General features: G+C 62.4%; 52 protein-coding genes and 1 pseudogene (2 of these 53 cut by a window edge). 26 read left to right on the top strand and 27 right to left on the bottom strand.

Features of this window, described 5'->3' with window-relative positions; all coding sequences use genetic code 11:
- Both GRS80_RS15800 and GRS80_RS15795 read left to right on the top strand, forming a co-directional pair.
- Positions 1-396 carry the final stretch of a Gfo/Idh/MocA family oxidoreductase gene (locus GRS80_RS15800; protein WP_160048399.1) on the top strand. The gene continues 672 nt to the left of window position 1, outside the view, so 396 of the gene's 1068 nt are visible here — the last part of the coding sequence; the start codon falls outside the window, past its left edge; it ends in the stop codon at positions 394-396.
- Between the two features lie 69 nt (positions 397-465).
- On the top strand, positions 466-789 hold the full coding sequence (locus GRS80_RS15795; protein WP_160048398.1) for a carboxypeptidase regulatory-like domain-containing protein: 324 nt from the start codon (positions 466-468) through the stop codon (positions 787-789).
- Between the two features lie 38 nt (positions 790-827).
- On the opposite strand, the gene GRS80_RS15790 is transcribed toward GRS80_RS15795, so the two are convergent.
- Together GRS80_RS15790 and GRS80_RS15785 are read right to left on the bottom strand one after the other, a co-directional pair.
- Positions 828-1703 (bottom strand): phosphatase PAP2 family protein, encoded by an 876-nt coding sequence (locus tag GRS80_RS15790; RefSeq protein WP_160048415.1) that lies wholly within the window; start codon positions 1701-1703, stop codon positions 828-830.
- Positions 1704-2034: 331 nt separating this feature from the next.
- Positions 2035-3771, bottom strand: a complete 1737-nt coding sequence (locus GRS80_RS15785; protein WP_160048397.1) for an ABC transporter substrate-binding protein — start codon at positions 3769-3771, stop codon at positions 2035-2037.
- A 460-nt stretch (positions 3772-4231) separates the two neighbouring features.
- On the opposite strand from GRS80_RS15785, the gene GRS80_RS15780 reads away from it, so the two are divergent.
- Together GRS80_RS15780 and GRS80_RS15775 are read left to right on the top strand one after the other, a co-directional pair.
- Entirely contained in the window at positions 4232-5392 is a 1161-nt protein-coding gene (locus GRS80_RS15780; RefSeq protein WP_149082575.1) for a tubulin/FtsZ family protein, read from the top strand.
- 336 nt (positions 5393-5728) lie between these two features.
- Positions 5729-5920: a hypothetical protein gene (locus GRS80_RS15775; protein WP_160048396.1), complete on the top strand. Its 192-nt coding sequence runs from the start codon at positions 5729-5731 to the stop codon at positions 5918-5920.
- On the opposite strand, the gene GRS80_RS15770 is transcribed toward GRS80_RS15775, so the two are convergent.
- The 4 genes and pseudogenes from GRS80_RS15770 to GRS80_RS15755 form a co-directional block, all read right to left on the bottom strand.
- The gene (locus GRS80_RS15770) at positions 5901-6593 is read right to left on the bottom strand and encodes a 6-hydroxymethylpterin diphosphokinase MptE-like protein (protein ID WP_160048395.1); all 693 of its coding nucleotides are present in this window, start codon (positions 6591-6593) and stop codon (positions 5901-5903) included. The genes GRS80_RS15775 and GRS80_RS15770 overlap by 20 nt on opposite strands.
- Positions 6594-6966: 373 nt before the next feature.
- Positions 6967-7824, bottom strand: a pseudogene (gene folP / locus GRS80_RS15765) (dihydropteroate synthase); the annotation flags it as partial.
- Positions 7825-7926: 102 nt separating this feature from the next.
- Positions 7927-9210, bottom strand: coding sequence for an AMP-binding protein (locus GRS80_RS15760; protein WP_160048394.1), 1284 nt, complete (start codon positions 9208-9210; stop codon positions 7927-7929).
- A gap of 140 nt (positions 9211-9350) precedes the next feature.
- Positions 9351-10589: an orc1/cdc6 family replication initiation protein gene (locus GRS80_RS15755; RefSeq protein WP_149082580.1), complete on the bottom strand. Its 1239-nt coding sequence runs from the start codon at positions 10587-10589 to the stop codon at positions 9351-9353.
- Positions 10590-12149: 1560 nt separating this feature from the next.
- Here GRS80_RS15755 and GRS80_RS15750 point away from each other — a divergent pair.
- Positions 12150-12917: an RNA methyltransferase gene (locus tag GRS80_RS15750; protein ID WP_160048393.1), complete on the top strand. Its 768-nt coding sequence runs from the start codon at positions 12150-12152 to the stop codon at positions 12915-12917.
- Between the two features lie 16 nt (positions 12918-12933).
- Here the strand turns inward: GRS80_RS15750 and GRS80_RS15745 are convergent, their stop codons facing one another.
- The 6 genes from GRS80_RS15745 to btuC form a co-directional block, all read right to left on the bottom strand.
- Entirely contained in the window at positions 12934-13758 is an 825-nt protein-coding gene (locus GRS80_RS15745) for a hypothetical protein (RefSeq protein WP_160048392.1), read from the bottom strand.
- 147 nt (positions 13759-13905) lie between these two features.
- Positions 13906-15165, bottom strand: a complete 1260-nt coding sequence (locus GRS80_RS15740) for a HEAT repeat domain-containing protein (RefSeq protein WP_160048391.1) — start codon at positions 15163-15165, stop codon at positions 13906-13908.
- Between the two features lie 460 nt (positions 15166-15625).
- Positions 15626-16285, bottom strand: a complete 660-nt coding sequence (locus tag GRS80_RS15735; RefSeq protein WP_235019771.1) for an HTH domain-containing protein — start codon at positions 16283-16285, stop codon at positions 15626-15628.
- A gap of 146 nt (positions 16286-16431) precedes the next feature.
- A complete protein-coding gene (gene gatE / locus GRS80_RS15730) occupies positions 16432-18306 on the bottom strand; it encodes a Glu-tRNA(Gln) amidotransferase subunit GatE (RefSeq protein ID WP_160048390.1) in 1875 nt (624 codons plus the stop codon).
- A 197-nt stretch (positions 18307-18503) separates the two neighbouring features.
- On the bottom strand, positions 18504-19901 hold the full coding sequence (locus tag GRS80_RS15725; protein WP_160048389.1) for a heme ABC transporter ATP-binding protein: 1398 nt from the start codon (positions 19899-19901) through the stop codon (positions 18504-18506).
- Positions 19898-20998: a vitamin B12 ABC transporter permease BtuC gene (gene btuC, locus GRS80_RS15720; protein ID WP_160048388.1), complete on the bottom strand. Its 1101-nt coding sequence runs from the start codon at positions 20996-20998 to the stop codon at positions 19898-19900. Before btuC ends, GRS80_RS15725 begins: the two co-directional genes overlap by 4 nt.
- A 58-nt stretch (positions 20999-21056) precedes the next feature.
- Here btuC and GRS80_RS15715 point away from each other — a divergent pair, with 58 nt between their 5' ends.
- From GRS80_RS15715 to GRS80_RS15700, 4 genes are all read left to right on the top strand, one after another.
- Positions 21057-22193 (top strand): PGF-CTERM-anchored ABC transporter substrate-binding protein, encoded by a 1137-nt coding sequence (locus tag GRS80_RS15715; RefSeq protein WP_160048387.1) that lies wholly within the window; start codon positions 21057-21059, stop codon positions 22191-22193.
- Between the two features lie 166 nt (positions 22194-22359).
- The gene (gene srp19, locus GRS80_RS15710) at positions 22360-22641 is read left to right on the top strand and encodes a signal recognition particle subunit SRP19 (protein WP_149082588.1); all 282 of its coding nucleotides are present in this window, start codon (positions 22360-22362) and stop codon (positions 22639-22641) included.
- On the top strand, positions 22641-22901 hold the full coding sequence (locus GRS80_RS15705) for a Gar1/Naf1 family protein (RefSeq protein ID WP_149082589.1): 261 nt from the start codon (positions 22641-22643) through the stop codon (positions 22899-22901). The genes srp19 and GRS80_RS15705 overlap by 1 nt, the downstream gene beginning before the upstream one ends.
- 77 nt (positions 22902-22978) lie before the next feature.
- Positions 22979-24055 (top strand): presenilin family intramembrane aspartyl protease PSH, encoded by a 1077-nt coding sequence (locus GRS80_RS15700; RefSeq protein WP_160048386.1) that lies wholly within the window; start codon positions 22979-22981, stop codon positions 24053-24055.
- A 47-nt stretch (positions 24056-24102) separates the two neighbouring features.
- On the opposite strand, the gene GRS80_RS15695 is transcribed toward GRS80_RS15700, so the two are convergent.
- The 5 genes from GRS80_RS15695 to GRS80_RS15675 all read right to left on the bottom strand — a co-directional run bounded on the left by GRS80_RS15695 (position 24103) and on the right by GRS80_RS15675 (position 29146).
- Entirely contained in the window at positions 24103-24789 is a 687-nt protein-coding gene (locus GRS80_RS15695) for a DUF6517 family protein (RefSeq protein ID WP_160048385.1), read from the bottom strand.
- Positions 24790-24902: 113 nt separating this feature from the next.
- Positions 24903-26429, bottom strand: coding sequence for a cysteine--tRNA ligase (gene cysS, locus GRS80_RS15690; RefSeq protein WP_160048384.1), 1527 nt, complete (start codon positions 26427-26429; stop codon positions 24903-24905).
- 179 nt (positions 26430-26608) lie between these two features.
- Positions 26609-27607 (bottom strand): patatin-like phospholipase family protein, encoded by a 999-nt coding sequence (locus GRS80_RS15685; protein WP_160048383.1) that lies wholly within the window; start codon positions 27605-27607, stop codon positions 26609-26611.
- Between the two features lie 140 nt (positions 27608-27747).
- Positions 27748-28611: an SDR family oxidoreductase gene (locus GRS80_RS15680; protein WP_160048382.1), complete on the bottom strand. Its 864-nt coding sequence runs from the start codon at positions 28609-28611 to the stop codon at positions 27748-27750.
- Between the two features lie 34 nt (positions 28612-28645).
- Positions 28646-29146, bottom strand: coding sequence for a hypothetical protein (locus GRS80_RS15675; protein WP_160048381.1), 501 nt, complete (start codon positions 29144-29146; stop codon positions 28646-28648).
- A gap of 137 nt (positions 29147-29283) precedes the next feature.
- On the opposite strand from GRS80_RS15675, the gene GRS80_RS15670 reads away from it, so the two are divergent.
- The 10 genes from GRS80_RS15670 (at position 29284) to GRS80_RS15625 (ending at position 40116) form a co-directional block, all read left to right on the top strand.
- The gene (locus GRS80_RS15670; RefSeq protein ID WP_160048380.1) at positions 29284-29535 is read left to right on the top strand and encodes a BolA family protein; all 252 of its coding nucleotides are present in this window, start codon (positions 29284-29286) and stop codon (positions 29533-29535) included.
- A gap of 126 nt (positions 29536-29661) precedes the next feature.
- Positions 29662-30123 (top strand): PH domain-containing protein, encoded by a 462-nt coding sequence (locus tag GRS80_RS15665; protein ID WP_160048379.1) that lies wholly within the window; start codon positions 29662-29664, stop codon positions 30121-30123.
- A gap of 1 nt (position 30124) precedes the next feature.
- Positions 30125-31807, top strand: coding sequence for a PH domain-containing protein (locus tag GRS80_RS15660; RefSeq protein WP_160048378.1), 1683 nt, complete (start codon positions 30125-30127; stop codon positions 31805-31807).
- Between the two features lie 164 nt (positions 31808-31971).
- Entirely contained in the window at positions 31972-33387 is a 1416-nt protein-coding gene (locus GRS80_RS15655; RefSeq protein ID WP_160048377.1) for a class II fumarate hydratase, read from the top strand.
- A gap of 233 nt (positions 33388-33620) precedes the next feature.
- Positions 33621-33854, top strand: coding sequence for a transcriptional regulator (locus GRS80_RS15650; RefSeq protein WP_160048376.1), 234 nt, complete (start codon positions 33621-33623; stop codon positions 33852-33854).
- Between the two features lie 1708 nt (positions 33855-35562).
- The gene (locus GRS80_RS15645; RefSeq protein WP_160048375.1) at positions 35563-35955 is read left to right on the top strand and encodes a DUF5805 domain-containing protein; all 393 of its coding nucleotides are present in this window, start codon (positions 35563-35565) and stop codon (positions 35953-35955) included.
- Positions 35945-36991 (top strand): tyrosine-type recombinase/integrase, encoded by a 1047-nt coding sequence (locus GRS80_RS15640; protein WP_160048374.1) that lies wholly within the window; start codon positions 35945-35947, stop codon positions 36989-36991. Before GRS80_RS15645 ends, GRS80_RS15640 begins: the two co-directional genes overlap by 11 nt.
- A gap of 244 nt (positions 36992-37235) precedes the next feature.
- A complete protein-coding gene (locus tag GRS80_RS15635) occupies positions 37236-38186 on the top strand; it encodes an extracellular solute-binding protein (protein WP_160048373.1) in 951 nt (316 codons plus the stop codon).
- Positions 38183-39001 (top strand): ABC transporter permease, encoded by an 819-nt coding sequence (locus tag GRS80_RS15630; protein WP_160048372.1) that lies wholly within the window; start codon positions 38183-38185, stop codon positions 38999-39001. Before GRS80_RS15635 ends, GRS80_RS15630 begins: the two co-directional genes overlap by 4 nt.
- On the top strand, positions 38998-40116 hold the full coding sequence (locus GRS80_RS15625; protein WP_160048371.1) for an ABC transporter ATP-binding protein: 1119 nt from the start codon (positions 38998-39000) through the stop codon (positions 40114-40116). Before GRS80_RS15630 ends, GRS80_RS15625 begins: the two co-directional genes overlap by 4 nt.
- Before the next feature lie 65 nt (positions 40117-40181).
- Here GRS80_RS15625 and GRS80_RS15620 read toward each other — a convergent pair whose 3' ends face one another.
- The 4 genes from GRS80_RS15620 to dph2 form a co-directional block, all read right to left on the bottom strand.
- Complete coding sequence (locus GRS80_RS15620) at positions 40182-41108, bottom strand: hypothetical protein (protein ID WP_160048370.1); 927 nt, start codon at positions 41106-41108, stop codon at positions 40182-40184.
- 53 nt (positions 41109-41161) lie between these two features.
- On the bottom strand, positions 41162-43075 hold the full coding sequence (locus GRS80_RS15615; RefSeq protein ID WP_160048369.1) for an AAA family ATPase: 1914 nt from the start codon (positions 43073-43075) through the stop codon (positions 41162-41164).
- 79 nt (positions 43076-43154) lie between these two features.
- Positions 43155-43997 (bottom strand): MBL fold metallo-hydrolase, encoded by an 843-nt coding sequence (locus GRS80_RS15610; protein ID WP_160048368.1) that lies wholly within the window; start codon positions 43995-43997, stop codon positions 43155-43157.
- Positions 43998-44165: 168 nt separating this feature from the next.
- Positions 44166-45215, bottom strand: coding sequence for a diphthamide biosynthesis enzyme Dph2 (gene dph2, locus GRS80_RS15605; RefSeq protein WP_149082358.1), 1050 nt, complete (start codon positions 45213-45215; stop codon positions 44166-44168).
- Positions 45216-45375: 160 nt separating this feature from the next.
- Between dph2 and GRS80_RS15600 the strand changes: the two genes are divergently transcribed.
- The gene (locus tag GRS80_RS15600) at positions 45376-46284 is read left to right on the top strand and encodes a permease (RefSeq protein ID WP_160048367.1); all 909 of its coding nucleotides are present in this window, start codon (positions 45376-45378) and stop codon (positions 46282-46284) included.
- A 97-nt stretch (positions 46285-46381) separates the two neighbouring features.
- Complete coding sequence (locus GRS80_RS15595; protein WP_160048366.1) at positions 46382-47407, top strand: hypothetical protein; 1026 nt, start codon at positions 46382-46384, stop codon at positions 47405-47407.
- Positions 47408-47447: 40 nt separating this feature from the next.
- Here the strand turns inward: GRS80_RS15595 and GRS80_RS15590 are convergent, their stop codons facing one another.
- Complete coding sequence (locus GRS80_RS15590) at positions 47448-47618, bottom strand: zf-TFIIB domain-containing protein (protein ID WP_149082355.1); 171 nt, start codon at positions 47616-47618, stop codon at positions 47448-47450.
- A 151-nt stretch (positions 47619-47769) separates the two neighbouring features.
- Between GRS80_RS15590 and GRS80_RS15585 the strand changes: the two genes are divergently transcribed.
- Both GRS80_RS15585 and GRS80_RS15580 read left to right on the top strand, forming a co-directional pair.
- On the top strand, positions 47770-48171 hold the full coding sequence (locus GRS80_RS15585; RefSeq protein ID WP_160048365.1) for a hypothetical protein: 402 nt from the start codon (positions 47770-47772) through the stop codon (positions 48169-48171).
- Between the two features lie 9 nt (positions 48172-48180).
- The gene (locus tag GRS80_RS15580) at positions 48181-48831 is read left to right on the top strand and encodes an METTL5 family protein (protein WP_160048364.1); all 651 of its coding nucleotides are present in this window, start codon (positions 48181-48183) and stop codon (positions 48829-48831) included.
- Between the two features lie 71 nt (positions 48832-48902).
- Here GRS80_RS15580 and GRS80_RS15575 read toward each other — a convergent pair whose 3' ends face one another.
- The 4 genes from GRS80_RS15575 to GRS80_RS15560 form a co-directional block, all read right to left on the bottom strand.
- Entirely contained in the window at positions 48903-50135 is a 1233-nt protein-coding gene (locus tag GRS80_RS15575) for an ABC transporter permease (protein ID WP_343161605.1), read from the bottom strand.
- Positions 50132-51379, bottom strand: coding sequence for an FtsX-like permease family protein (locus GRS80_RS15570; protein WP_160048363.1), 1248 nt, complete (start codon positions 51377-51379; stop codon positions 50132-50134). Before GRS80_RS15570 ends, GRS80_RS15575 begins: the two co-directional genes overlap by 4 nt.
- Positions 51369-52133: an ABC transporter ATP-binding protein gene (locus GRS80_RS15565; protein ID WP_160048362.1), complete on the bottom strand. Its 765-nt coding sequence runs from the start codon at positions 52131-52133 to the stop codon at positions 51369-51371. The genes GRS80_RS15570 and GRS80_RS15565 overlap by 11 nt, the downstream gene beginning before the upstream one ends.
- 359 nt (positions 52134-52492) lie before the next feature.
- Positions 52493-54322: a rhomboid family intramembrane serine protease gene (locus GRS80_RS15560; protein ID WP_160048361.1), complete on the bottom strand. Its 1830-nt coding sequence runs from the start codon at positions 54320-54322 to the stop codon at positions 52493-52495.
- A 182-nt stretch (positions 54323-54504) separates the two neighbouring features.
- On the opposite strand from GRS80_RS15560, the gene GRS80_RS15555 reads away from it, so the two are divergent.
- Complete coding sequence (locus GRS80_RS15555; RefSeq protein ID WP_149082349.1) at positions 54505-54789, top strand: DNA-directed RNA polymerase subunit L; 285 nt, start codon at positions 54505-54507, stop codon at positions 54787-54789.
- Here GRS80_RS15555 and GRS80_RS15550 read toward each other — a convergent pair.
- Positions 54786-55631, bottom strand: coding sequence for a hypothetical protein (locus GRS80_RS15550; RefSeq protein WP_343161604.1), 846 nt, complete (start codon positions 55629-55631; stop codon positions 54786-54788). The genes GRS80_RS15555 and GRS80_RS15550 overlap by 4 nt on opposite strands.
- A 169-nt stretch (positions 55632-55800) precedes the next feature.
- Here GRS80_RS15550 and GRS80_RS15545 point away from each other — a divergent pair, with 169 nt between their 5' ends.
- Together GRS80_RS15545 and GRS80_RS15540 are read left to right on the top strand one after the other, a co-directional pair.
- The gene (locus tag GRS80_RS15545; protein WP_160048359.1) at positions 55801-56046 is read left to right on the top strand and encodes a hypothetical protein; all 246 of its coding nucleotides are present in this window, start codon (positions 55801-55803) and stop codon (positions 56044-56046) included.
- Between the two features lie 360 nt (positions 56047-56406).
- Positions 56407-57373, top strand: partial view of a hypothetical protein gene (locus GRS80_RS15540; RefSeq protein WP_160048358.1) — the start only. Its footprint extends 968 nt past the window's final position; only the first 967 of its 1935 coding nucleotides appear in the window; the start codon lies at positions 56407-56409; the stop codon falls past the right edge of the window.

Genomic DNA, 57373 nt, shown 5'->3' with positions numbered 1-57373 from the left:
GGGCCCGGAGGATTCGACGTCGATGACTCGGCGAGCGCGTTCGTCCGGTGTGCGGGCGACGAGACGATTAGCCTCGAAGTCGCCTGGGCGACGAATCGGCCGGCGAACCACGAGTTCGTCGTTCGTGGCACGGACGCCGCGGCCACGTTCGATCTGCTCGAGGGAACGCTCAGTTTCCACTCGGCGAGTTCGATCGGGCCGGATCACCTCGAAGATACGGTCGTCGAGACCCACCAGAACGATACACACACCGACGAACTGCGGGCGTTTTTCGACGAGATCGTCGAGGGACGCAGCGACGACGACAGCATCGCACAGGCTCTTGCCGTCCAGGAGATCATCGACGCGGTGTACCGATCGAGCGGGGCCGGCCGAACGATCTCCCTCGAGGAGTGATCGACGGTCGGAATGCAGTGACACTGACGGGTGTGGCGTTTTTTGCATCCTGGACCCGTAGCGATTGGTATGCGGATCGAACGATCACTGGTACTCGAAGGCGTTCCCCGTGAAGTGCCGGTCGACACACCGATCACCGTTTGCGTCCGGGACCGGGCCAACAGACCGGTCGAGGGGGCGATCGTCGACCTCGGAACCAGATGGGTTCGGACGAACGCTCGCGGACGGTGTGAGATCACGGTTCGCTCCCCCGGTTTCTGGAAGATCGTCGCGGAAAAAGCGCCGACGGACCGCGTCGTCTACGAGCCGGCTACGGCGCTCGTGAGGGCGGTTCCACGGACGAACCACCGGCGTGCGAGAGTAGAGCGCTCACGGAAGCCACTCCGAGTGTAATCTGTAAGTGTTTCCGTAAACAGTGATAGGAGCCCGTCTCAATCGCCGTCTGCTCGCCCGATCCGGTTGAACCCGGTACCGAGATACTGTCGTACCGATCCGGCGATCTCCTGTACGGTGTAGTTGCGACCGACGTACACGCTGACGACTGCGAGAATCGTTCCAGCAACCACGTCCGAAAACCAGTGGATCCCGAGATACATCGTCGAGACGACGACGCTAATCGCGAGAACGCCCGAAATCGGAACCCATACCGGATACTTTCGACGGGTCAACACCGCGAGGAAGAAGACGGTCATCGAAAGCGACGTGTGCAACGAGGGAAAGACGTTCGTGCTCTGATTGACCTGGTTCGTGAGCATCCGCGATTGCGGAAACGCATCGTACAACAGCCCCTCGAACAGGAGTGGATCGAAGTTTCGCGGCCCGTAGGCGATAAAGAAAACGTAACAAACCAATCCGATCGCATAGTTCGCCGTGAACGCGAGGATCAACGTCCGGAGCTCCTCGGCATCCTCCAGGGCGAAGTAAGCGACGAACGGGAACAACAACAGAAAGGCGTATCCGTAGATGTAGACGAAGACGAAGAAACTAGTCAGCTCCGGGGACTGAAACGACTGGAGCACGATAACGGGGTTCTCCGGAAAGACCGCCTGCTCGATCTCGAAGAGGATCGGAGTGATGTTCGTTCCAAGAACGCGCCGCTCTAGACGCATAACGACGTCGACGGTCGACCACCGAATCGCCAACACCGTAACGAGCGCGACGACGGGAAGCAAACACACCCTGAACCGCCACCGAAAGTCACGAATCGCAGCAGATAGCCGTCTCGGGCCGACGAGGGCGAGTGTTGCAGTCGCAAGCATCGCGACAACAACGAAAGCGAGTTCGATCACCACGCCGAGAAGCGACATTGGATCCGATCGCAACTACGGTCCTCGGGACATTAATAGCGATCGGTCACGCACCACGGGTCGAGAACACGACCACATCAAGGGTGGCTGCGAAACCGATCACCTCCCTCGCGTCGTTCACCGAGTCATAGGGATTATCGTAGGAGTTCATCGTTTCCCAGTGAAGAACCGAGAGACAGTGCCGAAAGAGAGGATTCGAAACCGGTGGTTGGCTACGATAATCCCTATCAGTTCGTACGAACCGCTATGAGCTGTTCCGGTCGATCGCAGGTCGGTGAGGGATCGACCGGCAACCAGTCGTCCCAGACCGTATCAGCCATCCCGGATCGTATCATTCGAGGAGAACACCGTTTTCGTACTGGTAGCCGGCATCCTCGAAGAGCGATCGAACCCGGTCGACGTCTATCTCGCCGTCCGTACCGGGAAATCGAGGGATAACTGGCTCGGAACGATGGTCCCACTCGTCGTCGCGGATGCCGACCAGCGAACTGAACGATTCCGCTGGTTCGGCGTAGCCGGCCATCAGTTCGGTAACTGTATACTCCCGGTCGATCAACCGGGAGAGGATTCGCCGGAAGTGTGGGTTGCCGAGTTCCGGATGGTGGATGTTGTACCCGATCATGTAAAACGAATCCGTCGCGGAGCTCACCAGTCGAACCGACTCGGACTCCTGGACCGTCTCGACTACGCTCGGTGGGATGGTCGTCGCCGTGATATCGGTCGTATCCTCCTGGAGCGATTCGATCATCGCACCGGGGTTCGGGTCAACGGTGAACCGAATCCCGGAAAACTGGGAGAACCCCTCGAGAATCGTTGGTCGACTCCCGGAGTCGGTACGAAAGACGTGAGCGTCGTACGGATCGAGGGAGATCGATCCGGGCGAGACCTCGACGAACTCGAACAGCCCGGAGCCAACGAGGTCCTCGTCTTCGACCACGAGCGCCTCGGTCTGACGGTCGGCGACGACCTCCGATCTCGGTTCCCAGATGTGTTCGGGAAACAGCGGGATCGTCAGCGAACGGGCAGCCGCTCGACGAGCGGTGTTACCGAACGAAAATCTGACCGTGCGCGCGTCGATGCGGTCGACGGTTTCGACGATGGCCTGTCGGCCCCGATATCGTGGCGCTGGCAGCCCACCTTCGATCTCGCCGAGTGACGTGTCCGCGAGAAACCGGTGAGTGAAAACAACGTCGTCGGCGTCGAGTTCGGTGCCATCGTGCCAGGTCACTCCGTCGCGCAGGGTGATCGTCGCTTCCGTCCGAGCGGATTCTTCCCAACTAATGTCGGTCGCCAGCCACGGAACGTACTCGTCGTCCAGTCGACGGAACAACGGATCGTACACCAGTTCAGTCAACCCCTCGATTCGGCTTCGGTCGACGATCAACGGGTTCAATCGATCCGTCAGTCCTTCACCGTAGACACCGACCTCGAGGGGCGTCTCCCGCGGGCCGTCCGACGGTTCCAATGACATGACCTGGACGTACTCGAACGAGCGTTGGGGGATAATCGACGCTGGCAGCTCCCGTCTGATGGCACCGAGGCTGTGTGGAAAGGCGACGACCGTATACGGGGCAGTCTCCTCGAGATACTCGAGGAGATCGACGATCACCTCGTCGCGGCCGTCTGTCATCGTTCGCTGACTCTCGAGGAGATCGTCGACGGTTACGTCCGAGAGGTGAAACGGGTTCTGCCAGCCAACGTCGCTTACGAACTGCGAGTGAAGCATTCCGTACAGCGCATCGGTGTCGTCGAACCCCGGATGGCGAACGACGAACACGTCGTAATCACCCTCGAGGAGGACGTCACGGTACAACTCTGCCTCCGCGATCGGTTCGTGAAGCGCGTCGATACCCGCCGCCTGGAAGTTCTCCCGAAGGTGGCTCATGATCTTGGCGGCGACCGCATCGTCGTCGGCCGGAACCGTCTTGATCGTTAACTCGATCTGCTCGGGAGCCGTGTTCTCCGCGTGAGACCAGAATCGTTCGGAACATCCCGCGAGGGCGCTCGCGGCGATCCCGCTTGCCCCTGCAAGCAGTTCTCGCCGTCCGGTCGACGTGCCCTCGGTCATCCGGCCTGAAATAAGCCATCGGCGTGTATAGGGCTTACTCTCGAGGTTGTTCCGGCAGTGATTCGGTCGCGGGTCGGATTTTTACTGTGTCAGCCTTAGTTCAACACCGAATTATCTCGGTAGATTTTCCGACCGCTTCGAGGACGTACGGACGCGGTATTCGTCGTCTACTGATTCGAGTCGTCGACAGTCGCCATCGAGTGAGAGTCGTTAATCGACGACTATACTAACGTGTAACCAGCTCGAACGGCTCAGGAACCCTCGTTTGAGCCGCCTGAGATGCTAGGGGCGGTCCGCGAGAACCGAGCGAATAGGCCTCCGAGATGGCTGTCGACCCGGCAGATCTATGCGGACCATAACAATGGTAGTCAGCGGAATCCACCGGGACGTGGCATCCGTTTCCGCGGTTTGGCGGTCACTTCGGTGTGGTCGCCACCGGAAACGGCCACGAGAGACAACCATGAAACTCGCACTAATCGGCTTCGGTCAGGCAGGCGGGAAGATCGTCGACGAATTCCTCGCGTACGACGAGGCGATCGATGGCGGATTCGTCGAAACGGCGATCGCGGTCAACTCGGCAACGACGGATCTCCACGGACTCGAGCGAATTCCGAAACGGAACAGAGTCCTGATCGGTCAGGCACGCGTCAAGGGCCACGGTGTCGGCGCCGACAACGAACTTGGCGCCGAAGTTACCGAGGAGGACATCAGCGAAGTACAGGGTGCGATCGATCGCATCCCGATTCACGAGATCGACGCGTTCCTCATCGTCGCCGGGATGGGTGGCGGAACCGGCTCCGGCGGTGCCCCGGTCCTCGCGACACATCTCAAACGGATCTACACGCAACCGGTGTTCGGACTCGGGGTTTTGCCCGCAACCGACGAGGGTGGGATCTACACCCTCAACGCGGCACGATCGTTCCAGACGTTCGTTCGCGAGGTCGACAACCTGCTCGTCTTCGATAACGAGGTCTGGCGCGACGCCGGAGAGACGGTCGCCGGCGGATACGACCGGATCAACAAGGAAATCGTCGAGCGGTTCGGGCTGTTGTTCGCGGCCGGAGAGGTCCACCACGACGACCACGTCGCCGAGAGCGTCGTCGACTCCTCCGAGATCATCAACACGCTCGAGGGAGGGGTGTCGACGATCGGGTACGCACGCGAAACCGTCGACAACGCGGACGATGGACTCCTCTCGACGTTTCGGGAGACCGAGACGTTCGACGAAGGAACCGCGACGAACCGGATGACGAGTCTCGTCCGAAAGGCGACGCTCGGACGACTCACCCTCCCGTGTGACGTCGCAAGTGCCGACCGGGGACTGGTCGTCTCGACCGGCCCGCCGGAACACCTAAATCGCAAGGGGGTCGAGCGAGGACGTCAGTGGCTCGAGGATGAAACCGGGAGCATGGAGATTCGCGGCGGCGACTACCCACGGCCGAACCAGGACGAAGTCGGAGCGATCGTCCTCCTGTCGGGCGTGACGGACGTCCCGCGAATCGACCAACTCCAGCAGGTCGCGATCGAAGCACAGGACACCACCGAGATGGTCCAGGCGAGAGCCGAAGAGGACCTCACCTCGCTGGTCGATACCGGCGGCGAACTCGACGCTCTGTTTTGAACCACCACCGGTCGGTTCGGCACCCCCGTCGCTGACGAAGGTTTTCCGATCGCTCCCGTTGACGCAGTCGACAGCCGAGTCCGTAACCCTCCTCGAAAACAATTTTCCCTTCTTCGAACGGTCGAGAACGTCGATAGCTGACCACCGAGACCACCGCAAGTAGCGGGACCGATATCCGCCAGTACTGTTGGGACGACGTTCACCCTCGAGTGACACTCAAGAAACGAGAGCTTTCCACCGGTGGAGAGAACATTCAGTTTGTAAATATTGTTCAGCTATGATGTCAGTCACGGTAGCCCGACAATAACGAACTACGATCTCGGTAAGCGTTGGATCATGAGCGGCAAACGACGAACCAATCGAACCACGCAGTCGGCGATGCGTCGAGCAGTCAAATCGGTTCTTCTTCAAAGGGACGGGGAAACGACGGTCGAGGAGTGTCGTCGGTGTGGAAAGACGATCGAAAACGCGACGGCGGATTGCCCGGTCTGTGGCTGTGACGATATCGTCACGTACCGAATTCAGTGACGAACTCGTCGCCTGTCCCCTCGAGTAGCTCGAATCGGTCGTCGCGTCGTCGCTCGAGCCAAGAGAGTAACCGACCGGCCCACTCGAGTTTGCGCGCCTTGACCGGTCCGACGTCGGGATCGTCGAATTCCCATCCCACGAACACGAGTCGATCGGCACCAAGATAGTCGGCGAGAAACGCCGCCCTGTCGCCGTCGGTGAACCCACCGAGGTTTCGGACCGGGCCACGCGGTTTCGCCTGGGTCGTCGGAAGAACGTACTCGTCGTCACAGTCCGGAACGACCCGTCGAACGGCCGGAACGTTGTCGCCGTGAGCGTGAACCGCGACCGGGACCCTGCGTTCGGTAAACCGACGAACCGATTGGGGGTTTTTATCGAGATCCGTGACCATGCAGTCGACTTCGATTCCTCGTCGGTCGAGAACGTCGGCGGCGGTCGACGCCGCGAAGACGACGTCAGCCTCGCGTGCTCGCTCGAGTTCCGCGGCCGTCTCGAGCGACGGTGCCGCGCCGACGACGGCGACGGTTGCCCCTCGAGCGGCCGAGAGCTTCTCGAGGTCGAACGAGTCGGTCATCGACGCGAAGACATCGCGTGCTCGCTCGTCCGCCGCTCGATCGTACCCGAAATCGTCGACGATGGCCTCGTAGATCGGTTCCCACTCCTCGAACTCCATGGCGTCAGCGTTCGGGCTCGAGCGGTGAGTGTGTTTCCATCGGAAGTGAGAAAGGGACAAGTCTCCCCCTGGGATGACGGACGTTCGGCCCAGGCCGACGGTCCGGGCCACGAGCGAAAGTGAGCAGTTGATCGGAACCGTCGAGGGGCGTAGCCACTAATCGACGTAACTCCACAATAATTCCGTGTTGTGGGCCGGGAATCGCCTCCAAAGTACCCCTACCCGGGAGGCCGCCCGGCGTCCACTCCCCCATTTCGAAGCCTCCGTCATAAGCTTTCTCTTACTGCAGTACATTGTCGAGTTCGTCGAGTGGGAGCCTTCGAAACGGCTATTTCCCCTCGAGACGGCGTCTCCGCGGTCACCTGGTTGGACAATCGCCGAAGGCCGATCCGATCAACGCGGCATCGCGCGTCTCGGCGACGTCATGCGTCCGTATGACGTGGACGCCGCGTTCGACGGCGAGCGGCGTCGCCGCCAGACTCGCGGGGAGGCGCTCGTCCGTTTCCCGGCCGACGACGTCGCCAAGGAAGTTCTTTCGGTTAATCGAGACGAGTATCGGCCGCTCGAGCGATCTAAACCCTCCAAGACGGCGAAACGTTTCCCGATCGTCCGCCAGAGTCTGTGCCTCGCTCCACCCCCCGAACGCGGGGTCGACGATCGTCTTCTCCGTGAACCCGTTCTGTTTCAATGCCTCGAAGACCTGATCGACGTAGTCCGCACGGTCGGCCCACCCTGGGGATTTTCGCGCCGCCCAGTCGGTCTCCCGAACAGCACCTGGGCGCTCGAGGTCGGGTGGGCTGGCCATCTTCACAACGGCGGCGTCGTGTTCGGTACAGACCGTCGGCATCTCGGGATCGGCGAACCCGCAGATGTCGTTGACCATGTCGAACCCCCGTGAAAGTGCCTCGTCTGCCACGTCCGCATAGCGGGTTTCGATCGAGAACACCGCGTCGCCGGAGACGCTCTCGATGGTCTCGAGGGCTACGTGAAGGCGGTCGAGTTCCTCCTCGGCTGAGAGGACGCCGAACCGTTTGTTGGCCGACTCGAGGCCGACGTCGACGATGTCAGCTCCTTCGTCGATCAGCTCCTCGTCGACGTATCGGGCCGCCTCGCCGGGATCGTCGTAGACGCTCGGATCGTACGGCGACTCCTCGCTGACGTTCAACACGCCCATGATCCGGGGCGGATACTCGTCTCCGATACCGAGCCCGGCCGCATCGACGCTGTTCATACCTCGAGTGAGGAGAGCAGACGGAAAGGGGCCTCGATTGCGGCCATCGCCGCCATCGGAACCGATCGTCTCAGGGCGACCGCTCCGCTTCGAACTGACTGCTCATCCCGACACGCCGGGTGTGGATCGAATTCCCTCCGTACCAGTAACGTAAATCGCCCCGTCACGATAGCACCCGGTGAGCCCCGTTCGGATCCAGAACCGGTCGTCGACGACGGCAACGGTCCGTTCCGTCAGTCCCGGGCGTTCGACGTACCCGCTCATCGTCGACGGTCCGGCGAACGCAACCTCCCCGACACCGCCGTCGGGTTCACCCGCTGTGTCTCCGACCATGGCAGCATCGCCACCCAACTCGCTTTCGTCCCCATCCCCGCCGAACTCGAGGAGCCGTGCCTCGACGTCGGGGAGGGTCGTTCCGAGCAGTCCCGACTTGCGGTGGGCTGTCGTCCTCCCGTGTGTGATTCCCGTCTCAGGTAACGCGTAGAGATGGACGACGTCCTCGTTTGTATCCGTTGGAGACTCCGCCGAATCTCCCGTCGTTGCCCGTGGTGACCGAATCGGGACGACGCCCTCGTCGACGGCCCCGAGTGACATGAGATCGCCGTACTGGGAGGGCGTCACGAACGTCCGATCGACGTCAGAAGACTCGATCGCCGTGGAAATCGTCTCGGCGTCCCGACGGTTTACGGGTAGGTATTGCCCGCCCGAACGAATCGTCCCGTTCAATCCGTACGCGAGTTCGATCGGATCCGTGGGACGAAGGGATCCGAGATGGGTTCGCGACTCACCGGAAAAGATTATCGACGATCCGACAGACGCACCAGCGTGCAAACTCGAGTGGGTGTGAGCGATTCCGACCGGTCCCCGTTCGTCCCGTCGTTCGTACGCGATCAGGCCGAGTTCCGTGCTCCCGCGACCGACGACGTCGATCCCGGTCCGTGACCCCGATCCGTTCATCCCCTCGTTGTCGAGAAACGCCGACCAGTCGATCCCAAGCCCGCCATCGGAGTCGACAGTGATGGCGACGCGCAACTCGTCTACGTCGGCCAAGATTCCCATTATACGGCGCTTGTCGACGACGAGCGCGGTACAGTTCGTTTCGGTCAGCGCCGCGGTAATGTCCTCGTCGTCAAAATTCGACGGAATGGTCACGGGAACGCAGCCGTTTCGAAGGACACCGTAGAACGCGACGGCGAACGTCCGTGGCGACGAGAGATGGACACCGACCGCGTCACCGGCAGAAAGATCCCGCCGACGGAGTCCACCAGCGAACGCGTCAGTCGCCGACCAGAGCTCTGAGAACGTCATCGGCTCCGAACCGCCGATGGCGACGGTACGCTGGTTTCGCATCACCGTATCCCGAATCGATCGTACGAAGTTCGTCATCTGGTTGTGATCAGCGGATCGTGTTTGTTAAGCCCCCTCACTAAATAGAATTTAATTGTCGATTTTGTACCAGGAAATATAATCGATTATAGGAGCGTCCCAACAGCAACCGGACGGTCGCTACCGAGGACCGCTGTCGATCACTCGTCGTCGTCTCCGTTCTCGAGAACGGCGAGACGCGAGTCGCGCAACAGCACCTTCTTGACGATCGACGGGTTCTCGAGCAGGCGGTGTTTGGCGTGAGCACCGCGACCACGCCCACGACCCTCGCGTTCGGACTGGATGACGTTGAGGAAGTTTTGCTCCTGGAGTATCTCCTGGACCCGGCGTTCCGAGAGCACGTCGAAGTCGAGTCGGCGAGCGATCTCCTTGTACTGGTTGTAGATGATCTTCGTCGGAAACTCCTTTTGCGAGCTGTTTTCGGTCAAAATCGTCAGCGAGTAGAGGATCGCCTTCGCTTGCTGGGGGGAGCCTTCGATGAGTTCGTTGAATCGGTCGGCTTCGGTCTTCTCTTTCGCGTCGCGAACGTGTTCTGCCGTGACTCGGGTATCCGTCTGCTTTTTGGCGATTCGACCCGCGTTTCGAAGGATGTCGATCGCCTTTCGGGCGTCACCGTGTTCCTGGGCGGCGAGTGCAGCCGTAAGCGGAATGACGTCGTCCGCGAGGACTCCGTCGTGGAAGGCGTCCCGCCGTTTCTCGAGGATTTCGACCAACTGGTTCGCATCGTAGGGTGAGAAGACGAGTTCGTCCCGGGAGAGGCTGGATTTGACCCGCTCTGAGAGATGATCCGGGAAGTCGATCTTGTTCGAGATGCCGATGATACCGATACTCGAGTTCGAGATACGGCGGTTCTCGCCCGCCCGCGAGAGTTTTCGGAGCACCTCGTCGTCCTCGAGCATGTCGATCTCGTCTAAGATGACGATCGTGACGTCGGTACAGCGGTCGACGGCCTGCCAGAGACGTTTGTAGTAGTCGCCGGTTCCGAGCCCCCGATCCGGAACGGAGACGCCGCTTTCGGCCGGTTCGTTGACGAGTTGGGCGATCGTCTTGATGATCGACGCCTCGGTGTTCTGTTCCCCGCAGTCGATGAAGGCGTACTTGACCGTGACGTCGTCGCGTCGGGCCTCCGAGATCACTCGTTTGGTGACCGACCGAGAGATGAGTGATTTACCGGTACCAGTCTTGCCGAAGATGAACAGATGGTTGGGTTCGCTCCCGAAGATAGCCGGGTTCAGGGCGTCCGCAACCCGTTGCATCTGCTCGTCGCGGCCGACGATCCGGTCCGGGCCGGGCAGGTGCGTGATCTCGAGCAACCGCTCGTCGGCAAAAACCGGATCGTCGTACCGAAACAGCGGATCACGATCGTCGTTAGCGGACATTGCAGTGAACCGTGTTTTCCCCCGGATTGATATAAATGTATGGGGATCTATCGCGGATGTAAAATGTGCACTGTAACGGCTGGAAACGCCGATTTCGGCCACTCATTGAAATAGGGCCAGAAGACCCACATCGCGCTTCTAACGGCGGCCGGTCTCGAGGATCGATCGACGGGCGGTCGACACCGACACCCCCGTCGCGGATGTAACTGAGGAGAGAACAGCGGATTCGGCGGAGTCCGACTCGATCACATCGCTCATCCGGTTGACGGACCGATTTCGTCTCCCATCCGATAGCTACCGATGGGTGGCTGTCGGTCACCAACTGTCGCCGGATACCCCGCCTCCACCGACACTCGAATGTCGAACGTCGCTCGAGGCCAACGAGACGAGCCCAGTGGCGTTCGGTTTCGCACGAATCCGCCTGCGAGCGTCGATCGGCTCGAGAGCCAGAAACGGGGCCGTGCGATCACGACACCCACACCCCCGTCGCGGATGTAACGGAAACGGCCAGTGGGTGGTCGAGAAACTCGACAAAATCGATCGGTTCACGAAATTTCCGGGTCGTTTTTCATCCGCGACAGTGGTGTGTTCTCGACGAAAACCTTCACACGCAATCGGCGTTACAAACGCGACGGGGGTGTGTGTCCCGTACTGCCATCCATCTACCATCTACTCGCAGTCCCCATTCACTGTCTCGACGCTCGTCAGGAACGACAGCACCAGGACGTGGCCTCACCCGGAACGGGACGAGAGCAGTATTCGACTGAACTCCTCTGTAGACCGAACTCCACCGTCTATCGATATCCGGAGGCCGACAGTCGCGTGATCAAGCGTGATCGACGGTGACACGATCGATCGTCCGGTTGTCACTAGATCTAGATTATCTATCTAGACTAGTCACTACTAGACTAGTTACTAAAATTAATGAATTATGGTTAACAATCGGGAAACATTGACATCCTCCTGCGCCTGAAGACGCAGGAATCCCGAGCGGTGGGAGTTTCAGGTTCGCAGTCCAGTCAACGGACTACCACACCTTTCGGGCACGGGTAGTCCCACAGTCTCGGTGTGGTGGACTGCTGGCGGTGCCAAACCGCCGTTACCCCTATCCTCGACCGTGTTGGCGTCCCGGTGTTGGTTTAGCCACGGGGACGCCAGCAGGCGTCAGCAGACTCGGGGGTATCGTCTGGTTCGCTTCGAGTAGTCGGCACAGGCACACGCTTCGAGCATGTGCGTTCACCGGCTGTCCTTTCGGATACTGCCTCGTTGCGTGGGCGGACAGGCCGCCTCCGAAGGACGGTTCGGAATTCGCACCTTCCGACCGATTCCTACTCTTTGACAGGGCGGCCTGTCACTTAAACCTCATCGTGGGAAACTCAGAGAAACCGATTGAACAGTGGTCTGTTGCCCGGAGTGACGGCGCGTATCCACGGCTTGAAGGCCGTGGTATTGCGCCTGTTCCACGTATAAACAACGACAGACGAACAACGACCGGCCACAAACCGCTACGGACCGACAAATCGAAACGGTAACAGACTGGCCGTCCCGAGGGTAAACCGAATGACCGAGCAGCCGTCAGCCGACGACCCATCGACTCGGTCGACGGCTCCTACAGTGGCGGTCGTCGACGCCCAGTCGCCGGGTAACGTCGGAACGATCGCTCGAGCGATGAAGAACTTTGGCTTCGAGGACCTTCTGCTGGTCGACCCGCCAGAACTCGATCCCGACGGCGAAGCGTACGGCTTCGCGGGCCACGCTCGAGAGGACGTCCTGCCGAACGCGACCGAGATCACGTTCGACACCCTCGTCGAGAACTATCACACCGTCGGATGTACGGCAGTTACCAACGAGGACGACCGCAGTCACGTTCGGTTTCCGTTCTCGACGCCGGCAGGCCTCGCCGATCGACTCGCGTCGGTCGAAACCCGAACCGCCGTCGTCTTCGGTCGAGAGCGTGTCGGTCTCACTAACGACGAACTGGCTCGTCTCGACGAGATCTGTGCGATCCCGGCGAACGCAGCGTATCCCGTCCTCAATCTCGGCCAGGCGGCCACAGTAACGCTGTACGAACTCAGAACGCTCACGCTGGGCGACGAGGACACACAACTCCCGGACGTGGAACGCGTGCGGGCCACACCGCCGACCGAGGATCGACTCTACGAACAGTGGTCGGCACTCCTCGAGGAACTCAACCACCCCGAGGAGAAACGCGAGAAGACCATGCGGATGATACGTCGCGTCTACGGGCGGGCCGACCTGACCGAGCGGGAAGCGAACACGTTCATCGGGCTCCTCCGTCGAGCGACCGAACGTCCCGACCTCGAGTGACGGTCGCCGGGATCGATCACTGCTCGAGAACGAATCGCTCGCCCGTCGCGGATATCCTGAGGTCGAACAGCTCGCCGATGAGGTTTATCGTGGGCTTCGAACGGGCCTGGGAGTTACAGTAGTAGTGTGAGAGCGCGTCGACGCTTTCGATCCGCGAGTTGAGCAGGTGAATGAACCGAAACACCTTCTCGAGTTCGTACGTGTCGATGATCTCCGAGAGGACGTCGAACTGGACGGCAATATCTCCGTCCGTCGTCTCGTGTTCGGCGATCACACGCGAGATCGTCTCACCGAGCCCCGCGATTCCGAGACCCTTGTCCAGTTGAACGATCTCGAGCGGGACGGACGCGATATCTACGTCCTCAACGCCGGCCAACGGATCGGTTTTCGTCGTCACGACGATCGTTTTCGCGGGCCACTCCTCGAGGCGACGGCCGAGTAACTCCAGACGGTCGGCGACGTTCATCGTCACCAGTATCACGACGTCGTTGGGTGCAGTAAAATGGACTCGGGCGTTGTTCGCACCGTCGCTTTCCGACGGAGCGAGCACCAACACGTTACCGGTGCCACCGACTTCGTCCGTAACGTGGGCGCCAGTCTGTAGGAGTTGCTTTGCGTGTCCGAACAGATGATCCCTGAACGCCCTGACGGCCGCCGATTCGTCGTGGTCGAGCCCACTATCGTCGCAGTACGGACACCTCCAGTGCACCTGGAACCCATCCTTCGAGAGACGCTGGCGATGATGATCGACGAGATGATCCTGGATCGCGGAGCGGATCTCGTTCCCGTTTCGAGACCAGACGACAAACTCACAGCGTCGACACCGCCAGTTGTACACCATGCGACTCGAGTTCCACTCGTTCGTTCACGACGATATATATTATGGGCGTCACAGGTCGGTCGATGCGTCGTACCGAGATCGGACCATCCAGCGGTGAAGGTAGACGAACTCAGTGCGGTCTCGACGCTAGACCCACGGTTCAGTGGGCTACTCGTCCCGTTTGTCGGAGGACTGCTCGCGCTTTTTCCGCGTATAATCGGCCGGATCGGTTACGTACGTGAACTCGACGGAGTTCGTAACGGCCTCGCGAGACGGGCTGGATTTGACCCGCTCGAGGACGAACTCGGCTCGCCGCTTCGTCGCGGACGTGTCCGGTTCGTCACGGATCAACCGGCGTAGTCGCGACTCGAGCGACGGATCGCCAAGCTGGACGAGAGCTGTCATCGCGAACTTCGCCGTAATTTCGTCGGAATCGTCGAGCCCGCGGAGCAGACACTCCTGGACGTCCGCTCGGTGTTCGTCGCCGGCGATTCGGCCCAGCAACCACGTCCCGTTTCGCCGAACGTACTGCGGTGGGTTTCCGCTCAGTAACGTAACCAGTTGTTCGACGAGCGACGCTGTATCCCCCGCCGTGAGTTCGTCGGAGACAGCCTCCCGGATTTCGTGGCTTCTGTCCGACGGTGTGTTCGCGAGCAACTCCAGTAACGACCGCGCGGCCGTTCGCCTGACGAGGTCGCTTCGGTCCTCGAACGAGTCCACGAGGGCGGACACCGGCACCAAGTTTCCGAACCGACCGAGTTCACCGACCGCGATCACCCGAACCGATTCAGTGGACGAGCGGGTCGCCGGGATCAGTGCCTCGAGGGCATCCCGAGTTCCGATCTCGGCGAGCGCAGCGGCTGCCGCGCGCCTGACCTGTTCGCTGCGATCCGCGAGTCGATCCGCGAGTACGTCCACGGATCGCGGATCGCCGATCGTTCCGCACGCTCGGATCGCACGCGTTCGAACCCGAAGGTCCGAGTCCGTACAGGCCTCGAGGAGGTCGGGTATCGCGTTGTCGTCGCCGATTCGGCCGAGTGCCGCGGCCGCCAGCATTCGGAACTCCGAATGCGTTGCCTCGAGCCAGTCCGTCGTTCGATCGATCTCAGCCCACTCGGGAGTGTCGTCGATGCTCTCTCCCGCGAGATCCGCGACGAGTTGCTCGAGACTGTCCTCGTCTCGGAGGTAGATCGCGTCGATGGCGGAGGCACGCACCGAATCGTTCTCGTCGTGTCTGGCCGTCCGGAGGAGAGCGCGCAAGACACGATCTCGATCGTCGTCGTTCGTGCTCGAGGCCAGGCCGCCGAGAATCTCGGCTGCCCGATACCGGATGATCGGCTTCTCGGAGCCGGTCAGATACTCGAGTAGCTTCAGCTCCTCCGAGTTACGTGCGAGTTCGTACAGAAACGTCGGATCTTCCTCTGGCATTCGATCGATCATCGGCCGGCAGGCCGGAGACTCCACCCCGATGGGTCGACGACGAACACTCCTCGTCCCGTCGTACACACCACATCTCGTGAAGGGTACACACAGAAAGACATGTGTTCGTTTACATAACTGTTTGGGTTCCAACGCCGGCTGAGAGCCACGAAACGGGATCGGGGGGAACTGATACGCCTGGCCCGCTATAATATTTACTGAGAGTTCTGCGATACCATCGGTAAGCGGATTTGCCGGGAGCGATCACGATCTCTCATACGGTTTACTGTACGTCATTTCCGGCGCAACCGCGACCCGGGCGGCGGTTGCGCCGGTAAATCGGTACAGGAATCCGTATCAACCGAGCAGGAAATCGTAGCAAACCGGATGGTCGCTCGATCGGGCGACGGGTCGAGTCGCCGTTCGCCTCGACGGTGGACCGAGTCGTCGTTTACCTGGACGATACGAGTTACCGGGAACGGTCGATCAGGACGTTCCTGGCCCGCTCGTCGTCCCCGGAGCCGCCCGACGGAACTGGGCTGGCGACGTACTCGCCGGATGGCGTCGTCGCGCCGACCCATCCACAGTCCGAACACGCGAACAGCCCCTGCCCGTCGATCAACTCGCCACCGCAGTCGGGACACGTGTCCTCATTCGCGTGTGCTCGAGACACGGACTCCGTCCCGAGCGGCGTCGGCCGCTCGCCGATTCGCAACGCCGCGATCACCTCGTCGGTCGTGTACGTTTCTTCGTCGTCCGAGTGGGGGAACACCCCGACGAGACCCTCGTCGACGTACACCTCGAGACAGAGCAGTGGCGTGACGAGCAGCTCCGTCGTCTCGCCGGTAATCTGTGACGTGCTGGTGCGTTCGCGAAACGGTGGCCGGACGCTTACGCCCCGGCGCTTGGCCCACCGCTCGAACCGGTCGAACGTCTCGAGAACCTCGGCGTGTGGGCTCTCGGTCGACCGTTTCACCTCCTTGGGCCAGCTACGGAGCAACAGCTCGTCGATCGCCCCCTCCGACTCGCAGGCCTGGAGGGTCTCGACCTGTCTGTCGACCGGTTCGAGAAGCAGCGGCGCGCGAACGTGGCACACTGCGGTCACGTGGTTTCGTTCCCTATCGCTCATCGTTTCACCGTCCAGGTGGCCAACGTCTACTGTAATAAACATATTGCCGATCGTAACGATTGCAGCTCCCAGACCGGCCGGACCGTCGTCGGAACTGAGGAGAATCGACGTCGGAACTGAGGAGAATCGACGGCGAAACCGATCGATCAAGCTCGCTTCTGGATCTCCTCGCGGAGCAACTCACTCACGAGGTCGCCGTCGGCTTTCCCGCGAAGTGCCCCCATACACTCACCCATGAGACCGGAGAACGCCTGCATTCCCTCGGCTTCGACCTGGCTCTCGTTGCGCTCGACGACCTCGACGACCGTCTCTCGCACGGCATCCTCGTCGGCCCCACCGAGCCCCGCTTCGTCGGCCGCCTCCGCTGGCGTTCGATCGGGGTCGTCGGCGAGTGCTGCGAGCAGATCGCCGACGCCCTCGTTCGGCAGGTCGCCGTCTTCGACCATCCGGAGCACCCCGTTCAGGTGTCGGTCGGTCAGGTTCGCGACCGGAACGTCGTCCCGACGGAGTTCCGTCAGCGTGGACTCGAGGGTCGACGCCGCGAGGGTCGGATCGATGCCGTCGGCGACGCACTCTTCGAACAGCGGCATGTGCGTGCCGTAGGCGACCTGTTCGGCCAGTCCCGCGCCGAGATCGTACTCATCTTGGTAGCGCTCGACCTTTGCGGTGAGCAGTTCGGGCTCGGGCACCTCGCTCGGATCGGGTTCGACGGGCGGCACGTCCGTCTCGGGATACATCCGCGCCGCGCCGGGGAGCGGACGCAGGTAGCGGGTCGTCCCGTCGTCGTTCGCGTCGCGGGTTTCCTCGGGGACGCCCTCGAGTGCGGTCTCGGCGCGCTCGACGACGGCTTCGATGGCGGCCTCCGCGACGGGGGTCTCGTCGGCGACGATGGCGACGGCGTCCTCGGGATCCGCACCGACGGCTTCCCGCAGGTCCGCAACCTCCTCGTCGGTGACGCCGTAGGCCGGCAATTCGTCGGTGTGGAAGATACCACCCGCGCCGTGGCGTTTCGCGTGATCGGAGAACTCGGTTCCGAGGCGACGGTCGGGTGCGATCTCCCGGCCAACCTGTCCGTCGAAGCCGTACAGCGGGACGGCCATCACGGAGCCGCCCGAGTTGAGGGCACCTTGAATGACGCCGCTGTCGGTGTCCACGAAGACGTCAGTGACGTCCTCGGGTTCGCCAACTGTGGCTTCCTGCTCACCGAGTTCGTCGCGGATCGCGACGAGCTCGACCTGTCGCGCGACCTCGTTACGGACGATATCGTCGATGTCGTCGAGACTCTGGACGCCCTTGATCTCGACGCGTGCGCCCTCCTCGATCGAGACGTTGACGTCCTGGCGGATCGTCCCCAGGCCGCGTTTGACCTTACCCGTCGAGCGCAGTAGCATCCCGATTCGCTCGGCCGCCTCGAGGGCCTGTTCTGGCGAGCGTATGTCGGGACTCGTCCCGATCTCGACAAGCGGAATGCCGAGTCGGTCGAGGCTGTAGCGCACCCCCGACTCCGTCTCCGCGAGGCGCTGGGCGCTTTCTTCCTCGAGCAGGAGATCCTCGATACCGACTGCGCCGTCGCTGGTCTCGATTTCGCCGTCCGTCGCGATGAGACTCGAGCGCTGGAAGCCGGTCGTGTTCGAGCCGTCGACGACGATCTTTCGCATGACCTGTGCCTGGTCGACGGGACGCATCTCCAGGAGCTGGGCGATCTCGAGGGTGGTCTCGAGGGCCTCCTCGTCGAGTTCGTGGGGCGGTTCGTCGTCTTCTTCGACGAGACAGGTCGTATCGTAGGCGAGATACTCGAACTCCCGATCGACTTTGCTCTCCTCGACGGCGGCGGCGTCGAGTTCGCCCAGTTCGCTCCGGGTGGGGTGGAGATATCGGGTGAACGTCCGCGTCGCCTCCTCGGGTTCTCGGAGTTCGGTCGGACACTGGCAGAACAGCTTCGTCGCCGTGTCGAGTTGCTGGTGGATCTCGAGTCCGGCGACGAGTCCGAGCGCATCGTAGTCGTACTCGGTCTCGATCATTGGCGAGGACTCGGGGGCGGAGGGGTAAAAAACCGTCCAGTTGCGGTCGGGCGGCGAGCGGTTGGCTGTGTTCAGCGGTTGGCTGTGTTCGGACGAGCGTACGGTCGAGCGAGCGGTTGGTTACGGTCTGGAGGGCGTTCTGGAACCGTCCGGCCGTGACGTCCACTCCGGTTTCGACCGCTCGAGGTCGATTTCGGTTACTCCCCAGCCTCCGAGTCGGGGTCAACGCGGCGGTCGACTCCATCGCTCTCCTGGCGCCGTTCGAGTGCGGCACGAACCGCCTCGAGCGTGGACTCGACCGTCGCTTCGTGGGCTCGGCCTCGGCACGATTCGTATCGCTTGCGCCGCTGCTCGGATCTATCGTCCCCGACGATCCGCTCGTGGGCCGATCGTCGGTGTACGACGACGAGCGGATCCGCGTCTTCTATCGTCTCGAGTACGTGACGGCGTCCCGCGCCGGGTCCGATGGTGACGTCGGCGGCTACGGTCACGTCTGCCGCCCCGACTCGTTGTTCGAGTTGTGAGCGAACCGTCGAGGACGGCGCGTCGAACGGATCCGCTTCGAGGCATTCGACTCCGAGATTCCGGGCGGCTTCGGCTGCGATCCCGTCCCCGGGAACCGGTCCGATCGAGACGGAGAGATCGTCGACGTCGAGGCGAGCGAGAACGCCTGCGGCCGTCGTCCCCGTGCCCACTACGTGAACCGTGAGGGTCGTCGATCCGTCGCCACCGTCGGTTCGCCCGCTGCCAGCGTCGACGTCCGTGGCTTGTCGATCGGGTAGCGCGGTAACGGTCGGCGTCCCCGTGACCGGGTTCGGTGTGATTGTCGCGTTCGCGCGGAACGCCTCCGCGAGGGTCTCGCTCGTCAGGACGTCGGACGGCGAGCCGTCGGCGTGGAGGGTCCCGCCGGCCAACATCACGAGCCGATCGCAGTATCGGGCCGCCAGGTCCAGATCGTGGATCGCCGCGACGACCGTCCGGCCGTCGTCGACGAGTTCACGGACCAACTCGAGGGTTTCGACCTGGTGGTTGATGTCCAGACTCGCCGTCGGCTCGTCCAGCAACAGGACGGGCGTCTCCTGTGCGACGGCACGCGCGAGGACGACCCGCTGGCGCTGGCCGCCGCTGATCTCGTCGATCGGTCGATCCGCGAGTTCCGCGGTTCGGGTTCGCTCGAGGGCGTCTTCGACCGCGAGGCGATCGTCGGCCGTCGGCGGCGAGAACCGCGAGCGGTGGGGGTGTCGGCCCATCTCGACGACATCACGAACGGGAAACGAAAACGAAAGCGAGGTGTCCTGGGGGACCGCGGCGACGAGCCGGCTCGACTCCCGCGAGGAGACGTCGTGAACGTTCGTTCCGCCGATCTCGATCGACCCCGTTGTCGGCTCGAGTGCACCGCTAATCGCGCGCAACAGCGTCGTCTTCCCCGCGCCGTTCGGGCCGACGAAGCCGACGAACTCGCCGGGTGAGACGGAGAGGGAGACGTCCTCGAGCACCTGGTGCTCGTCGAAGGAAAGCGAGACGTTCTGGACGGTGATCGCGGCTGGCTCGGGCCCGGGGCGAGTGTCCTGCCCGTTGTTGGGTGGCGACGTCATATCGCGTGCACCTCCCGTCGGACGAGCAGGAAGAGGAAGAACGGTGCGCCGAGTGCGGCCGTGACGATCCCGACCGGCACCTCGGCGGGTCCTGCGCGAGCGATCGTGTCGGTCGCGACCAGAAACGACGCGCCGGCGAGCGCACTCGTCGGGAGCAGGATGCGGTGATCCGGTCCGACGATCAGTCGCATGATGTGGGGGACGACGAGGCCGACGAAGCCGATGACGCCAGCGACCGCGACCCCCGCGGCGGTGACGAGACTCGAGAGCGCGAGCAAGAGGAGTTTGGTCCGTTCGACGTCGACGCCGAGGTGGTGGGCGTCCTCCTCGCCGAGTAAGAGGACGTTCAGATCACGGGCGTACGAGAGCAAGACGAGGACGCCGACGACGGTAAACGGGAGAGCGAATTGGACGTCGCCCCACGTGCTGTTGTGGAGGTGACCCATCATCCAGATCACGGCCTGCCGGAGGTCGTCGCCGCTGTGGACGAGCATGTACGAGATCATCGCGCCGAGAAAGGCCTGGACGGCGACGCCGGCGAGTAAGAGCGTCGCGACCGGCGTTTTCCCGCCGTCGGTCGCGATCGCGTAGACGAGAAACGCGGTCGCGAGCGCGCCGACGAACGCCGACAGGTGGAGGCTCCCGAACGGAACGAGCGCCGGAAACGCGATCGCGGCCACCGCACCCGCGGCCGCGCCGGAGGAGACGCCGATGATCGACGGATCCGCGAGCGGGTTCCGGAAGAATCCCTGCATCACCGTTCCCGCGGCGGCGAGTGCACAGCCGACGATCGCCGCGAGGACGATCCGCGGCAGGCGGATGCTGGCAACGATCGTCTGGTGGGTGTCGGGCACGTCGAACGAAAACACGGGGACGTACTCGAGTCCCGGAACCGGAACCTGCCAGCCGACGACGGGGACCGTCGTCGCACTCTGTGTGATGACGTCGGTCGGAATCACGAGCGCGTTGAGCATCGCCTTGACGACGGTCACCGGCTCGATTCTGACCGGACCGAGTGCAGCGCTAACGACCATCATGCCGAGGAGGACGACGAGCAAGCCGACCGTCCACGTGATCGTGCGGGTCGGCGAGAGCATACACACAACCCCGGTTGCAGTAGCCAAATATTTGTTGAAGTACGTGGTCGTACGTGTGATGGGCAACCTACGCACAACGCTGCTCGCCGCGCTGCTCGTGGTCGGAACGATCGCGTTCGCGACGGGTGGTGTGGCCGCGGCTGGCGAGGTCGGTGCGATTGCTACCGAACCGACCGCCTCCGCGGGCATCGCGACGCAGGCGATCGACGCCGATTGCGAGTTCCCCCTCGAGCGAACCGACGCCCGCGGAGAGACGATCGAACTCGCTGACGAGCCCGAGGCGGTCGTCGCCCTCTATCCGGGTGACGCGCAACTGGCCTACCAGATCGGTGCCGAGGACCGCGTCGTCGGGATGCCGGTCGGGCCCTACACCGACGACCTCGAGGCGGGCGATCGGACCGATATCACCGAAGACGACGGCGTGACGCCGGTCGCCGAAGAGATCGTCGCACTCGATCCCGACGTCGTGCTCGCGGCGAACGTCGCCCTCGCGGACGAGGAACTGGTCGACCAGCTCGAGGACGCCGGGATTCCGGTGTACGTTCTCGACACCGCGACGTCGATCGATGACGTGCGGGAGAACGTGGAGGCGACCGGCGAGCTAACCGGCGAGTGTGGCGGCGCCGAGGAAGCCATCGGTCGGATGGACGACCGCCTCGCCGTGATCGAAGACGCACTCACCGACGAGGAGCGACCGCTTGCCTACTACGTCAGCGACGATCAGGGAACGACGCCCGGAACGGAGACGTTCCAACACGAGGTGCTGACGACCGCCGGACTCGAGAACGTCGCCGAACGGGCCGACATCGAGGGCTGGCAGGAGATCAGTGCCGAGGTCGTCGTCGACGAGGATCCGGAGTGGATCGTCTACCCCGACTGGACCGACGAGCCGCCGATCGCAGAGAGTATCGAGGAGACGACCGCTTACCAGGAGGGGAACGTCGTCGCCGTCGACGACGACGCGATGAGCCAGCCCGCCCCGGGGATCGTCGACGTGATCGTCCACCTCGTCGAGACCGTCCACCCCGACGTCTACGCCGAGATCGAGGGTGATCTCGAGTCGATCGACGAAGTCGACTCGACCGACGACGGCGAGACCGACGGCGACGGGACGTTCGCGATCCCCGGATTCGGCGCCGCCGCCGCGGTGATCGCACTCCTCTCGTTCGTCGCCGTGCGGACCCGATCGGACTGATCGCTCGACGGCGATCGACCACTATCTGGTCCGGTATCGACCACTATCCGGTTCGTGACCGATCGCTGTACGGTTCGTGACCGACCCATTTCGGCCCCGCGGAGGGGACGAACACGAGCGTCCCGTTTTGAAAAGGGTTTACTCGTCGGCCTGTCGAGATGAACACATGGTCGAGAACGTCATCTGGCCCGCCTATCTCGATGCGGAGCGCTCGCGGACCGAGGGACGACGCGTATCGGAGGATCTCGCGGTCGACGAACCGACGGTCGACGAGATCGCCAAGGCCGTCCAACAGATCGGGTACGACGCCACGATCGAACGCGACAAAGCCTACTCGAGGGAGCCGTGGGCCGACCGCGGTCGCGTCGTCGTCCGGGGTTCGGACGACTCATCGAAGAACGACCTCGTCCAGGCCGTCGCGGCGTACGTCGTCGCGATGCGAGAGTGATGCGCCGGGTTGGCACCGTCGTCCGGACGGCCCAGGGACTCGCCGTTCTCCGTGTAGACGACACGGACGACCCGACGAACGCCGACGATGGCGGCGACTATCGGGACACGATCGGTACGATGGTCCTCGACGACTCGCTCGAGGAGGTCGGCCGCGTCGTCGACGTCTTCGGTCCCGTTTCCCGACCGTACCTGGCGATGACGCCCGACGACGACGTTCACCTTCCCGCGCTGGTCGGATCGACGCTGTACGCGAGGTAAGCGTCGGTGGTCTCCCTCTCCCGATCCGGGAGCTCGAGAAGAAAACACCCATAGGAACGGGGTGCAAACGCGGGTCCATGAACCATCGGACGCGGATTCTCGCGGCCATCGGGGTGACGCTGGTGCTCTTTCTCGGCGTCCAACTCGGCGCGCTCGCGTTGATCGAGCCGTTCCACGAGTCCGAACGCCACGCCGTCGACAACCCCGAGGATCCGACGAACAGTTTTTTCTACTTCGGAATTATTCTGGTCGCGACCGTTCTGATGCTCGCAGCGTTCAAGTACGATCTTCAGTGGATGATCCGCGCACTGATCGTCGGCGTCAGCGTGATGCTCGCCTGGTTCGTCTTCACGGAGTTGATCCCGCCGGTCGTCACCGCCGGACCGGCCAACGTCCTCGCCGTCCTCGCGGCCCTCGGGGTGGGGATCGCGCTGATCGTCTACCCAGAGTGGTACGTCATCGACGCCTCGGGGGTGTTGATGGGCGCCGGTGCAGCCGCGCTGTTCGGCATCAGCTTCGGACTGCTCCCCGCGATCCTCCTTCTGTCCGTCCTCGCGATCTACGACGCCATCAGCGTCTACGGCACCGAGCACATGCTCGACCTCGCCGAAGGCGTGATGGACCTCAAGATCCCGGTTATCCTCATCGTGCCGATGTCGCTTTCGTACTCCTATCTCGCGGCGGGAACGACCGACGACGTCGTCGAGGTCGACTCCGAAGAGAGCCAGGATTCTGCCACAGCGCCCACTGAGGGGGGAGTTGACGACGAGATGGCCCCGGAACCCGGTGACGCCGACTCGAGCGGGTCCGACTCACAGCACTCCGAGTCCGACTCGGGGTCGGATGCGGACGACGGCGTCGACCGCGACGCGTTCTACATCGGGCTGGGTGACGCGGTCATCCCGTCGATCCTCGTCGTCAGCGCCGCGTACTTCATCGACGTCGGCACCCTCGAGGTGCCGTGGATCGCGCTCAACCTGGCCGCACTCGGGGCGCTGGTCGGGACGCTCGCAGGGTTGCTCGTCCTCATGTACATGGTCGTCAAGGGACGTCCACACGCCGGATTGCCGCTTCTGAACGGCGGCGCGATCGGCGGTTACCTGATCGGGGCGACCGCGAGCGGCCTCTCGGTGCTCACCGCGCTCGGCCTGTAATCGCCAAACTCTCCGGGAGAGCGACCCTCGTCGCTCGAGCGTCCCCATTATTCGTCGACGATCTCCGCGTCCACGCCGTCTCCGTGCTCGATTCCTTCGATCATCGCGTCGACGCGATCCGCCTCGGCGTCGACGTCGAGTATCGGGACGTCCGGGAACGCGGCGGTGATCACGAAGTGGTCCCCGTCGCGGTCGGGTTGTGAAATATCGACGAACAGGTCGACCTCGTCGATTCCCTGGAACGTCGCTTCACCCTCGAACGTGTCGACCGTGATCGACCCCCCGAGCATCTCGACCGACCGACGCGCCGTCGGCTCGGTGTCGATCTCGAGTTCCTCGTACTGGTTCTGGACGCGTCCGACGATCTGTTCGGAAGTCAGCTCACCGATCGGGTTGAACTGTTCGTCGCCGATCGAAACCTGCGGCGTCGTGAGAACGCCGAAAACACCTGCCTCTGTCTCGTCTTCGTCGAAGATATCGAGTGGGACCTCGACCGTTCTCCGGTAGGTGCTGGCGTAGTTTCTCGTCTCGACGAACCCGCGGGCGACGTCGTATTCGCGGACGACTTCCCGGGTTCCCTGGTACTCGTATCCGGTTTCGGCCGTCGACTCCTGAGAGACGACGGCGGGCGAAGCCGAAAACGTGGTGACTTCTTCGAGGGTCTCCTCGAGACACCCCGCCGTCGCGCCGACACAACAGGTCGCGATCGTCGCAACGAACAGCCGCCGGTCCATACGCCGTCGACCACAGATCGGCGCATAAGTACCGACCACACATTCAGCCGCCGACGAACGGTAATCGCCGGTTCCCGTGACGTACGGACCGGCTACTACCGGTTCGTATTTCGTTACTCGTCCGAGGGTAGACGGTAGGTCGGTCCCTCGTCGGTGTCCTGGATCTCGATTCCCATCGCCTCGAGTTCGTCTCGTAACTCGTCGGCGCGTTCGTAGTTGCCGTCTCCGCGCTCGCGTTCGCGAACGTCGAGGACGAGTTCGACGACGTCTCCCGCCAGATCCGCCCTGCCGGTCGTCCCGCCGACGAACGAGAGTCCGAGCACGTCGCCGAGTTCCTCGAGGTTCTCGACCGCACGCCGAAGCCCCCGGTAGTCGTACCCGCCCTCGGCTCCGCCGTCATTTCTTTCGACATTCGCCGGCTCCTCGAGGTGGCGGTTGATCGCCGTCGCGATCGAGAGCAACGCCGACTGTGCCTCCCGTGTGTTGAAGTCGTCGTTCATCGCGGCCGTGAACTCCTCGCGAGCGTCCGCAACGGCCGTTCGAAGCTCCTCGTCCTCGAGTTTGGTCCGTGCCGCCGGCGAGTCCAGCACCTCGACGGCCGAACCGTACGCCCGCTCGAGGCGTTCCCACCGTTCCTCGGCTTCGGCGATCGTCTCGTCGGAGTAGAGCTGTTTGCTGTTGTAGGAGCCAGCGGTCAGGAACGTCCGGAGGACGTTCGTCCCCCACTGTTCGACCGCATCCGCGACGGTGACGAAGTTCCCCAGACTCGAGGACATCTTCTCGTCGTCCATCTGGAACAGTTCACAGTGAAGCCAGTAGTTCGCGAACACCTCGCCGGTCGCGGCCTCGGACTGAGCGATCTCGTTTTCGTGGTGGGGAAAGACGAGGTCCCGCCCGCCGACGTGGAGGTCGAGCGTCTCGCCGAGGTGTGTCATGCTCATCGCCGAGCACTCGATGTGCCAGCCGGGTCTGCCCTCGCCCCACGGCGAATCCCAGGTTTCGGCTTTCGTGTGTGCACAGCCGAGATCGACGCCGTCGTGGCGGTGCTCGAGGACTGCCTTCTCGTCGACCCCGCCGGCCTTCCAGAGCGCGAAGTCCGCCGGATTGCGTTTCTCCGTTCGTTCGTCCGGATCGCCCTGGGATTCGATCTCCTCGAGTTCCTGGTTCGAGAGCTTGCCGTAGTCGTCGAAACTCGTCACGTCGAAGTAGACGGATCCGTTGGATTCGTAGGCGTAGCCCTTCTCGACGAGCGTCTCGACGAGGTCGACGATCTCGGGGACGTGTTCGGAGACGCGCGGATAGACCTCCGCGCGCAGGAGGTTCAGCGAGCGCATATCCGAGAGTGTGCGCTCGATGTACGTCCGTGCGACCTCCGCTTCGTCCTCTCCGAGATCGTCCTCGCCGACGCGGGCGACGATCTTCTCATTGATATCCGTGAAATTCTCGACGTGACGAACGTCGTAGCCGAGATACTCGAGCCACCGGTGCATGACGTCGACGTGGACCCACGAGCGGGCGTGGCCCAGGTGGGGCGGATCGGAGACCGTCAGGCCACAGTAGTACAGGAGGACGTTATCGGGATCCTGTGGCTCGAACGGCTCCGTCTCGCCCGTCAACGTGTTCGTCACGTGTAGGGTCATTACGGAATCTTACCCGCGGACCGTAGTTAAACGCTATCAATATCAGACACGGCACGTTGCCCGAACGAACCGGGGTCCCTCGAGTCGGCGGCAGATCGACCACGAACCAGTCACATCGGTCACGGACCAATCGCATTGGTCACAACCCGGTCATACCAATCGCGAATCGACCGCTTCGGTCACGAATCGGTTTCGTCGGTCGCGTCAGGTTCGCGGGCGTCGAGAAACGCCGCCGCCGCCGACTGGCCTCGTTCGATCAGTTCTGCGATGAAGTCGGCGTCCCGATTCGTCTTGCTCGCGTAGTGATACCCCTCGAGTTGGATGCGACGCACGTTCGTCGTCGTGTACTCGGGATGGTCGAAGTAGCCGTCCTCGATCCACTCGTTGATCCGCTCGATCATCCGGAGTTCCTGATTCAGCGAGATGTTCCCGCCGAGTTCGTTTCGTCTGTCGCTGATCGCCGACAGTTTCGTCGGCGTTCGCTCCCTGTGCTGGGGGTTGATCTGTACGACCCAGAGTTCCTCCGGCGTCCGTTCGCCGGGAACCGACATGAGATCCTTGACCGGCGGGTTCTGCGAGAACAGTCCATCCCAGTAGCTCCGGCCGTCGATCTCGACCGCTTCAAAGAGCGTCGGAATCGCCGCGGAGGCGAGCACTGCGTCCGGAGTGACGTCCTCGTTGGTAAACGTCTCGAAGGTGCCGTCGTTGACGTTGACCGCCCCGACGACGAGTTCCGGCTCCTCGTACGCACAGAGTTCCGGAATCTCGTCGAACCGGACGTGTCGCTCGAGGACCTCCACGATGCGCTCTTGGCCCCAGTCTGCGGCCGGCGAGCAGTAGGGGCTGACGTGGGGAACGGCCACGCCTTCGCTCCGGAATCGCGAGTACAGTGACACCCACTGGTTGATCATCCGGTCGGGATAACCTCGCGCGGCGAGGTCCTCCCAGACCCCATCGAGGGCGTCGATCGCGGCGGCCTCGTCGTCGGTGACGAGTCCGTACCAGACGGCGAGGGCGTTGAACGCACCGCCGGAGGTGCCGCTAATGCCGACCAGTTCGAACTCCTCGGTCCAGTCGAGTTCAGACAGCAGCGTCCGGACCACGCCGGCGGTGAAAGCCGTGTGACTGCCACCGCCCTGACACGCGATCGCCACCTGCGTCCGATCGTCGTCCGTCATCGTCCGTTCGCCTGTTCTGTCATCGTTTGCTCGTTCGTCCCGTCATCGTTCGTTCGCTTGTTCTGTCATCGTTCACTCGTTCGTCCCGTCATCGTTCGTTCGCCCGTTCCGTCATCGTCCAATCGTCCGGTCATCGATTCTCACTCGTAGGTCGTCGTGTAGCCCCCATCGAACAGGAGGTCTCCGCCGTTCAGATGGTTTGCGTGCCTGGAGAAGCCGAAGACGAACAGGTTCGCCACCTCCGCCGGCGTCATCATCTCTTTCGTCTGGGCCGGCCCGAGCATCACGTCCTCGAGCACCGCCTGCTCGGAGATCCCGCGTTTCTCGGCCGTATCCGCGATCTGGTCGGCCATCAGGGACGTCAGCACGTACCCGACGCTGACGCTGAAGCTCCGGACGTCGCCGTTTCCCTCCGCGGCGATCGACTTCGTCAACCCGTTGATCGCGTGTTTGGCCGTGATGTACGCCGCCTTGTCGGTCGTCGCGTCGTGTCCGTGAACCGAGGACATGTTCGCGATCGCGCCAGTCCCGTCACCACACTCCCGGATGTGTGATATCGCGTGCTTGGCGAGCAAGAACGGTGCTCTGACCATCACCGACTGAAGCAGATCGTACTGTTCGATCGGATACGACTCGAGTGGATCGATGTGTTGGATGCCGGCGACGTTGGCGACAAACGAGAGGTCCCCCTCCTCGGCTGCGGCCGTGACGAGTGTTGCCACGTCGTCGCCGTCGGTCAGGTCCGTCGGGACGGAGCGATACTGGCCATCGTGATCGAACGAGTCGACGATGGCCGCGGTTTCCTCGAGGCCCTCCTCGTCGACGTCGGCACCGACGACGGTCAGCCCGTTCAGCGCGAGCGCGGTCGACAGGGACTGGCCGATCCCCGAGGCCGCCCCGGTCACGACGGCGACCGTTTCGGGATGGAAGTTCGGATCGTCGAGAACGAAAAAATCGTCTGCAGTCGGCTCCGGCGGTTCGAGATCGTGAGTCGACGATGACATCTCGAATGAACGATCGGTTTCGACGCAAATAAATTCACTGTGGACTCTCTCCAATCGAGTTCTCGAGCGCTTGTTCGACCGCGCGAACGGCGTTTGCGCCCTCGAGTCGCTCGACGACGACGACCATCGTCCCGTCACCGACGGCCGCCGTTCCCGGATCGATCCCCTCGAGTGTGAGACGCTTGAGTGCATCTCCGAGCGCCGCCGCGTCGACCTCGCCAGTGGCGACGATCGCCGTCCGATCCCCGCCGTCGGCCCCGAGGGAGACGCCGCCGACCGAGACGAGTGCGTCGTCGGTTTCTGGATCGACGGGCCCGACGCCACTTTCCATCCGAACGCGAGCCTCACGTGCCGACGTCTCGTACGCCGGGAGTTCCGATGCGTATCGTCGGAGGGCCGTCGCGACCGCGTCCGTCTCGCCGTCGACCGCGAGAAACCGGGCAGCGGCGGTGTAGTTGACGACGTCGGCGCGAAGCGCCGCGACGAGAAACGGATGCTCGTCGACGGCGCGTCGAGTTGCTGCTGCCAGTGACATGCTCATCAGCGGGGGCTACGACACCATAAACGCGACGCCCGTCTCTCGGGCAGGGGAGACGAAGCGTGATATCGCACGGATGTGGTCGACGCGGACAGACCGCGGCGCTTTTGCCGCGAGCGCACGTTCGATCCGGTATGAACCCCGACGACGTCGAAGCGCTCATCGAGTCGGAACTCGAGGACGCTGACGCGACAGTCACGTACGCCCGCGACGAGCACGATGACGACCACCTCGCGGCGACGGTCGTCTCACCCGCGTTCGAGGGACTCCCGCTGGTCCAACAACATCAGACGGTGTACGACGCCCTCGACGGCCACATGACGACGGATATCCACGCGCTCGAGCTTTCGACGTACACGCCCGAGGAGTACGAGGAGGGAACGTAGCCAGTGGCTCGTTCGCGAGACGTTTCGATTGCCCGACACGATACGAGGGGTCGAACCGGAGTTCGAGCCGTCTCACGGGCTGAACGGAACCGCAGGTTTATCCTTCGCTCCTGATACGATACTCGTATGGAATCGCTTCATCCGCGGATCCGGCTGCTCTGGATCGCACAGTGGGCGATCGCGGTGGTCGTCATCGGCGCGATCATCGCCGTCGTGAGCCGGCTATTCGTCGACGTCCCGTCTGTCGCTCTCGGGGTGGTCGTCGTCGCCGGAATCGCGATCGCGGCCGGTTACGCGATTCGTCTCTACCAGGCCTGGCGATTCGAACTTCAGTCTGACGCACTCTACCTCGAGCGCGGCGTGATCACGTTCGTCGAGACCGCAGTGCCGTTCGTTCGCGTCCAGCACGTCGACACGCAGTTTGGCCCCATCGAGCGTCTACTCGGTCTCTCGAGCGTGGTCGTCTACACTGCCGGTTCCCGAAACGCAGACGTTCGGATCCCTGGGCTCACGCCGGATCGCGCGCGAGAGTTACAGGATACGCTCCGCGAACTCGCCGTCGAGAGCGAAGCCGACGACGCCGTCTAACATGAATCGACTCCACCCACTCAGTGCGGTGACGATGGTGCTCCAGCAGGCGGTCACGTGGGTGACGATTCCGTTCTTCCTCGTCGTCTTTCTCTCTGGAATCGTCGACGTCGTCGAGTACTCCTGGGTGTTCGTGCTCGTGCCGCTCGGATTGCTCCTGGGCACCACCTACGCTCTCGTGTACTACTACCGCTTCGAGTACGGGATCACGCCCGACACGTTCGACGTCCGTTCGGGCGTCTTCTCCCGTCGGTCTCGGGAGATTCCCTACGGTCGAATTCAGAACATCGACATCGCCCGTGGCGTCGTCCAGCGGTTGCTGGGACTCGCCGTCGTCTCAATCGAAACCGCAGGCGGCGGAAACACCGAGGCGACTCTTCGGTTCGTCAGCGAAAGCGAAGCGAATCGCCTGCAACACCAGATCCGACGACGAACCGCCGAGGCGACGGAACGTCGTCGCCGGCGAGCCGACATCGACTCCGATGCGGTCGAATCCGGCGAGTCACCGCTTCCCGACGATTCCGTGGCCGGAACGCCCGGCGAAGAGTCGGCTTCGGATCCGGACTTCGAACGCGCCGACGGGACAGCGACGGCCGAATCCGGTCCCCAGATATCCGAATCCGACTCGCGGACGTACGAATCCCACCGTCGACGGCTGTTCGACCTCGAGGCGAGGGAACTGCTGCTGTACTCGTTTACGTCTTTTCGACCCGCAGCGGTCGCCGCAGTGTTGTTCGTCTTCTTTCTCGCGACGGACACGATCCTCGACGTTCTCGTTACGATAGCCCAACCTGTCGGCGGCCCCGAGGATCTCGAAAACGGGACGACGGGCAGCTACGGCGTGCTCACGATCGTCTCGATGGTCAACGGGCTCGTGATCACGTACCTGTTGAGTGTCGCGTACACGTTCGCGACGTACTACGACTTCCAACTCGGACGGATCGACGAAGACTTCGTCTACGAACGGGGACTCCTCCAGCGCTACAGCGGATCGATCCCCGTCGAGAAGGTCCAGTCCGTGACGGTCACCGCCAACCCGGTTCAGCGACTCATCGAATACGCGGGTCTCTGGGTCGAAACTGCGGGATACGGGCCCGACAGTGGATCCGGGAGCCAGTCGGCCGTTCCGCTGGCCGATCGAAGACGAGTGTACGCCTTTACCGAAAATCTCACCGGCGTCGAACGACCGAGATTCCACACCCCACCCACTATCGCTCGGCGCAGGTATCTCGTCCGCTACTCGCTGATCGCGGCGGCCATCGTCGCAGTCGCGTTCGGAACCGCCTGGGCGACACCCCTCGAGCGGTGGTATCTCGCCGCGGTCGTCTTCCTCGTCGTTCCGCCTGCCGCTCACTTGCGGTACGTGAACCTGGGGTATTACGTCGGCGAGGACCACCTCGTCGTTCGACGCGGGTTCTGGCGACGACGGACCACCGTGATCCCGTACTACCGGATCCAGACGGTCTCGACGCGCCGATCGATCTTTCAGCGTCGGCTCGGTCTCGCCTCGCTCGTGATCGACACTGCCAGTTCGCGCACGTTCTACTGGGCGACGCCGACGATCTACGATATCGACCTCGAGGACGCACGAGAGGCTAACGGGGTCGGTCGAACGCGTCTGCAGTCGGCGCTTCGGGAACGGGCGCAGTCGGACGACGTCGGACTCTCCGTCGATTTCACCTGAGACGGTCTGTCGTCCGTCAGTACCGGTGGGCCCACGTCCCGTTTTGCAGACCCACCGGCGACCGGCCCAGTAGTCCGTACGAGACGGGTCAAACCCGTGTGAACGTCGACACCTGACGTGGTCGTTTCGGTGGATTTTACCCCACCCACCGTGAGCCTCCGACTATGAGTGACGAAGACGATTATCGAATCGAAGCGGACAGTCTCGGCGAGATGCGCGTTCCGACGGACGCCTACTGGGGGGCACAGACTCAACGTGCCATCGAGAACTTCCCCATCTCGGGAATCTCCTTCGGGCGGCGGTTCGTCCGTGCACTCGGCGTCGTAAAGAAGGCGGCGGCACAGGCAAACCGCGATCTCGGGCTGGTCGACGACGACGTCGCCGAGGCGATCATCGAAGCCGCCGACGAGGTCATCGCCGGCGAACACGACGACCAGTTCCCGGTCGACGTCTTCCAGACCGGCTCCGGGACGTCCTCGAACATGAACGCGAACGAAGTCATCGCCAACCGCGCTGCCGAGATCATGGGCGCGGAGATCGGCGATCGCGTCGTCCACCCGAACGACCACGTCAACTACGGCCAGTCGTCGAACGACGTCATCCCGACCGCGATGCACGTCGCCTCCCTCGAGGCCGTCGAGAAGGACGTCATTCCCGCGCTGGATACCCTGCGCGAGTCGCTAGAGCAGAAAGAAGCGGAGTTCGACGACGTCGTCAAGACCGGCCGTACCCACCTGCAGGATGCGACGCCGGTCACACTCGGACAGGAGTTCGGTGGCTACCGCACGCAAGTCGAGAAGGGGCTCGCCCGCGTCGACAAGGTCCGCGAACACCTCGCAGAACTCGCCCTCGGCGGCACCGCGACCGGCACCGGACTCAACACCCACGAGGAGTTTCCCGGCCGCGCTGCCGAGTACATCACCAAGGAGACCGGCGTCCAGTTCCGCGAGGCCGACAACCACTTCGAGGCCCAGGCGGCCCACGACGCGATGTCCGAGGCCCACGGCGCGCTGCGCGTCGTCGCTGGCTCGCTGAACAAGATCGCCAACGACCTTCGACTGCTCGCGTCCGGCCCCCGCAATGGACTAGGTGAGATCGAACAACCCGAGAACCAGCCCGGTTCGTCGATCATGCCCGGCAAAATCAACCCGGTCGTCGCCGAGGCCGTCAACCAGGTTCACAAGCAGGTCGTCGGCAACGACGCCGCCGTTTCGGCTGGCGCCGCCGAGGGTCAGATCGACCTCAACCTCTACAAGCCCGTCCTCGCGCACAACTTCCTCGAGTCCGCAGAACTCATCTCGAACGCGAGTCAGGTCTTCGCCGACCGCTTCGTCGACCCGCTCGAGGCTAACGAGGAGTACTGCACAGAGCGCGTCGAACAGTCGATGGCGATGGCAACCTCGCTGAACGTCCACATCGGCTACGACAAGGCCAGTGAGGTCGCGAAGACGGCGATCAAAGAGGACAAGACCGTCCGCGAAGTCGCCCTCGAGAAGGATTATCTCGACGCCGAGGAGGCCGACGAGGTGCTCGACCCCGCGAAGATGACCGAGCGCGGAATTCTCGGCCGCGACGAGTAGCCTCGGACTGTCAGCATACTGTTTGTATTCTGCCATAGCGTGTCACCGGATACGCCGCGGGGTCAGTTCGACCGAACCTGACACGTAACGAACCGTCGACTCGAGTCCCAGTACCTGGTGGGAGATTCTCGTTTGGCGATACCCGAATCGTCGTAGCAGGGCCAGATCACCGACGTTCACGGCGGAATAAACAAACCCAAGCAGTTTTGGGGGATGCTGGCGTCAGACGACATATGCACACCTGTCGTAACTGCAACCAGTCGTTTCAGACCGAGCTGGCCCTCGAGTTACACCGGGATACCTGTAAGAACGGACAACTATTCTGTCAACTCTGCGGTGACAGATTCCGCGAGCGGGATGCGACCCAGGACGGGTGGCACTACGACTGCCCGAACGAGGACTGCGAAGGCGAAGGACTCAAACAGGATCTGTATCACGTAGACGACGTTCGGACGGCCACGCACTGATCGATTCTGTTCTCTCCGCTCGCTCGATTCTACGAAGTCCCGTCTCGACATTCGGCATACAGCTCGACGTCCAGGCGTTCGGTCACGGCGGTGCACCTGACGACGGTCGCTTTCTGACCGATCTCTGTTCGGCAGTATCGGGAGGCGATGTACCGAATCGCTGCGTTTTCGATCGCGTTCGGAACGAGCCCTGGATCACTCCCACCGAGTGGAGGACACAGACCCACTATCGATATAGCATTATACGATTTATTTGGGGAGACACCATCACTCGAGGCGACCGCGTCGTATGAGTGTCAATTGCACACTGACGACCGCTGTCGCCACCGATCCGTGACCCCCCAGGAGCTCGGTTCAAGCGGTGTACTCGGCCACGGCCCGATCGCGGTCGTCGTACCGATGTCGGTGTGCTCACAGACTGAGAGCGGTTGCCTCGCCGATCGTCCGTCTATCACTGTGTGTCGAGAGAGTTCCCGACGTTGACGACGGTGACGTGACGCGTCACGTGTCGATGATACTGTGAACGTCGGTTTAGGCAACCGGGCGTGACTCGAGTCGCCTGTCTCCCCTAGTGCTTTGGCACGCCTGCACTGCAGGTTCGAATTCGGTGGTGTGGTTCGATTCGACCCTGCAGTCGACGTTTGTCGGAGTACTAGTCGGCAGCGAGACTCACGGTGTCGAGACGTTCTCGAACCGCTTTGGAATCTCGGGTGACCAGCTCCTCGTGTTCCACCGAGACAGGAAACGGCGGTCGGCCTCGTCCTCGAAATTCGAAGACGTTCGATAGCGAGGCGGATCGTCGATTCGCCGACCAATGGAGAGCGTCGCGCCAAGTGGTGCCACGAGAGCGTTACTCTCGTGACCGCCAGTAGTCGGTGGCGTGTCGACCAGTGATACCTGCACAGATCCTGCCTGTGGAACGTGAGGCCGCTCGCAGAATCGTCCTCGGTCGTATGATCGCGCGAGGCCGAGGGGGCGACGACGGAGAGCGGTCGAAGGCTTCTCGACCAGCCGTCCGCCCACAACCTATCGGTTTCTGGGTCACTCGATGTAACCGCAACGACAGCCCCCAGCGAAACGCTGTGGTGATCACGGGTAATTCTTCGTCTCCTGGGTCACAGGAACCGTTGTCTCGCTCGCGACCCCTCCTATGGCTTTATTCTACCTTCTGATCTCGAGGCGATTGTGAGGCCGGAGACGGCCGGTAAATCCACTCCTGTCGATCGCTCGTGTACTAGCACTTCGAGGCCAGTCGTCCGAACGCGTGACTGGTTCTCGCCCGGTGGGCCTTCGACACCAATGGCCCCCACCTCCGAGCGAGAAGCCGGTCGATCCGCTCTGCTCGTCGAGCGCCTGGCCCAGCTCGAGACGACACGTCGACCGACGCTCGATCGGCACCGAGATGGTCCATCCTCGCGGGTGGCGTGTCGCATTCTCCCGATCGTATAAGAAACTCGAGTGTTCGATAGAGCAGTTCGACGAGAGATGTGACCGTCTGTGACCGGTTTCAGCCGTGCCGTCTCAAGATTAGATCTCAAATGGTGAGGTCACAGTTCAGAGAAAATTATCTGAAATGGTGATGCACTGATGAACTATATCTCGAACCATACTATCTATAGGGCGGTAATTCTACTAGTGTGGGTTCGGATAAGATACCTTAGACGGAATAGTAGGATACATTGATACTCCTCGAGCGTGATGGGTTTTTATGGCGGAATCACCGGATACCGAACGCACGTCCGTCAGTACCTATCTGCCTGCGTACCAAAAGGTCGAGTGGGAATCACACGCCGAGGAACTCGGAATGAGTCAAAGCGAGTTCGTCAGAACGATGGTTCAAGCCGGGCGAAAGGGGTTCGACTCCGCGAGCGAGGAACCTACTTCTGAGGGGTCAGACCCTGGGGGTAACGCCCTCGAAAGACGGGTCCTCGAGTTGTTGTCGACTGACACGTATTCCTGGGAGGAGTTGTTGGACGCGGTCAGTGACGACATCGAATCCAGACTCGACGACGCCATCGGCGAGCTCCAGGCTGACAACCGGATTCGGTACAGCGGACGTCACGACGGCTACGTTCTCGTCGAGGGTGACGATGTCGACTGAGACGACCCCACAGAACGTAGACGATCCGATCGGGTACTTCCTCGAGGACCAGCGATACCACGGCAAGAGCGAACGAACGCTCGAGGCCTACGAGCGCGTTCTCCGGGCGTTCGAGTCCTTCGCCCGCGAGGAGTTCGCGGTCGATTCCCTCGAGGGCAGTTCTCGCCGGGAGTGTATGGCGTGGGTCCACTCCTTGCGTGGCGAGTACGAACCGAGCACGATCGCGACCTACGCCTCGTATCTGAACCGGTTTTTCGACTACATGAACCGGATCGGGGTGTTCGAGTCCAATCCGATGGCGCTGGTCATGGAGGAACTGTCCGAGTCGATCGATTCGAACCCGACCAGACGCGACGTCTCGATCCCCGACATGCGCTCGTTCGTCGGCGCGATCGGCCACCCGCTCGAGCGTGCGGTGGTACTCACGCTCTTGAAAACCGGGATTCGAGTCGGTGAGCTTTGCAATCTAGATCTTCGGGATCTCCATCTCGCGGTCGACGAACTCACGTTCGAGTGGAACGCTCGTACCGAACTCGATCGACGGCCATCGTCGGTCTTCGTTTCCTCGGAGCCGGTCCGCGGAACCGTCGTCAACGGCGAGGAACGAACCGCGTCGAACAAACGCAAACGGGATACGGTCGTTCCCGTCGACGACGAACTCGATCGTGCGCTCGTCGAGTGGCTCGCGATCCGTCCCGACCCGGTCTCGCCGGCCCGACCGCTGTTTGTCGATACGCAGACGTCGTGGGGACGACGACTCACGACCGCCGACGTGCGCTATATCGTCGAGAAGCACGCTCGCGAGTTCGGCTGGTACCGGACTGGTGGCGGCACGACCGAGAACGTAACACCACACTACTTCCGCCACTTCTTTACGACGCACTTGCGGGATCGGACGGGTGATCGGGGTGTCGTTCAGTATCTTCGTGGAGACGTCGCGAGCGACGTGATCGACACGTACACCCACGACTGGGGAGACCGCGTACGGGAGACGTATCTCGAGAATATTTACTCGATGAGAATGCGCCAATCGTGAGAGACATCCGATCGCATAACCCGATTCCGGTCGAAATTATTCGTCCGATACTCAACCAATAAATCTTATTTCGCTATACTAAACTGGCAGGGTGAACGTTTTGGACCACTGTTCTCCCATCCATCCGACGGCGTATGCGTTGAGCAGTGGGGCAACGACCACTCGAGCCTGTAAGTACATTTGGTTTCACTAGTGCCAAAACATAACTGGTAAAGATTATATGCGTCGGTGCCAGACTGATCGTATGCCCTTCAGTGACGCTCGTAACCGAAGTGCAGTGAGTCGTCGCGAGGCCCTCCTCACAGCAGGCAGTCTCGGCGGTACGACTTTCGCGGGCTGTTTGGGATCTAATTCTCGCTCAGTAAGCGTTTTGTCAGCCGGTAGCCTCGCACGCACGTTCGAAGATCACGTCGGACCAGCGTTCGAGGAAGAAACCGGTGTCGAGGTTCATGGAGAATATTATGGAGCTAACGCGGTAATGCGAATGGTCGAAGATCGAACGAAACATCCCGACGTCATCGTGAGTGCCGACGCAACACTTCTCCGAGACCGACTGTACGGCGAGTTTACCGACTGGGACGTCGAATTTGCAGCGAACAGCGTCGGCATCGGATATAACCAGGAGACGGAGTTCGGGCAGGGACTTGATTCCGGTAAACCGTGGTATCAGTTAGCTTTGGAGACGAACGAAGGTGATATTGCGATCGGTGACCCTGATCTCGATCCGCTTGGATATCGTGCCGTTCAGGCGTTCGAGCTGGCAGAAACCGAACACGGTCTTGAGGAGTTCCGGGAGACAATGATGGATCTCGTTTACGAGGAGCCGGAAGAGCCCCAGATGATGGCCGGGGTGGAAGCCGGCTCTCGAGCAGGAGCCATCGTCTATCGCAATATGGCGATCGATCACGGCATGCCGTTCTTCGAGTTTCCCGACGAGTACAACTTTGCAAACCCCGAGTTGGCAGACCACTACGCGACCGTCGAGTTTACCACGGCAGAGGAAGGGTACACCGCGCACGGACGTCCAGTAATATACAACGCAACGGTGAACGACGGAGCCGACGAACCCGACGCTGGCCACAGACTCGTCCAGTTTCTCATCGACGAATCCGACTTGCTCGTTGATGCGGGGCTGACGGTCGGAGACAGCTTACCGCGCCCCGAAGGCGACGTTCCGGAGGAGATCGACGTATGAGTCTCACCAGAATTGTTCCAAGCCAGCAGTCCAACCGACTGCCGGAACTACTCGTTCCCGCGCTCTTGGGCGCGCTCATTCTCGTCTACTTTGCAATCCCGTTCGTCGCGTTTCTAGCTCGGAGTGGGCCAGCAAACGTCGTCGCAGGGTTGTCCTCACCCGAAGCACAACGAGCGATTCACAACTCGCTGATAACCGCCCCAATTTCGACACTGATCGCGGCCGTTTTCGGCATCCCACTCGCCTACGTCCTCGCTCGAACGTCGTTCGTCGGGAAGCGATTCGTCGAGGCGCTCGTGATCTTACCGCTCGTCGTCCCACCTGTCGTCGGTGGTGCAATGATTCTTACTGCCGTCGGGCGCTTTACTCCGATCGGTTCCGCTGTGGCAACCCTCGGCATCTCACTCACCGATAGTTTGATCGGCGTCGTTCTCGCACAGACGTTCGTCGCCGCTCCGTTCGTGATTATCACCGCCCGTGCCGGGTTTGGCGCGATCGACGAACGGTTAGAGCAGGCCTCTCGCTCGCTCGGATACGGCCCGCTTTCGACGTTCTGGAACGTCTCACTGCCACTCGCTCGTGGGGCAATCGTCGCGGGGATCATCCTCACCTTCGCACGAGCAATCGGCGAGTTCGGCGCGACGATGATGGTCGCGTACAATCCACGGACGATGCCGACCCGGATATGGGTCGACTTCATCGCAGGTGGTATCGATTCGATCGTGCCGCTTGCACTCGCATTACTCGGAATTACGCTTGCGGTCCTTGCGGCAGTTCAACGGTTCGGACGCGTACCGACGGTGATCGATCAATGATTCTCGAACTCGATCAGTTGACACACCGATACGGTCATGAACTGGCAGTCGACGACGTCTCGTTCGGACTCAACGAGGGCGAACTCGTCGCCGTGCTCGGTCCGAGTGGGTGTGGAAAGACGACCCTCGTCCAGGCAATCGCCGGTCACGTCCAGCCGACGGCGGGACGGGTAGTACTTCGTGACCGAGACGTGACTGGTGAGGCTCCCGAGGATCGTCATGTCGGGATCGTCTTTCAGCAATCGACGCTCTATCCCCACATGACCGTCAACGAGAACGTCGCCTACGGCCTCGCTGCTCGTGGTATCGAACCGACTCAGCGGGATAAACGAGTACGTGAATATCTCGAGTTAGTTGCTCTCTCCGAGAAACGGGATGCCCATCCCTCGGAGCTGAGCGGCGGCCAACGACGCCGGGTCGAAGTAGCCCGAGCACTGGCCCCACAACCAGACGTGTTGTTACTCGACGAGCCGCTATCGGCACTCGATCGACAGTTACGTGAGCGACTGCGAGACGAAATCGCCCGAATTCAGGCTGAAACAGGCGTGACAACCCTATTCGTCACCCACGATCAGGAGGAGGCGATGGCGCTTGCCGATCGACTCATCGTCATGAACGATGGTCGCGTTTCCGGTTCTGGAGCCCCTCGAGTGTTGTACGAATCACCGCCGACACCGTTCGTGGCGTCGTTTCTCGGGCGATCGAACACGTTCCCGGCGACAGTCGTTTCTCAGCTTCCACCCGTCCTTCGAGTAGGTGATCGGACGTTTAGCCTCCCCAGCGGGACGATTACCGCGTCTGAAGGGACGGCCGTTACGTGTCACGTCCGTCCGGACAGGCTCTCCGTGTCCGATCCCGATGCAACTGACAACGGTTCTGCCCTGTCACTCCCCGGCGAAGTCGTGGCTATCGCGGACGTCGGCCGCCGATACGACGTGAAGATCCAGGCCGAAACTGGGCCCCAGTTCGTAGTGGAGACGATGGAACGTCCACCGGTATCCGGTGAGGCGGTCACGGTCGAACTGCCACGAGATCGAATAACGATATTCGAGTCCGCGACTCACGACAGTCAAGAATCGACTCCCCGGTCCGACACCGAAGAATACGATGACTGAGACCACCTCGGAAGGGGAAAACACCCCGCAAACTCGTTTCCGTGACCACACTGCCGAACACGGGTTTACGGTTCGACTGCTAGTTTCGTCTCGAGATCGGGTCCGTTCAGGATGGCACGGACTGCCTCGGCGGTCTCGGTGACTTCCGGCGTCGTCTCGAGCAACACCGTCTCGCTCGGGAAAAGCTGTTCGCCCAACAACAGCCCGTGATCGCGGGCAGTCGAACCCGTCACCGTCAGATAGATGCCGACCCCAGTTTCGGCGATCGCCGCCTCCTCATCTCGGCCGTTTTCGGGATATCGGAAGTCGATACCCTCGAGCGTTTGCGTGCCGAGGACGGCCCGAACGAGGCGTTCGTATCGCGGTTCGATACACAGGGGACCGTCGTAGGATTCGACAAACGCACGATCGAGCGCTGACCCGGACGGCGCGACCGCCGGCGTCGCCATCAGCGTGTGATAGACGGTGTCACCGAGACCCGTTACGACGCGAACGTCAGACTCGGCAGGATCGATCCGGGCGTTGACGTCGGCGATCCGATCGAGTGGCTCCGGGCGAAGTTCAACGACCTCCTCGAGAACGAGATCGGCGCTGTCGAACCCGAGTGCGAACTCGTGAGTGCGAAGCGCGCGAAACGGTTCCTCGCGGCCGACGAGTTGAACGTCAGTTCCGTTCGGAACGCCGTCGATACCGTCGACCGGGAGAGTGACGCTGTCGAAGACGATCCGTCGGGGTTTCCCCGCGCGGTCGTCACGGACGAGCGTGTACTCGGGTGCCGTCGGATCCGAGACGGTACTGTACTCGGCGAGACGCTGGTAGACGTCTTCCTCGTCCGGCGTCAGATTCCCCTTCGTGAGTGCCTTCTCGTGTCGGAGCGTCGAAGAGATCTCGTCGGCGAGTCCCGGCACGTCGAGTCGACGAGCGAACCGATCGAGTACCGACTCGAGAGGGCGGCCTTTTCGAGGAACGGCGATCGGAATCGTCTCGCCCATCGGGCGGATTTCGTACGGCGGCGGATAAACGAGTTGCGTTTCGACCGCGTCGGTCAGTTCTCCGAGAACATCGAACCGAGCTGGTCGCGCCAGTCCTGGATCGCCGTCACGTCCGCGCGAACGTCTTCGAGGTCGGATTCGACGGTTTCGAGCGTTTCCCCGAGGCCGTCGACGTCCTCTTCGACGGATCCCAACCCGGTTTCGAGGTCGTCGACGTCCTCTTCGACCGCTTCGACGGTCGCCTCCATATCGTCGACCTCACCCGACACGCTCGAGACGTCGGTTTCGACGTCGGTCACGTCGCGTTTGACGTCGTCGACCGTCGCGTCGAGTTCGGCGATGGCGCCTTCGAGGTCTTCGAGACCCGATTCGAGGTCGTCTTCGACGGAGCGTACGTCCGCCTCTACCGAATCGAGCCCGTCTCCGAGCGATTCGAGTTCCGATTCGGTTGATTCGGCACGCTCGTCGAGCGTTTCGACGTCGCCTTCGAGGTCGGTCGTCCACTCGGTGAGCGTCTCGAGTTCGGATTCGACATCGCCGACCTGGCTCTCGGTTCGGTCGAGTCGGTTCCCCATCGTCTCGAGTTCATCGTCGAACGCGGCGACCTCGTTTCGAAGGCTCTCGATGATCTCCTTGCCCGTCCCGTGTTCGCCGATGAACTCCTCGAGCGCGCCTGCGTAGGCGGCGACTTCCTCGACCCGTGACTGGAGGTGGTCGATTTTCACCTGTTCGAGGTTCGACGGTTCGATCTCGAGTTCGGACCGGAGTACCGAAAGATCGTCGTCGTCGACGGATCCGTCACGGAGCTCGGCCGCGAGTTGTGCGCTGAGCGATTCGGCGGTCGGGGCGTCGACCGAAACGTCGGCTTCGTCGGGGTCCGTGGTCGATTCTCCCAGGGTATCCGCGTCGGATTCGCTCGGCTCGGTCTCGTCGACCTCTTCGGGTTCGGCGTCGACATCCGCGTCGGCCTCCTCTGGTTCGACATCCGTGTCGACTTCCACGGATTCAGCGTCCGCGTCGGTTTCGGCATCCGCGTCGTCTTCGTCGTCGATATCAGCGGGTTCGGTCTCGAGTTCGATCGGGTCCGCGCCGTCGTCTTCGGGTTCGACGTCGGCGTCCCCGGACTCGGCGTCGGCTTCCGAGTCCGCGTCGTCGCTCTCCTCGAGGTCGGACGTCTCGTCCTCGAGTTCGACGTCCGAGTCTGGTTCGGTATCGGATTCGACGCCCGCATCGTCTTCGTCGTCCTCGCTGCCCAGATCGAGCGTAATCTCCGGTTCGTCCTCGGAGTCGGCCGGTTCGGACGATTCCTCGGGCTCCGGGATCTCTTCCTCGCCGAAGTCGAGGTCGATATCGGGCGCGTCGTCGGATTCCTCTTCCTCCGGAGTCTCGACGGGTTCGGTGTCGACGTCGCCGAGGTCGAGATCCAGATCGAGATCCTCGTCGTCGGCGTCGTCGTCGGTTTCCTCGTTCTCGAGACCCGGAACGGAGTCCGCGTCACCGGAGAGCATGTCCTTTACTGGCTGATTCCGGTCGTCCGAGACGATACTGTCGATGACGCCGTCGTCGACCTCCTCGCGATCGTCGGACTCGCCGTCTTCCTCGGAGCTCACTTCGACGATCGCCGGCTCGGTCAGAAACTGCGCCGCTGATTGGTCGTCGTCGACTCGAATGCCGTAGACGGTTACGAGTTGTTCCGCTGGCTCGAGCGAGCAGCTGAACTCGACGTGGTTGTCCTGAAACGCGGTCCACTCGTCGCTGTGGTAGTCGGGGTGAAAGCCGACTTTGTCCATCGGAAACGATTCAGGAATGTCCTCGGAGAGTCGAAACGTCACCTGTTCGTCGCGATCCGATTCGATCTCGAAGCGGATCGCCGGGACGGGAAACTCGTCCGCCGTGAACGATTTCTGGACGGTCAACCCGTCCGAACTGACCTCGATCACGTCGTCCGTGTCGGCGGTGCTACTCATGGCCACAACGTTACCTCACCACTACTATAAATGGTACGGACAGTATCACATATGAGTCAGTACCGCTCGTTGAATCGAATTACTCGAGTTCGATCCGATCGCCGATCTCGACGACATCGACTCGACTTGGGTGCTCGAAACTCTTCGCGTGGTGGTGGAGGACTTTCGGATCGGACGTAAGCCCTTTCCACATATCCCAGTGACTCGGTACGAGTCGGTTCAGTCGCAGGTCGCTTGCGGCCTCGACGATCTGGTTTTCGTCGCTGTACCAGCGGGTTCGTTTCGGCTCGCCCGTCTCCTTGTCCGGAATCCGACCGACGGTTCCGAACGCGAGGATGCCGACGTCGATGTCGTACTCGCGGCCGATACGTTCGAACTCCTCGCTCGGTTTCGTATCGCCGCCGTGGAAGACGGTCCCGGCATCGTGTTCGAAGACGTAGCTGAGGGGGTGAGTCGCGTCCGGATCGTACGCGTCCTCGACGTGGACGGTGAACTCGCCGACCTCGAGGGAGTCTCCCTCTGTGAGTTCGACGAACTGGTCGGCGTCGAGGTCCCACTCCTCGAGCCACTGTTCGTCCTCTCGGGCGACCGCGAGGCTGTCGTCAGCACCGTAGAACGTCGCACCCGTGTTCTCGAGGATCGGTGCCTGACTCGGTCCGTGGACGTGATCGGTGTGTTCGTGGGTCGCGAAAACGGCCTCGGCCTCCTCGACGTCTTCTGGGTCGAACGGAACGGGAATCATTCGAACGGTTCGGGGTGGGTCGCCGAGACCGACGTACGGGTCGACGTAGATCGTGGTTCCCTCACGCCCCTTGAGAACGAACCCGTTACAACCGAGATACCAGACCGCCACCCCTTCCGGGGAGACCTCTTCAACGTCGCGAACGAGCCAATCGCCCCAATCGCTTGTTATTTTGGGCATACAGGAGGTGCGCGGACCGCCAGGGTAAATGTTGTTGTCTTCGGGTCCGTCCCGGTCGAAACCGTTGTGACTTCTCCGGCTTACCCGTCTTCGAGGTCGTCGAGTCGTCCGTCGACGACGGCTTCGATCACCCTGGTTTCGACGATCGGATGATCCGTCGTGACGACATCACCAGGTGCCGTGGAACGTATCGAACGAGAGGTTCTCGAGCGGTTCGTTTCCGACGGCGATTTCGTACTCGCCGGGGGTGAGCATGGGTTTGTGGAACTGTGGTCCGTCGTCGGTCGTGATCCGTGGACAGCCGGTGTTGACGAACGCGTCCATATCGAAGTTGCGCAGACGATCGGGCGTCACTTCGTCCATCGTAATGAGGTAGGCGTCGTCGTTCTCCTCGAGAATCTCCTGGGCCTGATCCCACCGGCCCTGTCCGATCTTGGTACAGAAGATGACGCCCCACTTCTCGGCGTCCATCGCCCGGTGGACCGCGCCGAAGCGCTGTTTCATGAACTTCTCCGTGTCGGCGACGGTGACGACGTTGTTGACCGGATCGGCGATGACGACGTGTTTCTCGGGGTGTTCCATCGCCAGCCCGAGTGGGTGGAACTTCCCGCCACCGACGTAGAGGACCTGGTCGGCAGGTACGTCCGCGCTCGCGTAATTGCAGCCCAGTACTTGCCCTTCGTGAGTGAGTCGGTCGTCGCCACGGCGGCTGTGAACCTCGTAGCCACGCTCCTCTAAGAACTCGGTCATCTCCTCGTAACGGTTCATGTGCTGGGCCGTCGTCACGAGGCCGACGCCCTCGGTTTCCTCCGGCGGCTCTAAGGTCTCGAGTGCCTCTTCCATGATCGGGAGGACCTCGACGTTCGAGAACAGCGGCACGTAGATCACCTTGTCCGTGTTCTTCATCGGCGAGTGGCCGAAGTGGACGAACACGTCGGTGCGTTTCATCAGGTAGGTGTCGAGGTCACACGCACCGTAGCAGGGTTGTCCCGAGAGCATGAACGTCACGTCCTCGCCGACGAGCGAGCGAAGATCGTCGGCGACCGACGGGCCGCGACGCTTGAGTCCCTCGGGAAACTGCAGGCCGACCTTGGACGCGTCGCGTTCTTCGATCGCGTCGACGATCCGCTCGAGTTCGTAGTTCCACTCGCGGTCGTGTTTCAACTGCATCCCGGTGTTGCGGAGGTCTCCCTCAGTGTACCCAGACTCCTGGCTCATTGAGCGTGCTAACCGCCACGGACGTATAACGGCGGCGTTTTACCGACATATCGGGGTTGGTCCATCGATCTGACGGGGCAGGGATCGACTGTTTTCGAGCGGCTGGCGAGAGATAATTTCAACCCAACAGTGATAGTACTGGAGTGTAAACGGAGGATTAATGGCAGCGGAATCGCCCGAAAACGGTTATCTATTCGACCTCTACCGTCGATACATCGGCGAACCGGAAGACCGGACCGACGTCTACCTCGGCTTCGGTCTGTTCATCGGTGGAATCGCACTGGCAGCGGTCGCACTGGTGTTGTTCCTCTGGAGTAATACGTTAGAGCCGCGCACCACGGAGCACGTCAGGTGGGCACAGCCGGCGTACGCGATCGTGATGGCTGCTCTCCCGATAACGATGCTCGGTATCGTCGTCTTGCTTCCCAGCGAGCGTCGGGTCCGCTATGCGTCCGTCGGTGCTGTCGCAGTGACGTTCGCCGCCATCGTCGGCTTCCTGATCGCGTACCCTTACGACTGGTACGGCGTCGGAAACGATTACACCGCCGAAGTCGTCGCCGTCTACGCCGTCGGCATGGCCGGGCTCACCGCCTCGACCGGCGCGGCGCTGATCGCTCACTATCTCGATATGGCCCGTGCGGCCGACCGCGTCGACGCCGAGGACGACGAATCCGACGAGTCCGACGATGAGTCGTACTCCGACGAGGAGATCCGCCGTGACATCGACCAGGCGATGGATGGCGTCGAACTCTCGTGGGGTGGCGTCGAGAAGACCGAACACAGTCGCCTGACGTTCTCCGAAGACGAGTTCGACGACATCGACGTGGACGTCCAGGCCACGACCACGCGCTCGAGCGGAGTCGACTCGCAGGTCGCCGGTCTCAAGGGACTGAAAGGCGGGGAGACGAAGACGACTACCTCGAGTTCGACCGTCGACGACCAGACCGCGAAGCTGCGAGAGCTCCGTGAGGAGCAACAGGCTAAAGAAGCATCGTCGTCGGCAACCGAATCCGAATCCGCCGTCTCGAGTCTGCTCGATCGTATCCGAGCCCTTCTAACCAGAAATTAAGACAGTATTACCTTGGTAAATATTATATTGTTCTCGGATCTTTTCAAATAGAATTAAGGCACATAGATTTATAATCCGTCGGCCACCTTGGCCAACTATGGCCAAAGGCCTAGACGTTGGAACGATGAACATCCTGTCAGCACAGCAGGATGGGAACGATACGGTTTTCGTGCAACAGCGTAACTCCTTCGTAGAGATCGAGTACTCGGATATGGCCGAGCAGATGCTCTCGCGAAGCGAAGTCCTTCACATCCGCAAAGACGACAAGGTGTACGTCGTCGGCGACGACGCCCTCAACTTCGCGAACATCTTCAACAAGGAGACGCGGCGTCCGATGAAACACGGGATCCTCTCGAACGACGAGAAGAGCGCGATCCCGATGATGAAACTCATCATCGAACAGGTCGTCGGCGAGCCCGGCTATCCGGACGAGAAACTGTACTTCTCGACGCCCGCCGATCCGATCGACTCCGACCTCTCGACGCTCTACCACCAGAAGACGATCGAGTCCTTCCTGAACGACATGGGCTACGACGCCGAGCCGATCAACGAGGGGATGTCCGTCATCTACTCCGAACTGGCGGACAACAACTTCACCGGTCTCGGTATCTCCTTCGGTGCGGGGATGACGAACGTTTGTCTCGCCTACTACGCGGTGCCCGTCATGAAGTTCTCCGTCGCCCGCGGTGGCGACTGGGTCGACGAGCAGGCCGCTCGCGCGACCGGGACGCCCGTCGACAAAGTCACGTCGATCAAAGAGGACGACTTCGAACTCGACTTCACCACAGACGTTGGCGGCGTCGAAGGCGCACTGTCGATCTACTACGAGAACCTGCTCGATTACGTAATCGAGAACATCGTCTCCGAAGTCGACGAGGAGGACGTCGAAGAAGGTCTCGACGTTCCGGTTGTCGTCACCGGCGGTACCTCGAGTCCGGACGGGTTCGAGGCGCTGTTCCGCGACCATCTTGAGGACGCGAACATTCCGTTCTCGATCAGCGGCGTCTCTCACGCGAGCGAACCGCTGTACAGCGTCGCACGCGGTGGACTCGTTGCCGCACGATCCGACGAGGACGTTGACGAGGACGAAGACGAGGCGGAAGCGGCCGCTGCGAGCGAGTAACGCGTCACTCCTTTCCGTTTCTTTGGGCGGGTAGAGCCGACTACGTCTCGTAGAATCGGTTGAACGCGTCCTGCCAGGATTCGCGCTCGTCCGGTGCGCTCTCGTGTTCGACTGGAATGTCGGCGTACGCACAGCGCGGACAGGAGATCGTGGTCACGTCTCCGAGGGCGAGGCGCTCGAGTGGTGCCTGGCACCGAGGACACTCGTCCATACCGAAACGTCTCACGGACGGCCCTTAACTCTATTCGAACGTGTCGTGAAAGGTACTATTCACGCCCTATCGGAGTGCAACGAACATCTCTGGGTGATTACCACTGTGCATTTACAAAGGTTTTTGTATGCAACTCATGTATGTGGTGGTGATGAGTACGACCCCGTCTTCCGAGTTCGCACCGACGATCGACCGCTGTCAACCGGCCGATGCGACGCCGGTCTCGCTCGAGGCGACGGCCCTCGAGTCGACGGCACCCGAATACCTCCGTGATCTCAAACGCGAGTTCGCGACGGAGGGACTCGTTCCCGCCGACCTGTCGGTCGAGGCGTGTTTCGACGAGGACTGTTCGCTCGCCACTCAAGAGGAGATCGACCGGATTCGAAGCTACGTTCGCGCGGGATCGTTCCTCGGCGTCGGATCGGTCTCTGTCACCGTCGACGACGTCACAAATCCGGAGAAGGTCCGGCCGGCGCTCGCCGCCTGTGCCGAACGGGCGGAACGCGAAGGCGTCGTGCTGGACCTGGAAGCACCGGTTTCACTCGAGAACTGAGCGAACGGAATGGCGGGACTCTCGCGGCGACAGCTGGCTCGCACGCTCGAGTCGGTCGACGATTTTGCCGATCCTTCGGTCGAACTCGAACAGTACCTCACACCACCCGAACTCGCTGCCCACCTCACCCACCTGGCGAGCCTGCAGGGTGACCTCGAGCGGACGGTGATCGATCTCGGCACCGGGACGGGGATGCTCGCGATCGCGGCGTCGCTGGTCGGCGCCGAACGCGTGGTCGGGATCGACGTCGATAGGGACGCGCTCGCGTTGGCTCGGCGGAATGCGGCGGCCGTCGCCCGCGTCACCGACTGGACCGCGAACCGACGGCTCGAGGTCGACTGGATCGGCGGGGACGTCACCCGTCACCCGTTTTCGATCACCGACGCGACGGTCGTCTCGAACCCGCCGTTTGGCGCCCAGCGCGGAAATCGCCACGCAGATCGGGCGTTTCTCGAAACCGCCAGGCAGGTCGCGGACGTCTCCTATACGATTCACAACGAGGGAAGTCAGGAGTTCGTCGAGTCGTTCGCGGCCGACGAGAGTGGTGACGTGACCCACGCGTTCCAGGCGGCGTTCCCGATCGACCGCCGTTTCGCGTTTCACACTGCCGAGCGGGAGACGCTCGAGGCGGAGGTCTTTCGGATCGAGTGGGACGGATAGCGTCGTGGCCGTCGTTCAGACGACGAGGTGTGGCTGGGCGATACGGGACCCAATCAGAGCCAGTACGCCGTCTACTCCTCGAGGTGTTCGATCCGAGCGTACCGGCCGGCCCGCCAGCCGGTGACGGCCGCGACGACCGTTCCGAGCCCGATCGCGAGGACGAGCCCGACGGCGTACACCGCTGGCGGCGTGTGCAGCAGGTTCTCGAAGCCGACGACCGACGCCGAGAGGTGGTTGAGCCCCGCGACGAGCGGCGGCGTCGCGGCGAGGCCGAGGAGCCCGCCGAGCACGCCGACCGCGAGCCCCTGCGTGCCGATCGTCCCCGCGAGCACCCATCGGGAGAGGCCGAGCGCCCGAAGCGCCGCGAGTTCGGTCCGCTGGTGGTAGGTGACGAGCGCGAAGAGGTTGACCGTCAGGACGGTGCCGCCGACGATCGCGAGGCCGACGAGCGTCGCACCGCTCGCCATCACGATCGGCCGCTCTGCAGCCATCGCTCCGATCTGTTCGTCGCTCGTACGAACGTCGTACTCGGGGTACTCCGTTGCGATGTCGTCGCGAACGGCGTCTCGATCGGCGTCGGCGGTGACGTTCGCCGTGATGAACGTCGCCCTGTCGGTTCCGGTCGTTCCGGCCAGCGCCTGAAGGTCGACGAGCGGGAGCGCCGCCGTCTCGGAGCCGAGAAACTGCGAGTAGTACGACGACGTCCCGACGACGGTGAACTCGTGTGTCGGCGCCGTCTCCTGGCTGGCCCCGACGTAGATCGTGTCGCCGGGGGAGACGCCAAGCTCCGACGCGACCGTCGGATCGAGGACGATCTCCTCGGTCGTCGGATCGGCGGATCGGCCGCCCTCGAAGGCCTCCTCAGGCGTCCGGAACCCGCCCCCTTCCTGAAAGTCGAACCCCTCGTGCGTTCGTTGTACCCCGACCGCGGGAGTCCGCTCGAGTTCGTCGGGATCGGTGCCGAGATACACCTCGTGCATCCCGATGGGCGACGCGCCGGTGACGTCGTCGCGTTCGGAAACCTCGTTGGCGATCTCGTGTGACCCCACGATCGAGTTTTCCGCGGGACCGGTCGAGGCGTCGACGGGATCACCGCTGATCCAGATGTCCCGCCCGGCCGTGTCGAGTCCCTCTTCACCGGCGCCGACCACGCCAGCACCGAGACTCCCCAGCAGCGTGACGGACAACACCGCGATCCCGACCGCGAGAATTGCGAGCAGCGTCCGTCCCGGAGATCGCCGTAACTGCGCCAGTGCGATCCCAGCGACCGCTCGCGCCCTGACCAGCGGTCTGGCGCGGATCACCGACTCACCTCCTCTAGGACGGACGTCCGATTCGCGACGGCGAGGGGGTACGGAACGGCGATCAGCGTGGCGAGGAGTGCAACCCCGACGGCGTACGGAACGAAAAGCGGGTGAGTGGTGGCGACCGCGCTACCAGCGACGACGTTCACCACGCGGATGCCGACGAACCCCAGCGCGGCGCCGAGGAGTGCGCCACACATCGCGGTCGTCACCGTCGAGAGCGCGACGATCCCGAGTCGACCACTCGTGGGGACGCCGACCGACTCGAGGACGGCGAGAGCCGTACGATCGTGATCGACGTTCATGCCGGCGGTAGTCGCGACGAACGAGGCACAGATCGCGATGCCGACGACGAGCGCGAGCAGCCCGGTCGCAAGCGCGAGGCCGTCGTCGAACAGCGCGGACGGGCCGCCGTTGCCGACCGGCCCGACGGCTGCGTTCGGATAGGCGTCGGCTGCAGCGGACGCTGCGGCGTCGGGCTCACCCCACACGAGGATCGTATCCGCGAGTTCGTCATCTCCGCTCCCGGCGAACGTCTGCAACTCGCTCAGGTGGACGAGTGCGACCGGAACGTCGGATCCGGAGTCGCCATCCTCGCCCTCGACGGAGGTAACGGTCAGCGGGGGGTGCGTCGATTCCCCCGCGAGGTGTGCCCCAGGAACGCCGAGTTCGTCGCCCTCCTCGGCGTCGAGTCGGTCCGCCGCTGGCTCGGAGAGGACGACTTCGCCGGTCGGCACCCCGTCGTACGATCCGTCTGCGTAGTGGGGATCTCCTGGTTCGAGGCCGTCGGTCGGGACGCCCGCGACCGTCCGCGACTCTCCGTCGGGCACGACGCCGACGAGGAGAACGGGTCCGTGATCGCTCCCGTCGCCCGTCTCGAGCCGTCCCGTCTCGACGAGGACGGGCGAGGCGTGGTCGACGCCGTCTTGCTCTCTGATCGTGGCCGATCGCTGGCTGGTCTCCCCGAGTCGCGGCTCCTCGACGCCGTCGATGCTCGAGAAGGTCCCGCCGTCTTCGGGCGTGATTCGGACGTCAGCGTCGGTATCCTCCGCGACGCCGCCGGCGAGTGCGAGTGCGACCCCGGTGAGGACGACCAGCAGCGCGATCGTCAGCGCTACCGCAGTGACCGTCGCGATCGTCCGACGCGGACCGGTTCGCGTCGCGCGATTCCGAAGCCGCACGAGCGAGAGTTCGGTGAGTCCGCGCCACCGCTCGCGGCGACTCCCGTCCCGATCAGCCTTCATCCAACATCACCGACCCGTCGCGAAGCGTCACCACGCGATCGGTGATCGCGAGCGTGTCGTCGTCGTGGGAGGCGACCACCACCGCCCGGTCGCTGCCGACGTCGGTCAACAACTCGAGGACGGTCGAGCCGGTTTCGGTGTCCAGTTCGCCAGTCGGCTCGTCGGCGACGATCACGTCGGGATCGGTCGCGAGCGCTCTCGCGATGGCGACGCGCTGGCACTCGCCACCGCTCAACTCGCTTGGCAAGTGGGTTGCTCGTCCAGAGAGGCCGACGTCAGAGAGCAGCGTCGTTGCGCGTTCGCGTCGTGCCGATCTCGGAACGCCGGCCTGGACGAGCGGAAGTGCGACGTTCGCACGAGCGGAAAGCGACGGCAGGAGGTGAAATCGCTGGAAGACGATCCCCACGTGTCGACGCCGGAGTCGGGTTCGCTCGTGGTCCGACAGCCGGGTGATGTCGGTTCCGAGTATCTCGACACTCCCGGTCGTCGGCACGAGCAGGCCCGCGATCGCGTGAAGGATCGTCGACTTTCCGCTCCCGCTTGGTCCCTCGAGACCGACGACCTCACCCGAGTCACACGTAAGCGTCACGTCTCGGAGTGCGATCACAGTCGGATCTCGATCCGCGTCCAGACGCCCGCCGGCCGACCCGTAGCTGTGGGTGACCCCGTCGAGACGGACGGCGGTGTTCGCATCACTATCCCCGCCCGTCTGCGAATCCCTCGCGGACGACCGCCGTAGTACTCGTTGGATCATCGTCCAGTCTCGACCTGGCCGGTACCTCGAGGGGACGAGCCATTGTTTCAGGCCGGCTTCCGACCGTAGTCAGAACGTTAACCGTTGCCGGATCGGTTCGTTGTGCTGGCGCTACCACCGGCGCTCGCCCCGGTTCACCGAAACGTCCACGTACACCGACCGTTCGGAAGCCGTGTTCGTCACACACCGGTTCGACCGGCTGTACGTCCGCTTGGCGTGCCGGTCCAGCGGGGAGACGGCTGGGCGTAGGGGTTGGCGACGACCGCCTGATCGAAACGTTCTGTCACTCTCGCTGGAAGACTCTTTCCGTCGGTTCCAGAACCCACCACGAGGAGAAGAACGGACGACGCTCAGTCCGATCACTCGTAGGTTTCCGCGCTCGCAACCGCGACTTCCGTCCCGTTCGAGACCGCGTACACCGTCTCGTTCTGGCGGTCGAACGTCAGCCCCCCCGCGTCGACCGACTCGTTTTCGTCCGGGACCTGCGTCGTCGAGAGGTCGCCCGTCTCGAGTGACTCCACTGACAGACGGAACGCGCCGTCGTCGGGGACGATCGACACGGTCCTGTCGTCGATCAACACGTCGGCCTGGGAGCCCTCTGATTCGTAGACGTGACGTGGCTGATCGCCGTCTTGCCACAGCCAGACCTGGTAGACGGTGTCGTTGCCGACCGGTTCCCACCCCTCCCGTTCGACGTGGACCGTTTCCCGCCACCCAGGGCCGCCGACCGTGATCGTCTCCGATCCGGAGAACGCGAGCCGTTGGCTCGTCACCGCCTCGATCCAGGCGTGTCGCTCCGTACTCGAGACGACGACGCCACTCGCCGTGAGTCCGGCGTCGTCTTCGACTGCCTCGATACCGATCCCCGAGACGAGTTCGTGGTCGGCCTCCTCGACGTACTCGACGGTGTAATCTTCGACCTCGACGGTCGCCCGGTCGGCGTCGGCGTCATCTTCGAGGACGAGAACGTTAAACGGGATCGCCATCCCCGCAAGCACCGCGAGGACGAGGAGGACGGCGACGACGCCGACCTGTCGACTCCTCGGTCCCGTCTGCCGACCGGCCCCGTCACCGCGGGCGCCGGTCGCAATGTCGCACACTCGAGCGAGGCGATCGACCGTCGATCCGTGCTCTCCCTTCGACTCGAGCCCTCGAAGTCGGTCGAGTGGCGTGGCCAGGCGTCGACCGTCGGTCGAGCCGTGACCGTGGGGATGCTCACTCGAGGAGAGAACGTCTGGGAGCGCGCGTTCGAGCCGTTCCGGAACGACGTGCTGATCGGTGTCAGAGACGGCGAGCGTGATCACGATCGCGAGCGTCGCGACGATCACCACGCCCGGACCTCGGAAGAGGAGGTACGTGTTCCCCTCGCCGAACCAGTAGATTTGCCAGAGGCCCTTCGAGAACGCATAGAGGAGGACGGCGATCCAGACGCGAAACGCGGTGGGACGACCGCCACGGCGCTCGAGCAAGGCGAGTGCGAGAACGAGTCCGATGAAGAAGCCGAGGGCGTGACCCTGGATCGCGACGTCGGCCCACGAGGGCGACGAGGGGGGACTCGGCTGGGCGACGTAGACCAGAATCGGGTCTCGGATCGAGTTGTAGATGGTCACCACCGCGCCCTGGAGGCCGATCGTCGCGACGAGCGTCGGAATCGGGTAGCGAACGATCGCGAAGCCGGCGAACGCGTAGACGAGTCCGGAGAAGCCGATCACGGGACCGAGCGCGAACAGGCTCGTGAGGATTCCGATAGCGACGACGGCGAGCGGAAAGATCACCACTGCGCGAATCCACGGGTTCGCCCGCCAGGAAGGAACGTCGCCGTCGGGGTAGTGTCCCCACGCGTACTCGGCGATGGGGGCGACGACGGCCGCCGCGATCAGATTACCAAGCAGGTGGCCGAAACTGGCGTGGGAGAACGACGAGGTGACGATCCCGAGCGGATAGAAGTACGACCAGGCCCGATACGGGATCGTAACGGGGTCGTAGAGATCGGTAACCCCGTCCTGAACGAACAGATACACGCAGACGACCCCCCCGAGGACGACGAGTGTCCCCCACGGCACGCCGTAGTGGAGTCTCGCTCGAGCGACGTCCCGAAACCGCCGGTCCGTGCTCTCGAGGCGAGCGACGACTGCGACGGAACCCAGCAAGACCGCCAGGACGAACACCGTGAGGACGGCCGAGAGCATACCCGGTACTGTCGAGCGAAGTCGTATAGTGATTGCTTTCGATCACGGAACCGGCCCCGAACCCGCACAAAGATGCCTTCGAAACGCCGGTCGAGGCGACGATCGACGTCGTCGAAGTCTGCCCGAACCCGCACAGAGACGCCTTCGAAAGGTACAAGCGGTCGACGAACGGAACGTCTGACATGGAACTCCGGGTCACCGAGAGCAGCGAGAACGAACTCTCGATCGAGATCGCCGGCGAGGATCACACGTTCATGAACGTCCTCAAAGGGACGCTCCTCGAGCACGACGACGTGAGTGCAGCGACCTACGACGTGAACCCGGAACAGTCGGGTGGGCAGACGGAACCGATACTGACGATCAAGACCGAAGGCGGCGTCGACCCGCTCAACGCCCTCGAGGAGGCCGCAGTCGACGTTGGCGAGAAGGCTGTCGCGTTCCGCAACGCGTTCGAAGCCGCGGCCTAACAGGCCACGTAGTAGACGTAGACGTCGCCGTCCGGCCCGACGTGGAGGTCGACCCCCTCGGAGTCGGATCCAGTTCTCACCGCGTCGCCGATCTCCGACTCGAGCAGTCCGTCCGCGACCGCCTCGGCCAGAGCGCCCTCGTCGTCGAACGCCGAAATTGGTCCGTCGGCGAGCGGTAGCTGGCCACCAGTCGGTCTCGTCGCACACTCCGCCCCGAAGTCGTCGGGCTGGACGCCGTCGGGACGTTCGTCCTCGTAGTCGATCATCACGAACGCGCGGTTCATGTACTCGGCGTAGCCCGCCAGTCCGTCGTCGTACGCTCGCGAGTCCGCGCCGATCGCCACCCGTTCGGCCTCGAGTCGCTCGTGGATCTCGCCTTCGGTCGCCTCGAGGTTGATGCCGGCCGCGTCGGCTCCCTCACCAGGGGCGTCCGGCGGGGACGGCGCGCCGATTCCCGGCAGGATCGACGCCGGAATAATCCCCGTCGCGAACAGGAGCGCGACGACGCCGATGACCGCGAACGCCGGAATGTACGGCTTTGCGACCTCGAGCCAGCTCGGCGTCTCGAGTTCGTCGTCGACGTCGTCGTAGGTCTGTTCGATCTTCTCGAGTTCGTGGTTGTGACACCGCGAACAGGGCGGGTTGTTCCGCACGTGATCGCGACCACAGTCGGTACACCGCCAGACGTAGGTCGTGCCGGTGTCGACGGTTTTGCCCGACGAGTTCGCAGGCTTCTCGTCCGCCCGGACGACCGCCTTCTCGAAGGAGTTGTGCCCGCAGCTATCGCATGGTGGGTCGTTCTCCTCGTGTGGTTTCCCACACCACGAACACCGCCACTTCACAGAGTAATGGGTCGACCGTGACGGTATAAGGGTATTGAATATCGAGGAGGGTGACTCCATGAGGATCCCGCTGAAATACCTGGAGCCTGATACGGTTTACTGTAGATCATTTTCGGTGAGACCGCGACCCGGACGGCGGTCTCACCGGTAAATCGCTACAGTAACACGTATGAAGTATGCATTCAGGACTCCAGAGGACACCATGACTGCAACCACTGATCACTACCTGGGCATCGACGTCCACAAACGGCAAGTACAGATTGCCGTCCTCGGCGATGAAGGAGTTGAAGAGATCCGCGTCGCACGCAGGGGTCGTGCAGTCGCCCCGTACAATTTGCGAGATCCCAGCAACCCAAAAGAGATCGAGTACAGAGCCGAACACCCGATCGAGAAACACGGAGAAGACATCACCTGATACGGTCTGCTGTAAATCGTTACCGGCGAAACCACAGACGGCTCGTGGCTTCGCCGGTAAACCGTTACAGCAATCCGTATGAAACAATCTATGAGCGTTTTCTCGTTATCGGGCGATTTCTATGGCGCTTGACTCTCGAAGGCTCCGTGTACCCCGCTCCACCCGGCTGTTTCCACCGGAACGGGAGTCGTATTGAAACCACCGTCGTTCACGATATCACTATTGTTTCGATCGGAGAATAGTTGGGAAAGTAGGACTTTCATGTGAGTCAGTAGTTCATAGATTACAAACTAGCTCTCTGGTGGAGGTGTCGGTACTCGCCGATCCGACGGCGGTGCCGTCGGCGGCGGAGAGACGATCATGACAGACGACAATCGCATCTCACGGCGAGCGAGTCTCAAAGGTATCGCGGCAACCGGGACGTTCATTGGCGGTAGCGTACTCGGAGTCAGCTCTGTGAGCGCCGGGGACGACAGTTCCGGCGTCAAGCGAGTCGACTTCACGAAGTGCCACTCGATGGCGGTTCACTTCAGACGGAGCGCCACCAAGTCGGCGAAAAAAGGCGTCGTGGCGACGGCCACCGTCCGCCTATACAACGCGAACCCGAGCGCGAACGAGAACTACATCGAGAACTACCAGAAGAAGATCACGAAAGGAGACCTTCGTACACATCCGAAGAAGAAAGGTGAGGGGAAGCACGTCTGGAAGTTCAACGTTTTCCAGTTCTACGACCGGACTCCCGAGGATGGGGACAAGATCCTCTCGGTGAAAATCGACGGAAAACAGTTCGAGAACCCGAACAAGTGCGCAAAAAGCGTTTCGAACGCACGAACGAAAAAGAGCAAGAAAGGAAAGATCAACCCCAGACGAATCAACCTCATCTCAGTCTGTACTGACGCCAAGACCGACATGGCCCGGTACAAGGTTACGAACAGCAACGCCAAGCCAGTCAAGGTCACGTACGAGGGCAAGGATGATGGCAAGGACGTAAGCGGAACCGTCAAAGTCGAAGCGAAGAGTACGACCTACTTCGACGTCAGAGCGCCCGACGGTAAGATGGCGATCGTTCTGTACCACGATGGCAAGCAGGTCTCGGACAAGGTACAGAGCGCGACGGACCAAGACTGTATCCTGCGCCCACGCGCTTTTAACGCGGAGTGTGTGAACCGGTACAGAACGAAAGCGAAGTACTATCTCCATAGCAACATCGACTCGGATCGAACCTTCGTTTACCGCGTCGACGAAACCGGAGAGAAGGGAACGATTACACTCGAACACAATCCCGCAAACGCCAAATTCTTCTGGGTAAAAGCGCCCAAAGGCAAGG

Source organism: Natrialba sp. INN-245, assembly GCF_009807105.1.
Classification (GTDB): Archaea; Halobacteriota; Halobacteria; order Halobacteriales; family Natrialbaceae; genus Natrarchaeobius; species Natrarchaeobius swarupiae.
This window is presented reverse-complemented; position numbering and strand designations above follow the sequence as displayed.

Bases quoted from the DNA above. Each gene is read 5' to 3' on its own strand.
- GRS80_RS15755 (WP_149082580.1), bottom strand. From the start codon at position 10,589: ATGTCCGCTAACGACGATCGTGATCCGCTGTTTCGGTACGACGATCCG.
- GRS80_RS15735 (WP_235019771.1), bottom strand. From the start codon at position 16,285: ATGAGCGATAGGGAACGAAACCACGTGACCGCAGTGTGCCACGTTCGC.
- GRS80_RS15570 (WP_160048363.1), bottom strand. From the start codon at position 51,379: ATGAAGGCTGATCGGGACGGGAGTCGCCGCGAGCGGTGGCGCGGACTC.
- GRS80_RS15700 (WP_160048386.1), top strand. From the start codon at position 22,979: ATGAACCATCGGACGCGGATTCTCGCGGCCATCGGGGTGACGCTGGTG.
- GRS80_RS15725 (WP_160048389.1), bottom strand. From the start codon at position 19,901: ATGACGTCGCCACCCAACAACGGGCAGGACACTCGCCCCGGGCCCGAG.
- GRS80_RS15775 (WP_160048396.1), top strand. From the start codon at position 5,729: ATGAGCGGCAAACGACGAACCAATCGAACCACGCAGTCGGCGATGCGT.
- gatE (WP_160048390.1), bottom strand. From the start codon at position 18,306: ATGATCGAGACCGAGTACGACTACGATGCGCTCGGACTCGTCGCCGGA.
- GRS80_RS15565 (WP_160048362.1), bottom strand. From the start codon at position 52,133: ATGATCCAACGAGTACTACGGCGGTCGTCCGCGAGGGATTCGCAGACG.
- GRS80_RS15560 (WP_160048361.1), bottom strand. From the start codon at position 54,322: ATGCTCTCGGCCGTCCTCACGGTGTTCGTCCTGGCGGTCTTGCTGGGT.
- GRS80_RS15615 (WP_160048369.1), bottom strand. From the start codon at position 43,075: ATGAGTAGCACCGCCGACACGGACGACGTGATCGAGGTCAGTTCGGAC.
- GRS80_RS15585 (WP_160048365.1), top strand. From the start codon at position 47,770: ATGAGTACGACCCCGTCTTCCGAGTTCGCACCGACGATCGACCGCTGT.
- GRS80_RS15770 (WP_160048395.1), bottom strand. From the start codon at position 6,593: ATGGAGTTCGAGGAGTGGGAACCGATCTACGAGGCCATCGTCGACGAT.
- GRS80_RS15675 (WP_160048381.1), bottom strand. From the start codon at position 29,146: ATGTCACTGGCAGCAGCAACTCGACGCGCCGTCGACGAGCATCCGTTT.
- GRS80_RS15715 (WP_160048387.1), top strand. From the start codon at position 21,057: ATGGGCAACCTACGCACAACGCTGCTCGCCGCGCTGCTCGTGGTCGGA.
- srp19 (WP_149082588.1), top strand. From the start codon at position 22,360: ATGGTCGAGAACGTCATCTGGCCCGCCTATCTCGATGCGGAGCGCTCG.
- GRS80_RS15760 (WP_160048394.1), bottom strand. From the start codon at position 9,210: ATGACGAACTTCGTACGATCGATTCGGGATACGGTGATGCGAAACCAG.
- GRS80_RS15660 (WP_160048378.1), top strand. From the start codon at position 30,125: ATGAATCGACTCCACCCACTCAGTGCGGTGACGATGGTGCTCCAGCAG.
- GRS80_RS15790 (WP_160048415.1), bottom strand. From the start codon at position 1,703: ATGTCGCTTCTCGGCGTGGTGATCGAACTCGCTTTCGTTGTTGTCGCG.
- dph2 (WP_149082358.1), bottom strand. From the start codon at position 45,215: ATGAGCCAGGAGTCTGGGTACACTGAGGGAGACCTCCGCAACACCGGG.
- GRS80_RS15670 (WP_160048380.1), top strand. From the start codon at position 29,284: ATGAACCCCGACGACGTCGAAGCGCTCATCGAGTCGGAACTCGAGGAC.
- cysS (WP_160048384.1), bottom strand. From the start codon at position 26,429: ATGACCCTACACGTGACGAACACGTTGACGGGCGAGACGGAGCCGTTC.
- GRS80_RS15645 (WP_160048375.1), top strand. From the start codon at position 35,563: ATGGCGGAATCACCGGATACCGAACGCACGTCCGTCAGTACCTATCTG.
- GRS80_RS15705 (WP_149082589.1), top strand. From the start codon at position 22,641: ATGCGCCGGGTTGGCACCGTCGTCCGGACGGCCCAGGGACTCGCCGTT.
- GRS80_RS15785 (WP_160048397.1), bottom strand. From the start codon at position 3,771: ATGACCGAGGGCACGTCGACCGGACGGCGAGAACTGCTTGCAGGGGCA.
- GRS80_RS15650 (WP_160048376.1), top strand. From the start codon at position 33,621: ATGCACACCTGTCGTAACTGCAACCAGTCGTTTCAGACCGAGCTGGCC.
- GRS80_RS15655 (WP_160048377.1), top strand. From the start codon at position 31,972: ATGAGTGACGAAGACGATTATCGAATCGAAGCGGACAGTCTCGGCGAG.
- GRS80_RS15580 (WP_160048364.1), top strand. From the start codon at position 48,181: ATGGCGGGACTCTCGCGGCGACAGCTGGCTCGCACGCTCGAGTCGGTC.
- GRS80_RS15620 (WP_160048370.1), bottom strand. From the start codon at position 41,108: ATGGGCGAGACGATTCCGATCGCCGTTCCTCGAAAAGGCCGCCCTCTC.
- GRS80_RS15595 (WP_160048366.1), top strand. From the start codon at position 46,382: ATGGCCAAAGGCCTAGACGTTGGAACGATGAACATCCTGTCAGCACAG.
- GRS80_RS15665 (WP_160048379.1), top strand. From the start codon at position 29,662: ATGGAATCGCTTCATCCGCGGATCCGGCTGCTCTGGATCGCACAGTGG.
- GRS80_RS15590 (WP_149082355.1), bottom strand. From the start codon at position 47,618: ATGGACGAGTGTCCTCGGTGCCAGGCACCACTCGAGCGCCTCGCCCTC.
- GRS80_RS15630 (WP_160048372.1), top strand. From the start codon at position 38,183: ATGAGTCTCACCAGAATTGTTCCAAGCCAGCAGTCCAACCGACTGCCG.
- GRS80_RS15795 (WP_160048398.1), top strand. From the start codon at position 466: ATGCGGATCGAACGATCACTGGTACTCGAAGGCGTTCCCCGTGAAGTG.
- GRS80_RS15745 (WP_160048392.1), bottom strand. From the start codon at position 13,758: ATGGTGTACAACTGGCGGTGTCGACGCTGTGAGTTTGTCGTCTGGTCT.
- GRS80_RS15545 (WP_160048359.1), top strand. From the start codon at position 55,801: ATGAAGTATGCATTCAGGACTCCAGAGGACACCATGACTGCAACCACT.
- GRS80_RS15680 (WP_160048382.1), bottom strand. From the start codon at position 28,611: ATGTCATCGTCGACTCACGATCTCGAACCGCCGGAGCCGACTGCAGAC.
- GRS80_RS15610 (WP_160048368.1), bottom strand. From the start codon at position 43,997: ATGCCCAAAATAACAAGCGATTGGGGCGATTGGCTCGTTCGCGACGTT.
- GRS80_RS15555 (WP_149082349.1), top strand. From the start codon at position 54,505: ATGGAACTCCGGGTCACCGAGAGCAGCGAGAACGAACTCTCGATCGAG.
- GRS80_RS15740 (WP_160048391.1), bottom strand. From the start codon at position 15,165: ATGCCAGAGGAAGATCCGACGTTTCTGTACGAACTCGCACGTAACTCG.
- GRS80_RS15685 (WP_160048383.1), bottom strand. From the start codon at position 27,607: ATGACGGACGACGATCGGACGCAGGTGGCGATCGCGTGTCAGGGCGGT.
- GRS80_RS15750 (WP_160048393.1), top strand. From the start codon at position 12,150: ATGACCGAGCAGCCGTCAGCCGACGACCCATCGACTCGGTCGACGGCT.
- GRS80_RS15625 (WP_160048371.1), top strand. From the start codon at position 38,998: ATGATTCTCGAACTCGATCAGTTGACACACCGATACGGTCATGAACTG.
- GRS80_RS15695 (WP_160048385.1), bottom strand. From the start codon at position 24,789: ATGGACCGGCGGCTGTTCGTTGCGACGATCGCGACCTGTTGTGTCGGC.
- GRS80_RS15780 (WP_149082575.1), top strand. From the start codon at position 4,232: ATGAAACTCGCACTAATCGGCTTCGGTCAGGCAGGCGGGAAGATCGTC.
- GRS80_RS15600 (WP_160048367.1), top strand. From the start codon at position 45,376: ATGGCAGCGGAATCGCCCGAAAACGGTTATCTATTCGACCTCTACCGT.
- GRS80_RS15635 (WP_160048373.1), top strand. From the start codon at position 37,236: ATGCCCTTCAGTGACGCTCGTAACCGAAGTGCAGTGAGTCGTCGCGAG.
- GRS80_RS15640 (WP_160048374.1), top strand. From the start codon at position 35,945: ATGTCGACTGAGACGACCCCACAGAACGTAGACGATCCGATCGGGTAC.
- btuC (WP_160048388.1), bottom strand. From the start codon at position 20,998: ATGCTCTCGCCGACCCGCACGATCACGTGGACGGTCGGCTTGCTCGTC.